Annotated in this window: 50 protein-coding genes and 1 tRNA gene (2 of these 51 running past the window's edge); 28 read left to right on the forward strand and 23 right to left on the reverse strand. The window is 55.9% G+C overall.

Annotated elements, in window-relative coordinates; translation table 11 throughout:
• A protein-coding gene (locus ACOSDR_RS09895) for a peptidase domain-containing ABC transporter (protein ID WP_420722764.1) crosses the window boundary here: on the reverse strand, nt 1–93 show its beginning. Its footprint begins 1,644 nt before the window's first position; the window shows 93 of its 1,737 coding nt (coding positions 1–93); the start codon lies at nt 91–93; its stop codon lies off the left edge, out of view.
• A gap of 85 nt (nt 94–178) precedes the next feature.
• On the reverse strand, nt 179–2,038 hold the full coding sequence (locus tag ACOSDR_RS09900; protein ID WP_420731116.1) for a TolC family protein: 1,860 nt from the start codon (nt 2,036–2,038) through the stop codon (nt 179–181).
• A gap of 365 nt (nt 2,039–2,403) precedes the next feature.
• Between ACOSDR_RS09900 and ACOSDR_RS09905 the strand changes: the two genes are divergently transcribed.
• The 4 genes from ACOSDR_RS09905 to ACOSDR_RS09920 all read left to right on the forward strand — a co-directional run bounded on the left by ACOSDR_RS09905 (nt 2,404) and on the right by ACOSDR_RS09920 (nt 6,507).
• A complete protein-coding gene (locus tag ACOSDR_RS09905) occupies nt 2,404–4,185 on the forward strand; it encodes a tetratricopeptide repeat protein (protein ID WP_420731117.1) in 1,782 nt (593 codons plus the stop codon).
• Between the two features lie 9 nt (nt 4,186–4,194).
• Entirely contained in the window at nt 4,195–5,061 is an 867-nt protein-coding gene (locus tag ACOSDR_RS09910) for a 4-(cytidine 5'-diphospho)-2-C-methyl-D-erythritol kinase (RefSeq protein ID WP_420731118.1), read from the forward strand.
• Between the two features lie 4 nt (nt 5,062–5,065).
• On the forward strand, nt 5,066–5,431 hold the full coding sequence (locus ACOSDR_RS09915; protein ID WP_420731119.1) for a (2Fe-2S) ferredoxin domain-containing protein: 366 nt from the start codon (nt 5,066–5,068) through the stop codon (nt 5,429–5,431).
• A gap of 104 nt (nt 5,432–5,535) precedes the next feature.
• On the forward strand, nt 5,536–6,507 hold the full coding sequence (locus tag ACOSDR_RS09920) for a peptidoglycan-binding protein (RefSeq protein WP_420731120.1): 972 nt from the start codon (nt 5,536–5,538) through the stop codon (nt 6,505–6,507).
• An 87-nt stretch (nt 6,508–6,594) separates the two neighbouring features.
• Here the strand turns inward: ACOSDR_RS09920 and ACOSDR_RS09925 are convergent, their stop codons facing one another.
• The gene (locus tag ACOSDR_RS09925; RefSeq protein WP_420731121.1) at nt 6,595–6,879 is read right to left on the reverse strand and encodes a coiled coil domain-containing protein; all 285 of its coding nucleotides are present in this window, start codon (nt 6,877–6,879) and stop codon (nt 6,595–6,597) included.
• Between the two features lie 584 nt (nt 6,880–7,463).
• Here ACOSDR_RS09925 and ACOSDR_RS09930 point away from each other — a divergent pair.
• Nucleotides 7,464–7,661 carry a hypothetical protein gene (locus ACOSDR_RS09930; protein WP_420722755.1) on the forward strand — a complete coding sequence of 66 codons (198 nt, stop codon included), beginning with the start codon at nt 7,464–7,466 and terminating at the stop codon, nt 7,659–7,661.
• A gap of 67 nt (nt 7,662–7,728) precedes the next feature.
• Here ACOSDR_RS09930 and ACOSDR_RS09935 read toward each other — a convergent pair whose 3' ends face one another.
• The 3 genes from ACOSDR_RS09935 to ACOSDR_RS09945 form a co-directional block, all read right to left on the reverse strand.
• Entirely contained in the window at nt 7,729–8,352 is a 624-nt protein-coding gene (locus ACOSDR_RS09935; protein WP_420731122.1) for a class I SAM-dependent methyltransferase, read from the reverse strand.
• Nucleotides 8,353–8,420: 68 nt separating this feature from the next.
• A tRNA-Gly gene (locus ACOSDR_RS09940) sits at nt 8,421–8,494 on the reverse strand.
• Nucleotides 8,495–8,576: 82 nt separating this feature from the next.
• Entirely contained in the window at nt 8,577–9,077 is a 501-nt protein-coding gene (locus ACOSDR_RS09945; RefSeq protein WP_420731123.1) for a GNAT family N-acetyltransferase, read from the reverse strand.
• A 381-nt stretch (nt 9,078–9,458) separates the two neighbouring features.
• Between ACOSDR_RS09945 and ACOSDR_RS09950 the strand changes: the two genes are divergently transcribed.
• From ACOSDR_RS09950 to folE, 6 genes are all read left to right on the forward strand, one after another.
• The gene (locus ACOSDR_RS09950) at nt 9,459–10,673 is read left to right on the forward strand and encodes an ABC transporter substrate-binding protein (RefSeq protein ID WP_420731124.1); all 1,215 of its coding nucleotides are present in this window, start codon (nt 9,459–9,461) and stop codon (nt 10,671–10,673) included.
• Nucleotides 10,663–12,399, forward strand: coding sequence for an ABC transporter permease (locus ACOSDR_RS09955; protein ID WP_420731125.1), 1,737 nt, complete (start codon nt 10,663–10,665; stop codon nt 12,397–12,399). Before ACOSDR_RS09950 ends, ACOSDR_RS09955 begins: the two co-directional genes overlap by 11 nt.
• A complete protein-coding gene (locus tag ACOSDR_RS09960; RefSeq protein WP_420722750.1) occupies nt 12,396–13,040 on the forward strand; it encodes an ATP-binding cassette domain-containing protein in 645 nt (214 codons plus the stop codon). Before ACOSDR_RS09955 ends, ACOSDR_RS09960 begins: the two co-directional genes overlap by 4 nt.
• Before the next feature lie 301 nt (nt 13,041–13,341).
• A complete protein-coding gene (locus tag ACOSDR_RS09965) occupies nt 13,342–14,208 on the forward strand; it encodes an OmpA family protein (protein ID WP_420722749.1) in 867 nt (288 codons plus the stop codon).
• 193 nt (nt 14,209–14,401) lie between these two features.
• Nucleotides 14,402–14,797, forward strand: a complete 396-nt coding sequence (gene apaG, locus ACOSDR_RS09970) for a Co2+/Mg2+ efflux protein ApaG (RefSeq protein ID WP_420722748.1) — start codon at nt 14,402–14,404, stop codon at nt 14,795–14,797.
• Nucleotides 14,798–14,908: 111 nt separating this feature from the next.
• Nucleotides 14,909–15,541 (forward strand): GTP cyclohydrolase I FolE, encoded by a 633-nt coding sequence (gene folE / locus ACOSDR_RS09975; RefSeq protein ID WP_420722746.1) that lies wholly within the window; start codon nt 14,909–14,911, stop codon nt 15,539–15,541.
• Between the two features lie 36 nt (nt 15,542–15,577).
• On the opposite strand, the gene ACOSDR_RS09980 is transcribed toward folE, so the two are convergent.
• Nucleotides 15,578–17,353, reverse strand: coding sequence for an EAL domain-containing protein (locus ACOSDR_RS09980; RefSeq protein ID WP_420722745.1), 1,776 nt, complete (start codon nt 17,351–17,353; stop codon nt 15,578–15,580).
• A 216-nt stretch (nt 17,354–17,569) separates the two neighbouring features.
• On the opposite strand from ACOSDR_RS09980, the gene ACOSDR_RS09985 reads away from it, so the two are divergent.
• The 3 genes from ACOSDR_RS09985 to ACOSDR_RS09995 all read left to right on the forward strand — a co-directional run bounded on the left by ACOSDR_RS09985 (nt 17,570) and on the right by ACOSDR_RS09995 (nt 20,986).
• Nucleotides 17,570–19,018 carry a TrkH family potassium uptake protein gene (locus ACOSDR_RS09985; protein WP_420722744.1) on the forward strand — a complete coding sequence of 483 codons (1,449 nt, stop codon included), beginning with the start codon at nt 17,570–17,572 and terminating at the stop codon, nt 19,016–19,018.
• A gap of 19 nt (nt 19,019–19,037) precedes the next feature.
• The gene (gene argE, locus ACOSDR_RS09990; protein WP_420722743.1) at nt 19,038–20,189 is read left to right on the forward strand and encodes an acetylornithine deacetylase; all 1,152 of its coding nucleotides are present in this window, start codon (nt 19,038–19,040) and stop codon (nt 20,187–20,189) included.
• 269 nt (nt 20,190–20,458) lie between these two features.
• Entirely contained in the window at nt 20,459–20,986 is a 528-nt protein-coding gene (locus ACOSDR_RS09995; RefSeq protein ID WP_420722742.1) for a peroxiredoxin, read from the forward strand.
• Nucleotides 20,987–20,995: 9 nt separating this feature from the next.
• Here the strand turns inward: ACOSDR_RS09995 and ACOSDR_RS10000 are convergent, their stop codons facing one another.
• From ACOSDR_RS10000 to ACOSDR_RS10025, 6 genes are all read right to left on the reverse strand, one after another.
• Complete coding sequence (locus tag ACOSDR_RS10000; protein ID WP_420722741.1) at nt 20,996–21,385, reverse strand: hypothetical protein; 390 nt, start codon at nt 21,383–21,385, stop codon at nt 20,996–20,998.
• Nucleotides 21,386–21,721: 336 nt separating this feature from the next.
• On the reverse strand, nt 21,722–22,693 hold the full coding sequence (locus ACOSDR_RS10005; protein WP_420731126.1) for an MBL fold metallo-hydrolase: 972 nt from the start codon (nt 22,691–22,693) through the stop codon (nt 21,722–21,724).
• A 99-nt stretch (nt 22,694–22,792) separates the two neighbouring features.
• Entirely contained in the window at nt 22,793–23,950 is a 1,158-nt protein-coding gene (locus ACOSDR_RS10010) for an alpha/beta hydrolase (RefSeq protein ID WP_420731127.1), read from the reverse strand.
• A 209-nt stretch (nt 23,951–24,159) separates the two neighbouring features.
• The gene (locus ACOSDR_RS10015; protein ID WP_420731128.1) at nt 24,160–24,723 is read right to left on the reverse strand and encodes a chloramphenicol phosphotransferase CPT family protein; all 564 of its coding nucleotides are present in this window, start codon (nt 24,721–24,723) and stop codon (nt 24,160–24,162) included.
• Nucleotides 24,724–25,431, reverse strand: coding sequence for a UTRA domain-containing protein (locus ACOSDR_RS10020; protein WP_420731129.1), 708 nt, complete (start codon nt 25,429–25,431; stop codon nt 24,724–24,726). It lies immediately after the preceding gene.
• Nucleotides 25,431–26,795: a formimidoylglutamate deiminase gene (locus tag ACOSDR_RS10025; RefSeq protein WP_420731130.1), complete on the reverse strand. Its 1,365-nt coding sequence runs from the start codon at nt 26,793–26,795 to the stop codon at nt 25,431–25,433. Before ACOSDR_RS10025 ends, ACOSDR_RS10020 begins: the two co-directional genes overlap by 1 nt.
• Before the next feature lie 102 nt (nt 26,796–26,897).
• On the opposite strand from ACOSDR_RS10025, the gene hutI reads away from it, so the two are divergent.
• The 3 genes from hutI to hutU are packed head-to-tail and all read left to right on the forward strand — an operon-like array spanning nt 26,898 to nt 31,371.
• Complete coding sequence (hutI, locus tag ACOSDR_RS10030; RefSeq protein ID WP_420731132.1) at nt 26,898–28,115, forward strand: imidazolonepropionase; 1,218 nt, start codon at nt 26,898–26,900, stop codon at nt 28,113–28,115.
• Nucleotides 28,112–29,674, forward strand: coding sequence for a histidine ammonia-lyase (gene hutH, locus ACOSDR_RS10035; RefSeq protein WP_420731133.1), 1,563 nt, complete (start codon nt 28,112–28,114; stop codon nt 29,672–29,674). Before hutI ends, hutH begins: the two co-directional genes overlap by 4 nt.
• A gap of 11 nt (nt 29,675–29,685) precedes the next feature.
• Nucleotides 29,686–31,371 (forward strand): urocanate hydratase, encoded by a 1,686-nt coding sequence (gene hutU, locus ACOSDR_RS10040; protein ID WP_420731134.1) that lies wholly within the window; start codon nt 29,686–29,688, stop codon nt 31,369–31,371.
• A 156-nt stretch (nt 31,372–31,527) separates the two neighbouring features.
• On the opposite strand, the gene ACOSDR_RS10045 is transcribed toward hutU, so the two are convergent.
• On the reverse strand, nt 31,528–31,827 hold the full coding sequence (locus ACOSDR_RS10045) for a 4a-hydroxytetrahydrobiopterin dehydratase (RefSeq protein ID WP_420731135.1): 300 nt from the start codon (nt 31,825–31,827) through the stop codon (nt 31,528–31,530).
• Nucleotides 31,828–31,872: 45 nt separating this feature from the next.
• Between ACOSDR_RS10045 and ACOSDR_RS10050 the strand changes: the two genes are divergently transcribed.
• The gene (locus tag ACOSDR_RS10050) at nt 31,873–32,268 is read left to right on the forward strand and encodes a metallopeptidase family protein (RefSeq protein ID WP_420731136.1); all 396 of its coding nucleotides are present in this window, start codon (nt 31,873–31,875) and stop codon (nt 32,266–32,268) included.
• Complete coding sequence (locus tag ACOSDR_RS10055; RefSeq protein ID WP_420731137.1) at nt 32,265–33,554, forward strand: RsmB/NOP family class I SAM-dependent RNA methyltransferase; 1,290 nt, start codon at nt 32,265–32,267, stop codon at nt 33,552–33,554. Before ACOSDR_RS10050 ends, ACOSDR_RS10055 begins: the two co-directional genes overlap by 4 nt.
• A gap of 58 nt (nt 33,555–33,612) precedes the next feature.
• On the opposite strand, the gene ACOSDR_RS10060 is transcribed toward ACOSDR_RS10055, so the two are convergent.
• Nucleotides 33,613–35,022, reverse strand: coding sequence for a sigma-54-dependent transcriptional regulator (locus tag ACOSDR_RS10060; RefSeq protein ID WP_420722729.1), 1,410 nt, complete (start codon nt 35,020–35,022; stop codon nt 33,613–33,615).
• Between the two features lie 160 nt (nt 35,023–35,182).
• On the opposite strand from ACOSDR_RS10060, the gene ACOSDR_RS10065 reads away from it, so the two are divergent.
• The gene (locus tag ACOSDR_RS10065) at nt 35,183–35,929 is read left to right on the forward strand and encodes an SDR family oxidoreductase (protein ID WP_420722728.1); all 747 of its coding nucleotides are present in this window, start codon (nt 35,183–35,185) and stop codon (nt 35,927–35,929) included.
• 58 nt (nt 35,930–35,987) lie between these two features.
• On the opposite strand, the gene gabD is transcribed toward ACOSDR_RS10065, so the two are convergent.
• Both gabD and ACOSDR_RS10075 read right to left on the reverse strand, forming a co-directional pair.
• Nucleotides 35,988–37,463 (reverse strand): NADP-dependent succinate-semialdehyde dehydrogenase, encoded by a 1,476-nt coding sequence (gene gabD, locus ACOSDR_RS10070; RefSeq protein ID WP_420731138.1) that lies wholly within the window; start codon nt 37,461–37,463, stop codon nt 35,988–35,990.
• A 195-nt stretch (nt 37,464–37,658) separates the two neighbouring features.
• Nucleotides 37,659–40,922, reverse strand: a complete 3,264-nt coding sequence (locus ACOSDR_RS10075) for a hypothetical protein (RefSeq protein WP_420731139.1) — start codon at nt 40,920–40,922, stop codon at nt 37,659–37,661.
• Nucleotides 40,923–41,126: 204 nt separating this feature from the next.
• Between ACOSDR_RS10075 and upp the strand changes: the two genes are divergently transcribed.
• From upp to ACOSDR_RS10090, 3 genes are all read left to right on the forward strand, one after another.
• The gene (upp, locus tag ACOSDR_RS10080; protein ID WP_420722725.1) at nt 41,127–41,777 is read left to right on the forward strand and encodes a uracil phosphoribosyltransferase; all 651 of its coding nucleotides are present in this window, start codon (nt 41,127–41,129) and stop codon (nt 41,775–41,777) included.
• Between the two features lie 15 nt (nt 41,778–41,792).
• Nucleotides 41,793–42,581: a dienelactone hydrolase family protein gene (locus tag ACOSDR_RS10085; RefSeq protein ID WP_420731140.1), complete on the forward strand. Its 789-nt coding sequence runs from the start codon at nt 41,793–41,795 to the stop codon at nt 42,579–42,581.
• Nucleotides 42,582–42,694: 113 nt separating this feature from the next.
• Entirely contained in the window at nt 42,695–43,186 is a 492-nt protein-coding gene (locus tag ACOSDR_RS10090; protein WP_420731141.1) for a DUF2937 family protein, read from the forward strand.
• A 23-nt stretch (nt 43,187–43,209) separates the two neighbouring features.
• On the opposite strand, the gene ACOSDR_RS10095 is transcribed toward ACOSDR_RS10090, so the two are convergent.
• Together ACOSDR_RS10095 and ACOSDR_RS10100 are read right to left on the reverse strand one after the other, a co-directional pair.
• Nucleotides 43,210–44,715, reverse strand: a complete 1,506-nt coding sequence (locus ACOSDR_RS10095; protein WP_420731142.1) for a Ppx/GppA family phosphatase — start codon at nt 44,713–44,715, stop codon at nt 43,210–43,212.
• 97 nt (nt 44,716–44,812) lie between these two features.
• Nucleotides 44,813–47,071: an RNA degradosome polyphosphate kinase gene (locus tag ACOSDR_RS10100; protein WP_420731143.1), complete on the reverse strand. Its 2,259-nt coding sequence runs from the start codon at nt 47,069–47,071 to the stop codon at nt 44,813–44,815.
• A gap of 199 nt (nt 47,072–47,270) precedes the next feature.
• On the opposite strand from ACOSDR_RS10100, the gene ACOSDR_RS10105 reads away from it, so the two are divergent.
• Nucleotides 47,271–47,795, forward strand: a complete 525-nt coding sequence (locus ACOSDR_RS10105) for a SixA phosphatase family protein (RefSeq protein WP_420722720.1) — start codon at nt 47,271–47,273, stop codon at nt 47,793–47,795.
• Nucleotides 47,796–47,805: 10 nt separating this feature from the next.
• Here the strand turns inward: ACOSDR_RS10105 and ACOSDR_RS10110 are convergent, their stop codons facing one another.
• The gene (locus ACOSDR_RS10110; RefSeq protein WP_420731144.1) at nt 47,806–48,378 is read right to left on the reverse strand and encodes a tetratricopeptide repeat protein; all 573 of its coding nucleotides are present in this window, start codon (nt 48,376–48,378) and stop codon (nt 47,806–47,808) included.
• A gap of 159 nt (nt 48,379–48,537) precedes the next feature.
• Here ACOSDR_RS10110 and ACOSDR_RS10115 point away from each other — a divergent pair, with 159 nt between their 5' ends.
• The 4 genes from ACOSDR_RS10115 to glcF all read left to right on the forward strand — a co-directional run bounded on the left by ACOSDR_RS10115 (nt 48,538) and on the right by glcF (nt 54,280).
• On the forward strand, nt 48,538–49,473 hold the full coding sequence (locus tag ACOSDR_RS10115; RefSeq protein ID WP_420731145.1) for a DUF2817 domain-containing protein: 936 nt from the start codon (nt 48,538–48,540) through the stop codon (nt 49,471–49,473).
• A 71-nt stretch (nt 49,474–49,544) separates the two neighbouring features.
• Nucleotides 49,545–51,032 (forward strand): FAD-linked oxidase C-terminal domain-containing protein, encoded by a 1,488-nt coding sequence (locus tag ACOSDR_RS10120; protein WP_420722717.1) that lies wholly within the window; start codon nt 49,545–49,547, stop codon nt 51,030–51,032.
• Nucleotides 51,033–51,736: 704 nt separating this feature from the next.
• Nucleotides 51,737–52,957, forward strand: coding sequence for an FAD-binding protein (locus ACOSDR_RS10125; RefSeq protein ID WP_420731146.1), 1,221 nt, complete (start codon nt 51,737–51,739; stop codon nt 52,955–52,957).
• 9 nt (nt 52,958–52,966) lie between these two features.
• Nucleotides 52,967–54,280: a glycolate oxidase subunit GlcF gene (glcF, locus tag ACOSDR_RS10130; RefSeq protein ID WP_420731147.1), complete on the forward strand. Its 1,314-nt coding sequence runs from the start codon at nt 52,967–52,969 to the stop codon at nt 54,278–54,280.
• 67 nt (nt 54,281–54,347) lie between these two features.
• Here the strand turns inward: glcF and ACOSDR_RS10135 are convergent, their stop codons facing one another.
• The 3 genes from ACOSDR_RS10135 to ACOSDR_RS10145 form a co-directional block, all read right to left on the reverse strand.
• Nucleotides 54,348–56,039: a M48 family metalloprotease gene (locus tag ACOSDR_RS10135; RefSeq protein ID WP_420731148.1), complete on the reverse strand. Its 1,692-nt coding sequence runs from the start codon at nt 56,037–56,039 to the stop codon at nt 54,348–54,350.
• Between the two features lie 74 nt (nt 56,040–56,113).
• Entirely contained in the window at nt 56,114–56,566 is a 453-nt protein-coding gene (locus ACOSDR_RS10140; RefSeq protein ID WP_420731149.1) for a hypothetical protein, read from the reverse strand.
• 115 nt (nt 56,567–56,681) lie between these two features.
• Nucleotides 56,682–57,671, reverse strand: the 3' portion of a protein-coding gene (locus ACOSDR_RS10145) for a CHASE2 domain-containing protein (protein ID WP_420731150.1). 837 nt of this gene lie beyond the right edge of the window; 990 of the gene's 1,827 nt are visible here — the last part of the coding sequence; its start codon lies off the right edge, out of view — the gene reads right to left on this strand; the stop codon is at nt 56,682–56,684.

Genomic DNA, 57,671 nt, shown 5'->3' on the forward strand with positions numbered 1-57,671 from the left:
GGCCAACCCCAGAACATTCGCCAACAGTGATGCGATCAGGATCAGCATTGCCTGTGTGGGTCTGCGCTGCAACCGTGCCCAAAGCTCACCCATTTTCTGCGCGCCCCATTATGCGGACCTCCCAACAGGCCGAAAACCAAAAGTCCCTTCCATCATTCATACCGTGGTCGGGTCTGGGTCATTGTGCCCAATTAAACAGCGGGTTGTCGAGTTCCCCTTTTGGTGCAGCTTCCGCGTCCGGTATGGGGTCAGAATCCGTTGCAGCCCCACCCGTCGAGGACTCGGGCGGGGATGGGTCTGTCGGCTGCGGTATCGGTTCGACTGACGCGCGCGGCGGTTCATTGGGCGGATCAGGCCGCGGCAAGGATGGCGCATTGGCAGGATCGGGAACAGGGTCGGTGTCCGTTTCGAAACTGGGAGGGGCCTCCAACATGCTGCGCAAGCCTTCCTGAGTCTGCGCTGGCGGTTCCGCTGGAACCTTTGGCGCATCGGGGGTCAGTGCAGAGGTTGGGGGTTCCGTTGGCGCGGTTAAGGATGATTGTGGGGCGGGCGGCGTAAAAACGCTGCCATCCTGGCCCGTTTCCTGACTGGAATTGATCTGGGACGGATCAAGCGGGGCCGACGGATCCAAGGTGCCCCCTTGACCGGTGGGGGACAGCAGTAAATCCATTGCCGGGTCTGGCGCCATCTGGTCAGACAAGGTCGCGATCGGCGCCAGCATTTCAGAGCGATCCGGGCGCGGCACTGTTTTGATCACATCATATTCCAGCGCGCCCGCAGCGGACAGCAATTCCACCATTGCCAATAACACCTCCGCCTCTGCAGCAACCGCATCACTTTGTGCATTGATCAGCGACGTTTCACCCGCCAGAACATCGATTAAGGATCGTTGACCCAGGCTGCGTTCCTGAATGGCGACTTCAAGGAAGGCGCGCGCAATGCCGGCCTGATCGAACAGATATCCAGACCGCAGGCGCGCCGTTTCCAATTGTTTCCAGGCATTGCGAACGCGCTCTTCAATGGTGCGTTCCAAATCCCCCATGGTCCGTGTCGCAGCCACTTCATCCGATTGCGCCGCCCGCAATGTATTGATGGAGGTGAATCCCAGATTAAAGGGGAAGCTAAGTTGCAGCTTAATCGACGATTCGTTCTTGCGCCCAATGGTGCCACCATCGTTTTTCAGCATGCTGCGCTCGCCGATCATTTCAAATGTCGGGGTGAAGTTTTCTGCTTTGGCGGCAATGCGATCCTGTTGCGCGATGGATATATCCAGACTGGTCAATCGAATTTGCGGGTTGCCGCTGAAAGCCTGCTGCAGCGCTGCATCCAGGCTTTCGGGAACAAAGCTGCGGTCGATATCAATGCCGGGCATAACGGCCAGATCACCGGGAACATCCCCGAATACGGCACGATATCGATTCAGCGCCAATTCGTAGTTACCCTCTGCATCGACACGACGGGCCTGGGCTCCTGCTAATTGCGTTTTCGCCTGCAGCAAATCAGTTGAAAGACCTGACCCCGCTTCGATGCGTGCTTCTTCCAGCCCGGTCTGTTTGCGAATGTTCTCTTCTGATCGTTGCGCAAACCCGACTATTTCAGCGCTGCGCAGAAGATTGATGTAAGCAGAAATCGCCTCTGCCGTCAGGTCCTGGCGGACTTGCACAAGTCCGATTTCGGATTGGGTGAACTCCAGCCGCGACCGCTCGATTGAGGCATTGCTGGCCCCGAAATCCCACAGCAATTGCGTGATCGTGGCTGTGAGGTCCTGGCCTGGTTCGGTCTGGGTCGCCTGACCGGTGCGTTCCAATCGATAGCGTTCAACACCCGCCGTCAGGTTCAGATTTGGATACCAGACCCCCAAAGCGACCAGAGATCGTTGCCGCGCCGATTCCACCTGGGCCCGACTGGCCTGGACCCGATCATGATTTTCAACAGTTTCAGAGATCAATTGTTCGAGGGGTTCTGCACGCGCACCTACGCTCCCGCCCAGGCAGGTTAAGATAAAAACCGCAATCCCAATGAAGCGCGCTGCCTTCATTCCCTCTATCCACGAGCAATCTTGCCCGCATTATATGGCACAGAGGGCGCTGCACCGTCAGCAAATCCGCGCCAGCCCCCCCAATGCCGATAAAGACGCAACCACCCCCTAGAGCGGATCGGTCCACATTCAATTCCTACCCAATGCGCGCAAGGCTGGTCCATTTGCCCGCTTCGTCCTTGACCCCACTGTAGGGCATACTATGCCCTTCTTACATGATTTTAAACAAATCCGAGAGAAAAGACCAAACCGTTGCACCTTATTTACGAGACATAGTGGCAAGAAACGACGAGTCTCTCTATCTTATGAGTCTAGTACTGTTGGGAATCCCTAAATTTCCCGCCTGTCGGACGAAAGAGATATTTATGACCCGCTATCAAGCACGCACTTACCCTTCCAATTCCCATACTGCGGGTTGCTCGCCGTGGAAATCCTTCCCGGCACGCGCACTGCTCAGCGGCCTGGGAATGATGATGGCCGCGACCATCACGGCCCCTGCCGCCAGGGCGGATGTTACAAATGACCCCTTACCGAAACAGATGCACAGCATCTATGGGGCCTATCTTGCCGCAGGCCAGGCGGAAACAGAGAATGATTTTTTACGCGCGGCTGATTTGTTGGACCAAATTCTTTCCAATGACCCAGATGATCCGCTGTTACAGCGCCGCGGGATGCTGGCGAACCTGCATGCCGGGCACATCGACCGAGCGATAGAATTGGCGCGCCCCCAGATTGTTGTCTATCCCAGTGAGGTTGATATCGCGGCGCTGACACTGGCGGTCGGTGCCATGATGCGCGAAGACTGGGATCGTGTGTTGAAAGTCCTGAACCCGGCGCGTCGCATCGCAATGGCACGATATTCAACCCCGATCCTGGCGGCCTGGGCGGAATTTGGAAAGGGCGATGCCGATGCCGCGATCCTGATGCTGGATGGACTGAATGAGGACCCACAGGCCAAGGCGATCCATGACCTGCACGCCAGCATGATCTTTTTAGCGGCCAATCGTCCTGCCGAGGCAGAGGCGCTGTTATCCCCAACGGCAGATAATCTGGAGGCCGCCCCGAACGCAATCATCCGTGCCCTGGCGCGGGCGAAACAAATGCAGGGAAATATCCAAGGAGCCAGCGATCTTCTGAAAGGTTATCAGGCGCTGCATCCGGATAATGATCTGGTTGCCAATGACATTGCCCAAATGGATGAGGGAAAGACGCTGTCCCCTATCATGGCAACGCCGCAACAAGGGGCGGCGGAGGCGCTGATTGACCTGTCATCCCAGATCCAGCGACAGGTGCCCCTGGTCGCTTTGCGCTATGCCCGGCTGGGCGTTTATCTGGATCCCGAGAACGAATTCGGCCGTATGGTGGTTGCCGTGTTGCTGCAAGGCCTGAAACAGGATGATGCGGCAATCAGTGTCCTGAATGAAATCCCGGAAGGCTCCCGCTACAGCTGGGATGCAAAGATGCGGATCGCCGACAGCATGATCCAGTTAAAACAGGATGATGCCGCGATCGACTGGCTGGAAAACCTGGCTAAGGCTCGGCCAGATGACCTGACTGCCCTGAACAAACTGGGCCTGATCATGCGCATTCAGGGGGAGTTTGAAGATGCCAAAGAGTATTATAAACGCGCCCTGGAGCGCGTGAAGACCGTAACCCCGGACGACTGGACCCTGTATTACTTCTTAGGCATCACCGAAGAGCGGACAGACAACTGGCCGGCCGCAGAGAAAGCCCTGAAACAGGCGCTGGAACTGTATCCGGATCATCCCGCCGTCCTGAATTATCTGGGCTATAGCTGGATTGATCAGGGGATCAATGTTGAAGAAGGCCTGGACATGATCGAACGCGCCGTAGCCCAAAGGGCCAATGATGGCAATATCGTCGACAGTCTGGGCTGGGCCTATTATCGATTGGGTGATTATGAAGAGGCCGTTATCCACTTGGAGCGGGCGGTTCAATTATTGCCTTCAGAAGCCGTGATCAACGATCATCTGGGGGATGCTTACTGGAAGGTGGGCCGATACTTCGAAGCCCGCTATCAATGGGGACATGCCTTGACCCTGGACCCGGAAGAGGACCTGCGCGCCACTGTTGAGGAAAAGTTGGAAAAGGGCCTGGATGCGGTTGATTCAGCCTCCAGCAAATAGCGCAGCCCGATGTCCACAGTCTCGCCGCCTCTCTCCGCCCTTGCGCCCGCGAAGGTGAATCTCAGCCTGCGCATCACCGGGCGCCGGGCCGATGGCTACCACCTGCTGGACAGCCTTGTCGCCTTCACGGATTTCGGGGACCGGATCGATGTTTCTGCTGCGGACCGGCTGACCCTGACCGTTCAGGGGCCTTTCGCCGATGCGGTTCCCAGGGACGAAAGCAATCTGGTGTTGAAAGCCGCACAACGCCTTGCCCAGGCGGCGGGCATAGAGGCCAGGGCGCAGATTACCTTGACCAAGACCCTGCCTGCGGCTGGTGGCATTGGTGGCGGGTCGTCCGATGCGGCAACGGCTTTACGCCTTTTGATCCAGCACTGGTCGTTGAGCCTGCCTTCGGAGGATCTGAACCGATTGGCCTTGGCGCTTGGGGCCGATGTCCCGGTCTGTCTGATCAGTAAGCCCTGTCGCATGACCGGGATTGGGGAGGATCTTTCCCCCCTGCCGCCCTTACCGCCCCTTGGCATCGTATTGATCAATCCGGGTCGCCCGTGTGAGACACCGGCTGTCTTTCGGGCAAGGTTCGGCCCGTTTTCTGAAAAAGCCCTGGCATTCAATCCGGGCAAGACCGCCCAGAGTCTGGCAGAGGCGTTGCAGCAGGAACCCAATGATCTGACCGAGGCAGCAATGCAAATCTGCCCCTCCATCCGTCAGGTTCTTGGTCATTTAGCCGGGTCACCGGGCATTCTGTTATCCCGCATGTCGGGCAGCGGGGCCACCTGTTTTGGACTGTATGACTGCCCCGACCAGGCCCGGAAGGCCGCCTCGGACCTGGCCCATCCGGGCTGGTGGATCGCGGCTGGTGGCCTGGCAGGATAAGGTCATGGCACAGCAGGACCCATCCCCGTATCGCCTGCTGGTCTGTGTTAATCCTGTTGGCAGCAACAAGCCCAGCTGTGGCGGGGATCGAGGGTCTAACGCGCTGGCCGACACATTGGAAGCGGGCATTCGGGCACGCCGCATCAATGCGCGGCTGTCCCGCATCATCTGCCTGAATCGCTGCCTGAAAGGCCCCGCCATGCGTATCGCGCCAGGCGGTGATTTCTTTCTGCAGGTCCAGCCCGATCACATTCCCACCATTCTGGACAGGCTGGAAGCATTGGCAGGGCAACTGCCAGACGGCATCGACCCGACAGACCCTGACACGGACGACCCGACCGGGTTTGGGCATTATTTTCCTGGTCAATAGTTTGTTTTTTGTTCTTATTAATATTGATATTTGAATTAATATTCATTATAAACCCCATGATTAGACGGTTTCCAGCATTATCATGACGGGTTGTTGGGGGGTATATGGGACAGATTTATGCAAGAAGGGCAGTCTCCGGCTTCATGCCGGTGCGCGGCGCGCTGGTGTTTCGCACGCAGGAAGGCCTGACACAGCAAGGATTTTCCACACGCGGCATTGATGGGATCTTCGGGCGCGGCACACAGGCGGCGCTGACCGCCTTTCAACACGACAGCGGATTGCCTAACAGTGGCGCTTTGGATGAAGACACATGGCCGGTGTTGTTTCCAACCAGCGAAAAACCCACGGATTTCGACCTTGCGCTGGCGCTGACCAGCACCTTTGAAGGGCATGGATTTCAAAAGGCTGTTGGAAATTTTGACGGGGCGGGCGTCACCTGGGGCATCATCGGATTCACTTTGGCTGGCGGGGAATTGGCAAAAGTATTAAGCGCCATCGACTCCAATACATCAGACACGCTGGACCGGGCCTTCGGGGCGATGGCATCAGAACTGCGCGATGTTCTGACGCGTCCACGGGCCGACCAGATCACCTGGGCCGACGGTATCAGCCTGGGCGCACAAAAGCTTCATTTGCGGGAAGACTGGGCCAGTGGCTTTGCCAGGCTGGGCGTGACAGAGGCTGCGCAGAATGCCCAGATCGATCGCGCCCGCACCAAATACTGGTCCATCGCCCAGCGCGACTCGGATCGCTATGACTTGACCGACCCGCAAGGTCGGGCCTTGTGTTTTGACATCGCGGTGCAGAATGGTGGCATCAATGAAGGCCCCCAGATCCAAGAGGCCCTGGCCGAAGAGATCGACCCGACGCCCCAACGCCGCCGCGAAATCATCGCTGAGCAAGTCGCCCTGGGGTCCCGAAAACTCTATCAGGAGGATGTTCGCAGCCGTAAGATGACGCTGGCCACCGGACAAGGCACCGTCCATGGCGGTCGCTTCAACACTGCGGATTGGGGAATTACAGACCTGGTCTCAGATAATGATCCGAGGAATCCCCCTACTTTAGAGGAAGCTTAGATCGCAGGTCAGACAAAATTCATTTTCTTGGAGCCGCAACGAACCTGATCAGCAGCGCTGCTGATCAGACTTGTTGTCCATGGCTCCCTAAAAGCGGGAGAGTGCTTTATTGGTTGAATCGCTGAGGTCGGTCCAAGCTTTTTCGACGCCCAATTTAATATCTTCCCAGGCACCATCCCCGGCATCGCGAAGATCATCTAGTTTATCGCGCACACTTTCCTGCTGTGCACGCAACGCCTCGATCTCTTTATAATAGGCTAACTGGGTGTCCCCTTCGGCCTGATCCGCCTTGGCTTTCAATTTATCTATGTCAGCACGCCATTCAGCCAGGCGACCCTTTATTTTTTTTTCGTATGCATCCTTAGCGCTCATTCTGATCTCCTTCGATAGTATTCGTCGATGATTGTCGATACAGACGTATTGATCATTTGCGAAATTTCAATGTTATCTTTTAATAACGCTTCATTACAAAGTGGCTTTCTTTCAGTAATTTGTGGATAAAATAACTTATTATCGAATGATAATTCCCTAATTTCAGGATAAGAGTTAAAATTTAGAATATATTAAACGCATACTACGATTCATACGATAACACTTGTTGACAGAGTTAATTTTGTTACTAAGTAATTATTAAAGTCTTTATGACAGCCCTATGAAAATTATTTTATTGGTTGTGTGAATTCTGAAAGGAGAGCCCGAAACATACTATCACCAGAAATACCATTTTTGTGAATTATAGTTATGTTTTGGTATGAAAGCGTATGCGTTTGACTGTCAGACTTTAAGGATCGCTTTCGTGCCTGGCGATATTCCAAGCGCAACTATGATCGGGGATGTCTTAACAGAGACGCACAGGAAAACCTTGTTGGGTCTGCACAGACGGAAACATGGGAAACCGCCCGCAGAGAAGTCTAACAAGGGTGATCCCGAATTCTCAGAAAGGAAATGGAAGCATTATGAGCCAACAAAATGAAAATACGACGGAACAGCCTGACCCTAAAGATAACCGCGACCAGCCAGAAAAGCTAAGCGGTGTCGATGCGCGGCAAGGAAAGATCGTGTTGAAATCAAAATGGCAGCGGGGTCTCGTCATCGGCATATTTGCTGTCGGCATAGTATTGCTGGGCATAGTAGCAGTCAGCATCGCACCGTAGGAAATTTACCACGCCTTGAATACCACTAGAAGCGACCGCAACTGCCGTGATCACAAGAGGCTGGCAGTTACTGCCAATAGACCGATGGGTCGTTCAAATTCTTCTCAACCAGCGGCGCGATGAATTGATGGGCCAGCAACAGCGGGGCCAGCGCGGCTTGCTGTCGGCTTAACATGTAGACGCCAATTGATCCCTGCAAAAAGGCGGTCTGACTGTCAGGGAAGGTCGCAACCACTTCCTCATGTGACCAGTCGTCTTTGACATGCACTTCATAGGGGTTCCCGTTGATTTCGTCCTGCGGGTAGTGAACGATTGGGATGGAAACCAGCAGATAGCGCGTATGCGTCAGGATGCGATCAACCAGCGCCTCCGCCTCCTGCTTTTCCATATGCTCCAGAATATCGCCACAGAAGACCAGATCGATGGCCCCCTTTACCTGATCCCAATCAAACAAACGTGCATCGACCTGATGCACCGTGTCATAGCGGTCTGTCAGATTGAACTCATCAATATAGGGCTGCCACACTTCAACGGCGTGCCAGTCACAATCTGGCATATGCCCGCGCAGCAATTCGCTATACGTGCCGCCCCCTGCCCCGATATCGACAACGCGCCGGATCAGTCCGGCCTGATAGAGCTTCTGAACCAGGACAGCCGTGTACAGTTTCCCAAATTGCGACGAACCGCTCATGCCTTTTCCTTTGCACCCGATAAGAGCCGCAGCATGCCATAAGCGAGGGATTTGTCGAACTAGGAAACTGGAGCGGGTGAAGGGAATCGAACCCTCGTATGCAGCTTGGGAAGCTGCCGTTCTACCATTGAACTACACCCGCATGTGGCCCTGACGCGCCGACAGATCGGGTTATAGACGCGCCAGGGTGCCACAATCAAGCAGGATGTCGTTTTATCAGTTGGTCATGTGATCGGAACCGGGGTGACCGTGCCCGATTGGCGCGACAGGCTGCCGTCTTCATATTCGATGCCCATCAGCGCCAGGGGAACGACGGGTCCGCCCATATCCAATTCCCGCACCGGTTCAACGCGAAAGCCAAACGGGGCGTAATAGCCGGGATCACCGATGATCAGGATCGCCGGCGCGCCGGACAGGCGCACCGCATCCATCCCCTTGCGCACCAGCCCGCGCCCAATGCCCAGCCCGCGCAGTTCCGGGCGCACGGCCAATGGTCCCAGCAGGGGAACGACCTGACCATCGGGCAGGCAAACCGGCCAGAACCGGATGGAGGCCACCATTTCCTTGGATTTCTTGGCGACGAAACAGAATTGCGGCATCGGCGCGCGCTGGTCACGAAACCGCACCACATTGCGGGAATGACGACCGGGCCCAAAGGCCAGGTCCATCAGGGTTTCTATATCAGCCGCATCAGCGGCGGTTTCTTTTGTCAGGGCATATCTCATTGACGCTCTCGTCCTCTAATCAACATCTTAACTCAGGGGAAATCGAGGGCGTCAGGGGTGTAAACTGGAACGTTACCAAAAGGTTGCGTTCAACCGTCCCATTCCCCGCGCACCGTCGATATCGGCACAACGCAGGCCGCTCCGGCCCAGACAAGGGGCGGGTGCGGCGCAGCTTCGTCGCGCATCAGATCGGAAAGAGGATGGTCGTTGAGACACGGTTTTCTCGTCGCTTCTTAGTATGCAAAACGACGCTATCACGGCTTTCGCCAGTGCACAATTCTGTGTTCACCCTAAATTGACCAGCCGTGTGCTGGTATCCAGGTCCCGCCTGCACTAGGCTTGTAGCAATTAGAAAAACACCAGTCCATAGGGGGGTCCAGAATGCTGTTGAGCGAAAGCGGTCTTAAGAAAATCATGCTGGCGGTCGGTTTGCTGGCCGCATTTCAGCTTATACCCCCTGCACAGGCACAGGAGTGGTCACAGATTGAACAAAAGGCGAGCGGTCAGACAGTGTATTGGAACGCCTGGGGCGGAGATGAGGCGATCAACGCCTATATCCGCTGGGTCGGGGAGCGTGTGGCGGCAGACTATGGCGTAACCGTTGAGCATGTGAAGCTGGCAGATACGGCTGACGCCGTGCGCAAAGTGGTTGCTGAGAAATCGGCCGGGCGGAATGACGGCGGGTCGGTCGACCTGATCTGGATCAATGGCGAAAATTTTAAGGCGATGAAGGATCAGGCCCTGTTGCACGGCCCGATTACCGACACATTGCCCAATTACGCCCTGATCGATACCAAGGCCAATCCCGCCGTGGAATTGGACTTCACGATCCCGACCGAGGGGCTGGAATCCCCCTGGGGTCAGGCGAAGCTGGTCTTCATATATGACAATGCGATTGTTCAGGATCCGCCCAAGACGATGATGGCATTGCAGGCCTATGCCCTGGCGCATCCCGGCCGCGTGACCTATCCGGCGCCGCCGCAATTTCTGGGCACGACATTCCTAAAGCAGGCTTTGTATGAAGTGGTCGAAACGCCCGATGCCCTGCTGCAGCCAGCGGGGGATAATTTCGAGTCTGTGACCGCGCCGCTGTGGGCCTATCTGGACAAAATTCACCCGGCCCTGTGGCGCGAGGGGCGCGACTATCCCGATGGTGACGACGCGCTGATCCGTCTGCTGGATGAAGGAGCGGTTGATTTTGCCCTGTCCTTCCATCCCGGGCGCGCATCGTCGGCCATCACGCAGGGACTTTTGCCTGATACGGCACGGACATTCGTTCTGGATGGCGGCACGATCGGCAACACGCATTATGTCGCCATCCCCTATAACGCCGCCCATAAAGAAGGGGCCATGGTATTGGCGAATTTCCTGCTGTCCCCGGAGGCCCAGGCGCATAAGCAGGATCCCGATATCTGGGGTGATATGACCGTGCTGACCATGGACAAGCTGGCCCCAGAAGGACGCGCCCTGTTTGATGCCCTGCCCCGCGGCATCGCGACACTATCTCCTGCGGAACTGGGCCCAACCCTGCCGGAGCCGCACCCCAGTTGGATGACGCGGATCGAAAACAAGTGGCTGGAGCGGTATGGCAGTTGATGTCATCCCGGCGAAAACAGAGGCCGGGTGGTGGCGAAAAGGATTGAGCATCCGCTGCGCCCCACCCCTGACCCTGTTGATATTTCTGGGGCCGGTTGCCGCCGGGTTGATTGGGACACTGCTGCCCGCCTTTGGCTATCTGCCCGCCTTGGGGGGCGACCATTTATCGTTTGACCCATGGCGCGCCCTGGCCCGCTATCCAGGCGTTGAAACGGCCGCCCTGCGCAGCCTGGTGACTGGGCTGATAGCGACCGGTCTGTCGGTAGCCTTGGTCCTGTACTTCATCGCGGCCTTTCATGGCACGACTTGGTTCCAATGGGCCAGAACCGTGCTGGCCCCGCTGCTGTCGATCCCCCATGCCGCGATGGCAATGGGGTTGGCCTTTCTGCTGGCGCCCAGCGGATGGATCGTGCGGCTGATATCCCCCTGGGCGACAGGATTTGATCGGCCCCCTGATCTGGCCCTGGCACCGGACCCCTATGGCTGGAGCCTGGTACTGGCATTGGTGATCAAAGAGGTACCTTTCCTGTTTCTAATGACCCTGGGGGCCCTGGGACAGATACCGGCGCAAAAATCCATGCAGATTGCGCAATCCCTGGGTTACGACCGTCCGACCGGATGGCTGAAAACGGTGCTGCCGCAACTCTATGGGCAAATCAGATTACCAATTTTTGCCGTATTGGCCTTTTCCGTCTCCGTGGTGGATGTGGCATTGATCCTGACGGTCACACCCTCGCCGACTTTGGGTGTTCTGATTCTGCGCTGGGCCAATGATCCAGACCTGTCGCAGAATTTTGTGGCCGCAGCGGGGGCCTGTATTCAGTGCCTGCTTGTCCTGTCCGCAATTGGCTTTTGGGTCATGGGGGAACGGATCGTGTCCTGGTTGGGCCTGGCCTGGATCCGAAAAGGCAGACGACGCGTGCCACACGGGGTTAAACAACTGACCCTGACTGGGATGAGTCTGGCAGCAGGGCTGGGAATTGCCGGGCTGATAGGGCTGGTGATCTGGTCATTCACCCAACGGTGGCGCTTTCCCGACACACTGCCCAGCACCTGGAGTCTGGACAATTGGGGACAAGGCTTCGGGCGGGTGGCGGAACCCCTGGCGACAACACTATGGGTGGGGCTGGCGGCGGCTGGCGTTGCCCTGATCCTGGTCATGCTATGCCTGGAAGCCGAACAAAGGACCGGTCGCCGCCCCACGCACAGGGCATTGTGGTTGCTGTATCTCCCCTTAATCGTGCCACAGATCGCCTTTCTATTCGGCGCTCAGATATTGATGGTGGTGGTTGGCATCGATGGCCATTGGGCCGGATTGATCTGGGCCCATCTACTGTTTGTCCTGCCTTACATCTTCCTGTCACTCTCAGAACCCTATCGCGCATTGGACCCTCGATTTTCCAGAACGGCCGCCTGTCTGGGGGCCAGTCCATGGCGTATTTTCCGACAGGTCAAAATGCCCATGCTGCTGCGCCCGATTCTGATCGCCTTTGCGGTTGGCTTCGCCGTCAGCGTTGGTGAATATCTGCCCACAATATTTGCCGGGGCCGGTCGCCTGACCACATTGACAACAGAGGCTGTCGCCCTGGCGGGTGGGGGAGACCGCCGCCTTATCGGGACGCTGGTTGTTCTGCAATCCATTCTGCCGCTGATTCTGTTCGCGATTGCGGCGGCAGCACCCTTTCTGATCCACCGGTCCGCCTTTGCAGGGAAGAAACGCTTGTGACTGTGACAGAGGGATTGACCCTGAACCATGTAAGCCTGTCTGTCGGTGGCACCAGCCTGTTTGCCCCCCTATCGCTGTATGTGCCACCCGGGCAGGTCACGACAATCATGGGGGCCAGCGGGTCCGGGAAATCAACACTACTCTCTGCAATTTGCGGCACGTTGGATCCTGCCTTTACCCTGAAGGGCACAATCGGGCTGAAGGGGCGCGATATAACAGGCCTGCCGCCTCAGACCCGCAGGGCTGGCATTCTGTTCCAGGATGATCTGCTGTTTCCGCATCTAAGCGTCGCCGACAATCTGGCCTTTGGTCTGCCGGTGGGCCTTGATCGCAGGGAACGCGGCGACCGCATTCGCGCCGCCTTGGCGGATGCAGGCCTTGAAGAATTCGGGGCACGCAACCCGTCCACATTATCCGGTGGCCAGCGCGCGCGGATCGCCTGTCTTCGCGCCCTGCTGGCCGAACCCGATGCGCTGTTGCTGGACGAGCCGTTCTCAAAACTAGACAGCCAGTTGCGGGATCGGTTCCGACAATTTGTATTCGACCATGCATCGGACCAAAACCTGCCTGTTCTGCTGGTGACCCACGACCCTGCCGATGCAACCGCTGCGCGGGGTAAAACTGTCCATTTATCGCAATAGCCTATCTCTTATCAGTCTAGACAAATAAAGCGCATCGAAATTATGGCGCTTGGTAGCAAAAATACCACATAAATGCCCATATCTAAGTCTGGATATCCATCCCCAATCACTTTATACTCCTTGACATTATGGGGTTGTCCCACCACTTGCGTGTATTATCGCTGGTGAGTCAGCGTGTCATGAATTTCGGTAAACGAAGGATCGTGATACATAAAGTTTCAAGCGTCCTGTCCTTGCAATCCACCAATGGGGTGAGAGAAAGGAAAGACGCTAGTCAGAATCCGCAAAGGGGGATTTTAAGATGTTAAAGCGTTTGATCGGCCTAATTGGTGGCGCCGCTCTTCTCGCCGGGTGCTCGGTTTATGGTAATCTGGAAGAACTTCAGAAAACCGAACCGCAAGGCACCGCCTTCACGAAGGCCTTGGCCAAAGAATACCAAGCATTCTCAGAATTCGAAATGTACGATATGCGCGATTATGTCGACGCGGATCATTTCGCACGCAAGGGCCTGCGGGCTGCTGCGGGTGAAGTGGTTCTGCCCGAAGAAATCGCAAATTGGAACGAACCTGCTGATCGCATCAAGGTTCTGGCCGCTGCACGCGAGCGTCTGATCAAAGGCCTCGACAGTGGTGGACGTGAAAATTATCCGATGGAAGCCGCAACCGCCCAGGCCAAATTTGATTGCTGGGTTGAGCAGCAAGAAGAAAACCATCAGCCCGAAGACATTGCAGAATGCATGAAGGAATTCATCGCTGCGATGGAAGTTCTGGAAACCAAAATGGCTCCTGCGCCAGCACCGGCACCTGCCCCTGCTCCGGCACCGGAACCAATGATGGAACCGGCAAACTTCATTGTCTTCTTCGGCTTTGATATGGACAATGTGAACGAAGGCGCTGCACAGGTTCTGAACCTGGTCGGATCCAAGTTCGGCGATTACAAAGATGGTCAGATCATGCTGATCGGTCACACAGATACCGCAGGGTCCGCGACGTATAACGAGGCTCTCTCGCTGCGTCGTGCGAACAATGTCCGGTTCAAACTGATCGAACTGGGTGTTCCTGCTTCTGTAATCGGCGTTGAAGCCCGTGGTGAGAGCGAGCCTCTCGAAGCCACCGGTGACGGCGTTCGCAATCCTCAGAACCGTCGTGTGGAAATCACCATCAAGTGATTGACTGACGGGCTGTAAGGGTAGCCTGGCTGCCCGAAGAGACTGTAGCGTAAAGAAAGGCCGGGAGGTATTGCCCCCCGGCCTTTTTCTTTGTCTCACGTCGAACCTGTCGGCAGGGAACTCTTTTAGGGTTTTCAGGGCGCGTCTTCCCCGGCATGGTTTGACACCACCACCTCAAAACCTTGTGAAACGAATGCATTACGAATCCATCACAGAGAACATCAAAGTGGCCGTTGAGCCCGTCTATCTGGACAATCAATCGTCGCCATCGGATAGTCACTTCGTCTGGGCCTATACCGTCCATATCGTAAATTTAAGCGCCCAGCCGGTGCGCCTGATCAATCGATACTGGCGCATCACAAATGCCAACGGCCATACAGAGGAAGTCAGCGGACCCGGCGTTGTTGGAGAACAGCCCCTGATCTCTCCCGGCGATAGTTACGAATATACCAGTGGCGCGCCGTTGAGCACGCCGTCGGGGATCATGTCCGGACATTACGAGATGCAATCGGCAAATGGTGGACTGTTTAAGATTAATATTCCGGCATTTTCACTTGATAGTCCCCATCAGGCGATCCATCTGAATTAAATGAACGTACTGATGCATGGTGCACGGGCTGATTAACAGGCCGTGAGAAGCAAGACAGTCCGGGGCAGATCCCACCAAATCGCTGGGGCAATAAAAATTAAGGATTCTCTGATGAATGCCATTCAATCGGTTGATGGGACACGCACCAGCAAGGGTGACCCCGAGTCGCGCCCGTCTCGTGAAGAGGCGGAAGCTGCGGTTCGCACCTTGCTTTTATGGGCGGGCGACGATCCGGATCGCGAAGGCCTGCTCGGCACGCCGGATCGGGTTGTCCGTTCCTACGAAGAGTTCTTTGCCGGCTATGCAGAAAACCCAACAGACATGCTGTCGCGGACGTTTGAAGAAACCGAAGGCTATGACGAAATGGTGCTGTTGCGCGATATCCCGTTTGAAAGCCATTGCGAACATCACATGGTCCCGATCATCGGAACCGCGCATGTCGCCTATTTGCCGAAACTGCGTGTCGTTGGCATTTCAAAACTAGCGCGTACCGTAGAAATCTTTGCGAAACGCTTGCAGATTCAGGAGAAAATGACGGCCCAGATCGCCGATGCGATACAGCAGGCTCTGGACCCCAGGGGCGTCGCCGTTGTTGTGAACGCCCAGCATCAATGCATGACGACGCGCGGTGTAAAAAAACCCGGTGTTGGTATGATAACCAGCCGCATGCTGGGAGCTTTTAAAGAGGATCGTTCCTTGAAGGCTGACTTTATGGCATTGATAGGGAGTGGTGCGGCCCAGTAAACCCAAATCCCACCAATCCCAGTTATTGTCATAATGTCAGATTTCGAGATCCGATATCCCAATAGAGTTGGTTTTTGCGGCGGCTTGGACAAATTGTTCAAAGGCTGGCTTCTCCAGCGGACGTGAATAATAGTATCCCTGCGCCTCTGCACAGGGCAGTGATTTTACATATTCCGCCACTTCACTGGTCTCAATTCCTTCGACGGTAACCTGCAAATTCATATCCCGCATCAAATTGATAATATTGTTTAACAACCGATTGGACTTATCGTCATAAGGAACTCCAGTCAGGAACGAACGGTCCACCTTAGCCCGCGTGGCCATGACATCCCGCAGCATCCCCAGCGAGGAATTTCCTGTGCCGAAGTCATCTATGGCGATGGATATCCCCATTTTCTGAAGCGCCGCAACGGCTGCGAAAGCGACCTTGGGATTGCGCGTCAATGTGGTCTCGGTAATCTCAAACTCCAGAGAGGATGGAGAAATATCGAATGTCTCAAGTGATCGTTTTACGAAATCAACGAAATTACCGCGTTCCAATTGCTTGGGCGAAATGTTCACCGCCAGCTTAACTTTAGACAATACGGGATCACGCTTCCATTCCTGTACCGCAGCGCAGGCTTCCAGGAATATGAATCGACCAATTCCTTCGATCAGATCCGCGCTTTCCGCAACCGGGATGAATTGTCCCGGCGGAACCATCGTCCCATCGGCCTTTCGCCACCGAATCAAACACTCCGCCGCGACACAGGTTTCATTCGGCAGACTTATTTTTGGCTGAAACACAGGATAGAATTCATGACGTTGCACCGCCTCACGAATTTGATGCACCATCGCGGACGTCTCCAGGACGCGGGAAACCACCTCTTCAGTCAACAAATAGACTTCGCCGCGATGCCAATTTTTGGCTTCATAATACGCCATATCGGCATACCGAATCGCCATGCCAGGTTCATCGGCCATTAAAGGAATTTCTAATCCCCCTGCCGTCCCACTGATCGCCACCCGCGCATTGCCAAATTCAAACGGATCCTCAAACGCGGTGGAGATAACCTTCTGCACCTCGATCACCTGAGAGGCGGCGGTTTCACGCGGGGGGATTTCAACAAGCGCAGAAAAACGATCACCACTACCGCGCCCAAAAAACTCCCATTGGCTCGTAAGTTTCGCCAATCGGTCCCCAACCAGTCGAATAATGCTGTTACCATCTTCCATCCCAAATGTGGAATTGATGGCGCGCATCTGGTCGATTCCGATTTCAATCATCAGGAATCGGCGTCCTTGATCCACATACTGGGCGTAAACGGTGTTCAGGCAGTGAACCAACGCCTCACGTTTGGGCAGACCGGTCAATTGATCATAATAAATGGAATTATCAGCCGCCAGATTAAGGTCATTTGGAAGGCTAAGGTCCCGCAAAAACAGATAATGAATCAGATACCCCTTCACCGGATGCTCGGCAACACGCAAGTAAATATTAAAATGGGTGCCATCAGCGCGGCAGGCTACAACCTGACTTAAATGAGGATATCCAGCATCCGACGCAGTGACATCACTGCTTTTGCCCCTTTCGACGCCAGAAAGCCACGCATTTTTTCCCGGAAGAATTGTTCTAACAGGCTTGTCAATCAGATCGCTTTCCAACTGGCAACCAAACATGGTGACAGCCATTTGGTTAGCAAAAACAATATGTTGTGCCTCATCAATTGCGATCACAGCGTCATGGCTTTGACTGAACAAACCACTCAGCCGCTTGATTTCATCTGCGAGCGTCGTACCACCCCCAGAAACTCGGCGATTCAAGTTTAGCATATGCCGGTTCAACTCCTCCCGACGGGTGCCCGAAAGCAAAACATCCTATAGAAGTACCGCACCAACTCTTAATTAAAGGTAAAGCATCAATAGTTTTCTGGTTCAGGGGCATTCGTCCCGATCCGCTGGTTTCTTAACGAAAAGGAAGCTATGGTCGGCGAATGTGAAGCAGACTGAGGATGCAACAATATTAACAAGCATCCGGTGGAGGGGTTGTTGCTAGATTTCCGTCCTATTTTCTTTGTGAACGGCATCTTGTTGACGACCTTGTCCGTGGCGATGGTGCTGCCTGCGGCTGTAGATATTATCGTGGACAACCCGGACTGGGAGGTATTTGCCGCAGCATCCGGTTTGACCTTTTTCGTTGGTGCGATGCTGACCCTGACCAACAGGGTCAAAACAATCGCACTTACCATCCGCCAGGCTTTCATCATGACCACCATCTCCTGGTGCTTGCTGCCGGCTTTCGCAGCGCTGCCGTTGAGCTTTTCAGATCTTAATCTGACCTATACCGATGCCTTCTTTGAAGCGATGAGCGGGATCACAACCACAGGGTCAACGGTAATCGTCGGGCTGGATTTCGCCCCGCCCGGGATACTGCTGTGGCGCTCTTTGCTTCAATGGCTGGGGGGAATTGGGTTTATTGTGATGGCGGTTTCGATTCTACCGATGCTGCAGGTCGGTGGCATGCAGTTATTCCGTATGGAATTTGCAGAGCGGGTGGAAAAGGCATTGCCGCGCGCGGCCCAGATCGGCGCATGGATCCTGATAATCTATCTGGTCCTGACTATGGTTTGCGCCGGACTGTATTGGTGGGCGGGGATGAGCGGGTTTGACGCCCTGAACCATGCGATGACCACCGTGGCGACCGGCGGATTTTCGACCTATGACAGTTCGATGGGGCTTTTCGGCAGTGCCAAGCTGGAATGGATTGCTACGGTCTTCATGATTCTCGGCTCCCTGCCGTTCCTGCTGTATCTACAGGCCATTCGGGGGGCGCCCTTGGTTCTATACCGCGACAGTCAGATTCGTTGGTTCTTTGGCTTTCTGTTAAGTGCTACGGCGATTATGATTCTGTATCTGGTGGCAGAACAGGACTGGACCCTGTCTGATGCGATACGCTTTGCCACTTTCAATGTGACATCGGTGATGACAGGGACAGGCTATGCAACCCAGGACTTTGGCAACTGGGGGGCCTTTGCACTGCCGTTGTTTTTTCTGTTGATGTTTATTGGCGGCTGCGCCGGATCGACCAGTTGCGGTATCAAGATATTCCGGTTCCAGGTCCTATACGCAACAGCGCGGGTTCAGATGAAACGCCTGCTTAGTCCTAACGGTGTTTTCATTGCCTATTATAACAAGAAGCCTATCCCAAATTCGGTTGAAGAATCTGTCATGAGCTTCTTCTTTTTGTTCATGGCAATATTTGGTCTTCTGGCTTTAAGCCTGGGATTACTGGGACTGGATTTCATCACGGCGACCAGCGGGGCTGCCACGGCGATATCCAATGTCGGACCCGGTCTAGGCGATGTGATTGGCCCGGCTGGGACCTTTGCGTCTTTACCAGATGCCGCAAAATGGTTGCTCTCTGGCGGCATGCTGTTAGGACGGTTGGAGATTTTCACCGTTCTTATTCTGCTTGCCCCCAGTTTCTGGCGTGGCTGACACCAAAGGATACCAGACTATGCCAACGCCACTTGAAATGCTTGAAACCTTGATCGGGTTCGACACGACCAGTGCAAAATCCAATCTGGATCTGATCCGTTTTGTGCAGACCTATCTCGCGGACCATGGGATTGATAGCACCCTGGTCCATAACAAGGACAAGTCCAAGGCAAACCTTTGGGCGACGGTTGGCCCTAAACAGCCGGGCGGCGTCTGCCTGTCGGGTCATACCGATGTGGTTCCCGTAGCTGGGCAACCCTGGGATACAGATCCGTTTCAAATGATAAAAAAGGGCAGCCGATATTATGGGCGCGGCACCTGTGATATGAAGGCCTTTCCGGCCACCGCATTAGCGCTACTGCCCGAAATGCTGGCCAGACCATTAGTGCGCCCGATCCATTTTGCGCTCTCTTATGACGAAGAAGTGGGCTGCCTGGGCGCCCCCGATATGATTCATGAAATTGGCAAAAGCCTGCCAAAACCATCCGTCGTGATCGTGGGGGAACCCACCGATATGAAGGTTGTGTCCGCCCACAAGGGAATGTGGTTCTTCCGCGTTGTCGTGACAGGGAAAGAGGCCCATTCAAGTCAGACCCATCGCGGCGTTTCAGCAGTCATGACCGGGGCCAGATTGATTGCAAAGCTGGATGAGATGGCAAAGGCGCTCAAAGCGGCTGCTGATCCGAATTGTAAATTTGTGCCGCCCTATACAACCATCCATGTTGGTCAGGTCCAGGGTGGCACCGCGCCCAACATCATATCCCGCCATTGTGAATTTGTATGCGATATTCGCAATCTTCCAGATGATTTCCCCGAAGATATCCAGCGGGAGTTTGAAAGCTGGATTACCGCAGAAATTTTGCCGGAAATGCAGGCTATTGATCCGAATGCTGGCGTTGCCGTCACCACAGAGAATGTCGTCGCAGGCCTGATGGAAGACCGGGACAGCGAGGCAGAACAACTGGTGCGACAAATCACCGGCGACAATGATACGACCTATGTCCCCTATGGCACAGAAGCGGGGCAATTTCAGGCCGCTGGAATGGCGGTCGTCGTTTGCGGGCCCGGATCAATTGATCAAGCGCATCAACCCAATGAGTATATTGAAGAAGCGCAAATTCATGCCTGTGAAGCGATGCTGAGAAAACTGATCACCCGCTGTCAGACATAACAGGTAACATAAATCCGGCCGCCTAGGCGGTCCCGGGCGGGCTTCCGCGATACCCCAAAAGACCCGCTGACGGCTTCACAAAAAATTCTTGTGCGACGCACCATTTTCATCTTGGAATAAGTCTAAAGAACACCTATATACGTTCTGTCTGCAAATTATTGGTGTTCTAAGGAACCGTGTAAGTCCCTTATGCACCTATATGCAAATCCGAATATCCTTGGGGTACCAATCAGGTATCTCAGACATGAAATCAAAAAAGGAGTCTCTAAATGACCCAGTTCACAAACATGAAGAATGTCGGCGACACAGTGCCCAGCGTTACCTTCCGCACCCGCGCGAACAGCGATTGGAAAGATGTCAGCACCGATGATCTTTTCGCGGGCAAGCGCGTTGTTGTATTCTCTCTGCCAGGTGCCTTCACGCCGACCTGTTCTTCAACCCACCTGCCGGGCTACATGATCAAATCCGGCGAAGTTAAAGGCTGTGGCGTTGATGACATCTACTGCCTGTCGGTCAATGACAGCTTCGTTATGAATGCCTGGGCAAAAGATCAGGGCGTTGATTCCGAACTGAAGGTTATCCCGGACGGGAATGGTGAATTCTCTGAAGGCATGGGCCTACTGGTTGGCAAGGAAGATCTTGGCTTTGGCAAGCGCTCTTGGCGTTATTCAATGGTCGTCAACGATGGCAAGATCGAAAAGATGTTCGTTGAGCCGGAAAAGCCTGGCGACCCCTTCGAAATCAGCGATGTCGACACCATGCTGGACTATCTGAAGTCCGCTAAAGTCAGCGCGTAAGGGTTTATACTAAATCGGTGCAGGACGGTTTGCCATCAGCATACCGTCCTGGACTGAAACCCGCTGGAGGAGGGCCATCGTGCCCTCCTTTAGTGTATCTTGGGCCGGTTCAAAGACCAATTGCCCTGAATACCAGTCCGCACGCACATCCCCTGTCGTATTGAACAGATCGGTGTGACGGATGCGCTTGCCGTCGCGCCATCCATGCAAATCAATCAACCACAGGGCACCCTCCCGAATTTCCCATCGACCGACATAGCCCCGAAGACAGGCGTCACTGCGTTGTTCAAACGCGATGGGTCCATTCTGGCGCAGCCATGCAGCAAGTGGGGCCGTATGCAGACGATACAGCTCATTCTCAATCCACAGCGTCTCTGGTAACTGCTCAACTGTCTCCATAGCCCCACCCAATCGATAAGAAACACCCCTGCCGAAACACATTAAAATGCCAAGGCAGGAGCAATCCTATTGGGCTAGTGTGGTGCGCGATTATTTGGAATCACCAGGATCTCTTTACCGGCCTGTCGGCTAGAAGAGAGCGTGCAGGCGATGTGGTTCATCGTCAAGCGCTCTCGACGCAGTCCGACGGGCCGGTAAAGGGACCAAAGGCGCTGTTTGCGGTGCTCCGGTTAGGAGCGTTTCGCGAAGAGATGCGGGGAATCGCAAGCGGAAGGCGACGCGGCCCGGAGCGCCGCAAACAGCGTCCTGGTCGATCCCAAATAACCGCGCACCACACTAGCAGCCTTCTGTACACATGCCGCCGCCATCAAACGCCATGGTCTTGCCACTGAGTGGCAGATGCACAGGAACGTTGACGGCCTGAGTGAAGATATCTGTTTTGGAGCCTGCAATCACATTCCCATCCTTCGTTGCCGGTTCATTGGCATGGGAGGGGATGACGGTGGCCGGTTTGATCAAATCGTTGATTACATAGGCTGCTTCAGTCGGTCCTGTCGTGAAGGTGTCGCCGATATTCATAACCACCAGCTTCGCCTTGTACTGATCCGCGACAACAGTCTTCTGTTCCGCGGTCACCCCGGTATCCCCTGAAAGATAGACCGACAGGCCGTTGCTGAAGGTCAGGACATATCCTGTCGGCGGACCGGCATAGGCTGTCAATCCAGCCTGTTCCAGCAACTCCCCCAACGCGCCATGAACAAACGCACCTGCAATACCATTGGAATGAACCGCCGGAACAGTGGTTATAGACACACCCCCCACAGTCCGCGACCCGCCAAAACGTACCAGTTGGGATTTGGATGGATCACCGCCCAGCGCTTTCAACTTGTTACCAAAGAACTTTGGCATTTCACTGCCGGTCACAATCAAGGCCCCGGTCTTCAGCGCAATATCGATTGTGTTGCTGTTGGGAACGGAGGCGACAGAAACATCGGGCTTGCCGCATTCCCCTGCATTCACGGAGGGGATATGCCGATCCCCTACATGATCGCCATGCATATGGCTGACCAGGATCACATCAATAGCCCCAAGGCGGGGATCATCCGGCCCGGCAACAGTACGACCGGCATCATACAGAATGCGCGTTCCATCCGGATCTTCAAAGATCATCGCCCGGTCAAAGACACAAAATTCCCCATCATGACTGCCCAGTGGGGTGATTTTCACAGTGCTTGCTTGAGCCGTCGCGGCACTGAGGACAAGCACGACACCGGCTAGAGCCGTGTGTTTCAAAGCACTTAACACCATTAGACCTCTCCTTGATTTCCATCGAAACATATTCCCCAGAACGGAAGTCGTTCGATTCACTCTAATGGCAAGGTCTGGCCTGAGATGTTCACGAAATGGTTAGTGAATCCCCAATTCCTCAGCAATTTTCCATGCGATCTCAGGCGCATCGATATGATCGCTGTGATCGATCTTTCTTCCGGCTAGCTCCGTTGCATTAAGCGAACAAAAACCAGGCGCCGCATTCATCGGGGCGGGGGCCTCTCCCAGGCGCTTTTCCCAATGATAGTCCGGGTTTCTCTCCAGGAACTTAAATAAGCCAAAAGTGACAGTGTTCATTGTATCGGCAACGGACAGAGCAGCCTCTCTGGGCATTTTCTCAATATTAGAAATTGATAAGGCCCCATCAAACCGCGAATAAACATTAACTTTACGGCGGACAAGATGCTGCAGCCCTGAATAAAAAGGCCCCACATAGAGCGTTTCATGATGCTGATCGGGATCCTTGCACTTCGTCACATGACGTCGTTCCACGTCAGGTGCGATCATTACAAATGTATCGACAAACCAATCCTTGCCCACAACATCTTCCACACCGCCACCAGGGGCAAGTTCTTTTCGTTCCAACAATGGGACAAGCGTTTTATCCCCGACAACATCCGGGGGAATAACGACCTTATTGATTAAATCTTTGAATGTGTGGCAGGCGACATAGTTCCCCATAGAGTGACATATGAGGTTCAGCCTTTTGCCTGTTTTTCGAATGCGAGCCAGCAATCCGCCAAAGGCCGCCGTTGATCCAATAGCTTCCTTTTGATCGGACGGATATTTAAGGGCGCTTCCATCCGAGGGCCAGGAAAATCCAATAAAAGCCGTCAAACTGCCCGCTTCGGCATCACCTAAGCAGTCCAAATCAGCTTTTGATGTTATGATTTTTTTGGATAGGCCGGGCTTGTGTTTCATTGTATCCGTTAGGATACGAAACCAGGTAAACGCCTCAAAGAGCTCGACATTGAAGCCGTGAACACAAACCACAATCGTACCAATTCTGGGATCTTCCAGGAACTTATCGAAAACAACGTGAGATGAATCCTCAATCGCTGCGCCTCTCGGCATTTCTGAAGAATCCGTCGTTCCCATGTAGAATGCCATGTAGATATCCATATCAACAAAGTAGTACCCGCCCTCAGACATTTTATGTCGTAGCGTGCGATCTCTGTTTTCAACAGCTTGGCCCAGTTTCTCCATGTGCCGATTGGTTGCAAAATATTGAATCATGACGCCCTCCCAATGCGAAATTTATTTAAGGTTTTTTATTTTTAAGAATACAACTTAGATTAAAATACCACAATTATTATGATATATGAATACGAATGTTTTCTATCAGCTAACGACGCAGGAAAGCGCGACTGATCCAAGAGGTTTTAAGCGAAAGGCGCGTTTCGAAGAGGTTGGACCGTCAGCACTGCATCGATCACAGGCATAAATCAAAGATCGAATTTCTCGCAGATAAGGCGAGCGCAGTCTTCAAGGCCAGTTTGCTCACTATCAATCATAAGATCGTATTCAATGCCCCTATGGACGATATCAACTTGCGTTCGTGCGAGGCCACTTTCTCGATCACCACGATCGCGCTCCCGTTGTTCTAGAACCTCTACCGGCGCTGTTATTCCGACTTTTAGGAAACGATAAGGGGCGAGAATCTCATTGTATTCAGAAATCTCATTGCCCAACAGAACGTCATCCACGACCAAATCATTGCCAGCGTAGGCCAGCGCGGCAACGGCCCCGCGCATTCCATGCAATGTACGGGCAACAACCGGCCCAGACGTTATCTCCGTAGCAGGGTAACCATCCTTCAATACCGATTTAAAAACCAAGCCTTCTGGATGCCCTAAATAGCGTTCCGGGATCATATCCAGAAAAGAATCCATCGCGACATGTAACATGGGACGCCGAGCGATGGCCTGAAGGGCACGCGCGATGGAACTCTTACCAACGCTCCCTGGGCCATTAAGAAGGACTATGGTTGTTTCAGCGCGGGTCATCATCTAACGGGGCGCAAACGCGCTGCGCAGGCGGTGGGTGCGGCCTGGATGGTGGAAACGGACCGTTGTGACCGGGCCCTTGGCGTTCCAGGTGCGGCGCTCGACGATCAGAACGGGTTCTCCCTCTTTAAGGCCCAGCGCCGATGCGACAGTTCCGGTTGCAAGATCGGCGGAAATCACATGTTCCGCCTCGGTCCAGGGAACGTTCCTCAACAACCACGGATTGGGCCCGATCTTATCGAAGCCTTCCTCCCGTGCCTCTGGGACGGTCTGGGGATCAATCCAGCGATCTTCCAGCTGATAGGGGTGACGATCCGCATAGTGCAGGCACAACAGATGTAAAGCCTCCTCACCCGGTGCGCGGTTCAAATGCGCTGCGACTGTCGGGGGCAAAGGAGCCAACTTCCGCTCCAACAGCTGATATTGATAGCTGGCCCCGGTCGCCTTGATCTCATCTTCGACGAGAGAAATATCCAGCGCCAGACTGCGCCCGGTCGGATAGGCGACGCGGGTCCCTGTCTTGCGTTTCCGCTCCAGCACCCCCTCTTCCGCCAGTTCCCGCAATGCACGGTGCACCGTGGAGCGGGCACAATTGAAATCCACAGCCAATTGCTGCTCCCCAGGAATTGAATCCCCAGGCTGCCAGAGGCCGGAATGGACGCGTTCCAGCAGCGTATCCTTGATCCGCTGATAGGGGGCTGGGTCTGGCATCAGCTCCCCCCTTCCATCAAATGGGCAACGGTTTGCTTAAACGCATGGGCGATTTTCGCGCGGTGAATATGCCGCCCGTCCTGCACCATCATCCGACCCGCAGACCAGACCGTCCTGACCGCACGATCACCTGCGACAAAGACATAGTGATCCAACCATTCCTGATGGCCCGGCACGAAGGGCAAAATCTCATCCGCCTCCAGCGCGGTCAGGTCCGCCCAGGCACCAGGTTCAATGCGCCCGGCCTGCCGCCCCAGCGCCTGTGCCCCACCCTGGGCGGCGGCCTGATACAGGGCTTGACCGACAGAACCGGGGTCCCGGCGCATCACGGTTCGATGGCGATCCTGGAACCGTTGGCTGTATTCCAGCACCCGCAATTCCTCCGTCAGATCAATCCGAACATTGGAGTCACTGCCAATGCCATAGCGCCCGCCTGCTTCCAGGAATCGCCACCCATCGAAGATGCCATCCCCCAGATTGCCTTCGGTGATCGGACACAGACCTGCCACCGCGCGAGTCTTGGCAAGGGCGATGGTCTCTTCCGGCTGCATATGGGTGGCATGGACCAGGCACCAACGGGGATCAACATCAGCATTGTCCAACAGCCAGGCAACCGGCCGCGCGCCATAAGCGGCCTGGACATCTGCGACTTCGGCGACTTGTTCTGCAATATGGATATGGACAGGTCCCCCGCCAAAATCCGATGCAAGGGGGGTCAGCATCGCCGGTGGCACAGCCCGCAGGCTATGGGCGGCAACACCCAGGACAGAATCCGCCGCTGAATGCTTAATGGCCCCGTGCAGCGTGGCATAACGGTCCATGTCACAGCCAAAACGCCGCTGGCGGTCATTCAAGGCGCGGCCATCCACGCCCCCCTGAGCATAAAGGACAGGCAGCAACGTCATGCCGATCCCACTGGTCTGCGCGGCGGCGATAATGCGCTGGGCCATCTCCGCCGGGTCATCATAGGAACCGCCATCAGGACGGTGATGCAAATAGTGAAACTCTCCGATTGCGGAGAATCCAGCCTCCAGCATTTCCATATAGGCGAAGGCCGCAATCGCCTCCACATCCTCAGGCGTTAACTGTCCCAGAAAGCCATACATCGCCTCCCGCCAGGTCCAGAAGGAATCCTCCCCGCTGGCTTTCTTTTCCGCATGTCCGGCCATGGCGCGTTGAAAGGCATGGGAATGCAGATTGCTGAGTGCCGGGATCAACAGCCGGTTGGCAAGGCGCGTATCACCGGTTTGCGCATGGCTGTCGGTTGAAACAGAGGCTATGCGACCGACAGCATCAATCTCAACCCGCACATTGGCGCACCACCCCTGTGGCAACAGCGCCCAATCAGCAAACAGCGCAGTCATCAAATTCTCTCCAATTATGTCTGGACAAATAGCCTTATAACCATATACATAATTTTCAGCACGCAATGCAAGTCCATACCGCCTTTTAAGGAGCCCGCGCCGATGACCCGCGACACCGCCCTAGTGCTGACCAACCTGACCCTTGCCACAATGGTCTCAGGCAATGTGTCCTATGGCTTGGTGGAGGATGGGGCCATCGTCTTGGAGGGCGGGCAGATCCTATATGCGGGACCAAAAGGCCTGCTGCCGGACGACTTTAAAGGCTGGGAGCACGAAGACTGCGGCGGTGCGGTCGCCACCCCCGCTTTGATCGATTGCCATACCCATCTGGTCTATGGTGGCAACCGGGCAAAAGAATTCGAACTGCGCCTGAATGGGGCAAGCTATGCCGAAATCGCAAAGGCGGGCGGTGGCATCCTATCCACCGTCACCGCGACCCGTGCCGCCAGCGAAGAGGCCTTATTCGAAGCCGCCCTGCCGCGTATTCATTCCTTCATTGATGAAGGTACCGGCACGATTGAGATCAAATCCGGCTATGGTTTGGACCTGGAAACCGAGTTGAAGATGCTGCGGGTTGCTCGCCGTCTGGGTCTGGAATGTGCGATTGATGTCGTGACCACCTTCCTGGCTGCCCATGCCATTCCACCGGAATACAAGGGCAATGCGGATGGCTATATCGATTGGATCTGCACCGAAATCCTGCCCGCCGCCCATGCGGAGGGGCTGGTCGATGCGGTCGATGCCTTCTGTGAGAATATCGCCTTTGATGCGGTCCAGGTCAGCCGCGTCTTCGAAACGGCGACGGCGCTGGGCATTCCGGTAAAACTACACGCCGAACAATTGTCCAATCTGGGCGGCGCTGCCCTGGCCGCCGGGTTCAAGGCCCTGTCCGCAGACCATCTGGAATATCTGGATCAGGCGGGCGTATCGGCCATGGCGGCCGCTGGCACCGCTGCGGTGATCCTGCCGGGAGCCTTCTATACCCTGCGCGAAACCAAGTTGCCGCCGCTGGATGAATTACGCGAAGCAGGGGTTCCTATAGCGATTGCAACCGACTGTAATCCTGGCTCTTCCCCTTTATTCTCCCCCCTGTTGGCGATGAACATGGCCTGCACGCTGTTCCGCATGACGCCCGAAGAAGCCCTGGTTGGCCTGACCCGCAATGGTGCCTTGGCGTTGGGCAAGCTGGAGGATCGCGGCACGCTGGAGGCTGGCAAGCGGGCGGATATCGCCCTGTGGGACGTCGAAAGCCCCGGCGAATTGGCCTACCGCCAAGGATACAATCCTTTAATCCGTCGTTTTTATGGAGCTGACGCATGACCCAATCTGCAAGCCCGCTGACCCTGATGCCCGGAAAGGTCGGGATTGGCACACTGCGTAAAATCTATCGTGACGGCATTTCGGTAGAACTCGACCCGTCCTGTCAGGCCAAAGTTCAGGCGGCGTCAGACATTGTCATGGCCGCAGCCAATGGCAAGGACCCGGTCTATGGCGTCAATACGGGCTTTGGAAAACTGGCCCAAAAGCGCATTGCACCCGCCGATACAAAGCGCCTGCAGCGCAACCTGATCCTGTCCCATGCCAGTGGCGTGGGGGAACCCCTGGCAGAGCCAATCGTGCGCCTGATCATGTCCCTGAAGCTGATCTCTCTGGGGCGCGGAGCGTCTGGCGTGCGTTGGGAAATCATCACCCTGCTGCAGGATATGCTGCGCACAGGGGTCACTCCCGTTATCCCAGGCCAAGGCTCTGTCGGGGCCAGCGGCGATCTGGCTCCTCTGGCGCATATGAGTGCCGTGATGATTGGTGAAGGCGAAGCGATCTATCAAGGGGACCGCATGCCGGGCGGGGCAGCCCTGCAAAAGGCTGGCCTGACTGCCACAGAGCTGGGACCGAAGGAAGGCTTGGCGCTGATCAACGGGACACAGGTTTCAACCGCATTGGCGCTGGCTGGTCTTTTCGACGCGCATCGCTCCTTCCGTGCAGCGCTGGCCTCTGGAGCCTTGTCCACCGATGCCGCTATGGGGTCCAGCGCGCCGTTTCATCCAGAAATTCATAGCCTGCGCGGCCATCATGGGCAGATTGATTCCGCCCATACCCTGCGACAGTTGATGGATGGCAGCGCCATCCGCGACAGCCATGTGATCGATGATGAACGGGTCCAGGATCCGTATTGCATTCGCTGCCAACCGCAAGTTATGGGCGCGTGCCTGGACTTGCTGCGGACCTGTACGCGTACATTGACGATTGAAGCCAATGCGGTGACCGACAACCCGCTGATCCTCAGCGATGGGGCGGGTATTATTTCCGGGGGGAACTTCCACGCGGAACCCGTCGCTTTTGCGGCGGATCAATTGGCCCTGGTCATTGCGGAAGTTGGCTCCATCACCGAAAGACGGATTGCCATGCTGGTTGACCCGGCCCTGAACTTTGGCCTGCCACCCTTCCTGACCCCAGACCCTGGCGTCAATTCCGGCTTTATGATTGCGGAAGTCACCGCAGCGGCACTTTATTCCGAAAACAAACAACGGGCCAACCCGACCTCCACCGATTCAACGCCGACCAGCGCCAATCAGGAAGACCATGTTTCCATGGCCTGTCATGGGGCACGCCGGTTGATCGATATGAACCGCAATCTAGAACAGATCGTTGGCATCGAATTGCTGATGGCAGCACAGGGCGTTGAGTTTCGCGCGCCTTTGACGACCAGCCCTCGCCTGACAGCCGTCATGGAGAGCATCCGCGCCGTTGTGCCGACATTGGGCGAGGACCGATACATGTCGCCAGACTTAATAAAGGCAGCCGAACTTGTGCGGTCCGGTGCGCCTGTCCGTGCCGCCGGTCGTGATATCTTTCCGCTGCTGACCGAAACGCTTTCTTAAGAGGACCGACCATGTCTGATGTGAAATCAAATCCCCGCCACAACATCCGCACCATCCGCGCCCCCCATGGATCGGAGTTATCCTGTAAGTCCTGGATGACCGAAGCCCCCTATCGCATGCTGATGAACAATCTGGACCCGGATGTTGCAGAAAACCCCAATGAATTGGTGGTCTATGGCGGCATTGGCCGGGCGGCGCGCACCTGGGCAGATTTTGATTCCATCACCGCAACCCTGAAAACATTAGGTGAAGAAGAAACCCTGCTGGTTCAGTCGGGCAAGCCGGTCGGTGTCTTCCGCACCCATAAGGATGCGCCGCGCGTGTTGATCGCCAATTCCAATCTGGTTCCCCATTGGGCCACCTGGGAGCATTTCAACAAACTCGATAAGGTCGGCCTGATGATGTACGGGCAGATGACCGCCGGGTCCTGGATTTATATCGGGACACAGGGCATTGTTCAGGGCACCTATGAAACCTTTGCAGAGGCAGGCCGTCAGCATTATGACGGCAACCTGACCGGAAAATGGGTTCTGACCGGCGGCTTGGGTGGTATGGGTGGCGCACAGCCCCTGGCCGCCGTGATGGCCGGTGCTTGCTGCCTCGCCGTAGAATGCAATCCAGACTCCATCGATTTCCGCCTGCGCACCCGCTATGTCGATGAACGCGCCGATACGATCGATGAAGCCCTGGAGATGATCGACCGCTGGACCAAGGCTGGGGAGGCAAAATCGGTTGGCCTGTTGGGCAATGCGGCTGATGTCTTCACGGAACTGGCAAACCGGGGCATCCGTCCAGACATTGTCACAGACCAGACCTCCGCCCATGATCCCATCAACGGCTATCTGCCGCAGGGCTGGACGATGGCGCAATGGAAGGAAAAGCGCGAAAGCGATCCTGCCGCCGTGGAAAAGGCCGCCCGCGCATCCATGCGCGTCCATGTCGAAGCGATGCTGAAATTCCATGCCGCTGGCGTGCCAACGTTGGATTACGGCAACAATATCCGTCAGGTCGCAAAGGATGAGGGCCTGAAGAACGCCTTCGACTTCCCGGGCTTTGTGCCTGCCTATATCCGCCCATTGTTCTGTCGCGGGGTTGGTCCCTTCCGCTGGGTCGCGCTGTCTGGCGATCCAGAAGACATTTATAAGACTGATCAGAAGGTTAAGGAACTGATCCCCGACGATGCCCATCTGCATCAATGGCTGGATATGGCGCGCGAGCGTATTTCCTTCCAGGGCCTGCCCGCCCGCATTTGCTGGGTCGGCCTGGGTCAGCGTCACCGTCTGGGTCTTGCCTTCAATGAAATGGTTGCTTCTGGCGAGTTGAAGGCACCGGTTGTGATCGGTCGCGATCATCTGGACAGTGGATCTGTCGCCAGCCCCAACCGGGAAACTGAATCCATGAAGGATGGCTCAGACGCCGTTTCCGACTGGCCCTTGCTGAATGCGCTGCTGAACTGTGCGTCCGGCGCGACCTGGGTGTCCCTACATCATGGCGGCGGTGTTGGCATGGGGTTCAGTCAGCATTCCGGCATGGTCATCTGCTGTGATGGCAGTGAAGACGCTGCCCGGCGCATTGACCGTGTCTTGTGGAACGATCCTGCGACTGGGGTTATGCGCCATGCCGATGCCGGCTATGACATCGCCATTGATTGCGCCAAAGAAAACGGCCTGCGCCTGCCTGGCATTCTGGGGAATTAGCGTAATATTGTGCCTAAAGACGATACCTCTGCGCCCACTCATCCTGAGGAGGCGCACCGCGCCGTCTCGAAGGATGCGCGGCACGTTTGGTGCTTCCAGAGGGCTCACCCTTCGAGACGCTTTGCTCCTCTGGGTGAGTGTACTTGGTGATTGCCATCACCCCATCGACGCGGCGGCCTTGTCCATGAAGCGTGCCAGCTTTGAATCGCGCTCCGACAGGCCGTCGCAGTCATGGGTGGTCAGGGTGACATCCACCCGGTTGTAGACATTGAACCATTCCGGATGGTGATCCAGCTTCTCCGCCTGCAACGCAACACGGGTCATAAAGCCAAATGCCTGATTGAAGGACCTGAATTTGAATGACCGGGTGATCGCGTCCCGATCATTCGCTAACGTCCAATCCGTCAACTCCGACAGAAGCGCTTCGCGTTCTTCAAGACTCAGTTTTTTTATCATAAATGCTCTCTCCCTCTCGCGCTATCGGTGCCGCATCCGTATATCATGACCATGACCAAACATATGATCAGCCTGGATGCAATTGAAGAGATCGCCCAACGCCATCTGAATGAGCTTCCAGAAGAATTCCGCCAATATCTGGGGGATATTGTCTTCCGGGTGCAAGATCTGCCCGATGCCGAAACCCTTGAGGCCCTAGACCTTGCCTCGCCCTATGATCTGCTGGGATTGTATCACGGGGTGGATATGGCGTCCAAATCGGTGATGGACCCTCACCCAGACATCGATATGATTTTCCTCTATCGATTGCCAATGCTGGACTTTTGCCAGAAAACAGGCGAAGACCTGAACAATCTGGTGCGCCACGTGCTGGTGCATGAGATCGGACATCATTTCGGTCTCAGCGATGACGACATGCAAGCCATAGAGGATGAAGAATGAGCGACGGCCTGCCCGCCCGCCGCGCCAGCATGGCACTGTTAGAAGCCGTGTTGGAGCGCGACCGAACCCTGGAAGAAGCCATCGCCGAATCCGTGTCCATGCGCGACCTTGAACCCCGTGATCGCGGTTTTGCCCGCCTGACCGTGCTGACCGTTCTGCGGCATCTGGGCCAGATCGATTCCCTGATTGGCGGTTACATGGAACGCCCCCCGGTGGGACGCGCGCAACGAGCGCTGAATATCCTGCGCATCGGCATCGCCCACCTGCTGTTTCTAAAGACGCCCGCCCATGCTGCGGTGGACGCTGCTGTGACCCTGGCAAAGCAGGAACGGCTGGATTCCATGGCGGGCCTGATTAATGCCGTGCTGCGCCGGGCCACCCGTGACGGGGCCGACCTGCTGGCGGTTCAGGATGCAGAACGCCTGAACACGCCAGGCTGGCTGTGGCAGGATTGGATCGCGCAATATGGTGAAGAAACCACCCGCGCGATTGCCCGTGGCCATTGGATCGAGCCCGCAACAGACCTAACCGTCAAAACCGATATAGACCATTGGGTTGATGTTCTGGGCGCGCAAAAGCTGACAGAGAGCAGCCTGCGCCTGCCGGACAGCACCGATGTCACCCAATTGCCAGGCTTTGCTGAGGGGGCCTGGTGGGTACAGGACGTCGCCGCAACCCTGCCCGCACGCCTGTTGGGCGATGTCGCTGGCCTGCATGTCCTGGACCTGTGCGCCGCCCCTGGGGGAAAGACCGCACAGTTGATTGCAGCGGGTGCCACGGTTACAGCGGTGGACAGATCCAAGCCGCGTTTGAACCGGCTGTCGGAAAACCTGACCCGATTGGGCATGACGGCAGAAATCGTGACGGCGGATGCGGTTCAATACCGCCCGCCCGAACCGGTTGCCGCAATTTTGTTGGATGCCCCCTGCAGCGCCACAGGAACCCTGCGCCGCCATCCGGAAATTGCGCAACGCAGGGGCCCCGCCGACATCGCCAAATTGGCCGCCCTGCAAAAGCGTTTGATCACAGCGGCCGCAGAGATGCTAGCCCCCGGAGGCTGCCTGGTGGTCGCGACCTGTTCGCTGCAACAGGCAGAAGGACCGGCCCTGTACCGGCACGCATTAAGCGTTCCCGGCTTGATTGCAGATCCTATTCGCCCTGAAGAAGTGCCAGAAATTCCAGAAGCCGTCACACAAGACGGCTGGATGCGCAGTCATCCCGGTCTGTGGGATGACAAAGGCGGCATGGATGGATTCTTCGCCATGCGCTTTCGCAAGCAGATGTAAAGCTCATGCGAGCGCATGATGCTTGTTTTGTCTAAGCTCATGCGAGCGCATGATGCTTTTAGGACACATCTTTCCAGGACTGAATCTTGCGATACAGCGTCGAAGGGGCGACCCCCAGCGCCACAGCGGCCTGCGGGATATTGCCATCGCACTGATCTATCGCTGCTTCAATGGCGTCTCGTTCCACCTGATACAAGGGACGAATGGTACCATCGCGACGCGCATTCGGGGCATCGTTGTCCTGAACAACGGTGGTCTTGGCAGTTTCATACGCAACGGGCATTGATTGGGCCAAACCCGTATTCAAGGCAGCTGCAATCATCGGCCCGGTGACCACATCCCCATCATTCAGAACGACCACATTACGCACGATATTCTGTAACTCTCGAACATTTCCGGGCCATTGGTAATCCTGCATCTTGCGCAAAGCCGCTGGATCAAAACATGTGAAGCGTTTCCCTTCCTCCTCGGAAAAATGATTCAGAAAACGCAGGCTTATTGGCTCAATGTCTTCAACACGATCCCGCAAAGGCGGCATGCGGATGGGGATGACATTCAATCGATAGAACAGATCCTCGCGCAAATGTCCCTGTCGAATTGCCTCCAGTGGCTCTCGATTAGTGGCACAAACAAACCGCACATTGCCTTGACGTTCTGCGCTTTCCCCGATGCGCGTATAGGTCCCGGTTTGAATGAAGCGCAGCAATTTGGTCTGCAGGTCCATATCCATCTCACCGATCTCATCCAGGAACAGGGTCCCGCCATCGGCCAGATCTGCCGCCCCGGCCCGATCCGTAATCGCCCCGGTGAACGCGCCTTTGCGATGACCGAATATCTCTGCCTCCATCAATTCGCGCGGAATGGCCCCGCAATTCAGCGGAATGAAAGGTTCTTTCCGTCTGGGGCTCTCTGCATGGATGGCATGAGCGCACAACTCTTTGCCTGTTCCGGATTCACCCGTGACAAATACACTCGCCTTTGAGGCGGCGGCGGCCACGATGGTTCGATACACCGTCTGCATCGGGCTGGAATTGCCAACAAATTCGTGAAACCCATCGGTGATTGGGCGTGTCACGGACTGCACGATCTCCGCCAGTTCATGATGCTCAATCGCATTCTTCACAGTGACCAGAAGCCGTTGGCTGTCAAAGGGCTTCACCAGGAAATCATAAGCCCCCAACCGCATTGCTTCGACGGCCCAATTTACAGATCCATGAGAAGTTATGACCACAATCGGACTTAAATTCCCGGCACGTTTCAAACGACGCAGAACCTCGAACCCATCGATATCGGGCAATTGAATATCCAGCAGGATAACAGAGGGTTGCAACTGATTGGCCAGCGCCAATCCCTTTGTTCCGTTAGACGTCCGATGAACAACGGCGCTTTCGTCCGAAAGATGCGCCTCATAAAGTTCCGCCAGTCGATCATTATCTTCAATCAGCAGAACCTGCCGTCCCGAAAGCATTGTAATCTACTCCCCACCGAACACGCATCGACACCCAAGACCCGATTCTTAGATCATTTCGTGTCCAGACATGCTTGTCGCCACTCCCATAGCTCTGCGATAGTAGACGTGGTTAGTTAGAATTGCAAAATGCAAATAATCGTCTTTAAGGGAGAAAGAAATGCGCCTGAACAACAAGGTCGCCATCGTTACCGGGGCCGCATCTGGCTTTGGGGAGGGCATCGCCCGCCGGTTTGCAGCTGAAGGGGCCAAAGTCATCGTTGCCGATATTACCGAGGATGCTGGCCGGACCATCGCGGAGGATATCGGCGATGCCGCCCATTTTTTAAGGGCCGACGTCACATCCGCTGTAGACTGGAAATCCCTGGTCGATGGCACGATCGCACAATTCGGGCGACTAGACATCGTCGTAAACAATGCGGGCTATACCCACCTGAATCAGCCGATGCTGGACGTTGACGAAGCAGAATTTGACCGCGTCTATGCGGTGAATGTGAAATCCCTGTATCTTTCCGCCCAGGCGGCGGTGCCTGTGTTTCGCAAGCAAGGGGGTGGGCAGTTTCTGAATATCGCCTCTACGGCTGGCATTCGGCCGCGCCCTGGTCTGGTCTGGTACAACAGTTCAAAATCTGCCGCCATCGGCATCACTCGTTCCATGGCAATCGAATTGGCTGCGGAACAGATCCGCGTGAACGCAATCAATCCCGTCGCCGGGGAAACCCCGCTGCTGAAACGCTTCATGGGTCAGGACACGCCAGAGAAACGCGCTGCCTTCAAGGCCAGCATTCCGATGGGCCGCCTGTCCACCGCACAGGATATCGCGGGCGCAGCGGTTTATCTGTGTTCTGATGACGCGGCCCTTGTTACCGGCGTTTGCATGGAAGTCGACGGCGGACGGTGTATCTAAAAAATACCCCCCGCTCTTGTAAGGAGAGCGGGGGGCGAATGCTCAAGCTATGGGGGGATCAGACTCCGCCCATCAGAATGTATTTGATCTCGCAGAATTCATCGAGACCGTATTTCGATCCCTCGCGCCCCAGACCGGACTGTTTCACACCACCGAACGGGGCCACTTCCGTGGACAGGATGCCGGTGTTCAGGGCGACCATGCCGTATTCCAGTGCTTCTGAAACACGCCAGACACGGCCGATATCCCGGGCATAGAAATAGGAGGCCAGGCCGAATTCCGTGTCATTGGCCATGGCGATGACTTCTGATTCTTCCTTGAACCGGAACAGCGGGGCCAACGGACCAAAGGTTTCGTCCTTGGACACCATCATGTCCTGAGTCACATCCGCAAGAACTGTCGGTTCATAGAAGGAACCACCCAGGCTGTGGCGATGACCGCCGGTCAGGATCGACGCCCCCTTACCGGTCGCATCTTTCAGGTGTTCTTCCACTTTCTCCACGGCCTTCATATCGATCAGCGGACCGATGATGACGCCATCATCGACACCATTGCCGATTTTCATTTCGGCGACCTTGGCTGCCAGTTTCTTGGAGAATTCGTCATAGACGCCATCCTGCACGTAAATCCGGTTCGCACAGACGCAAGTCTGGCCCGCATTGCGGAACTTACACACAATCGCGCCTTCAACGGCGGCATCGATATCGGCATCGTCAAACACGATGAAGGGCGCGTTGCCGCCCAATTCCATGGAGACCTTCTTGACCGTATCGGCGCAATCCTTGATCAGGACACGACCGATTTCCGTCGAGCCGGTGAAGGACAATTTGCGCACGATCGGGTTAGCGGTCATTTCCCCCCCGATCTGGCTTGCCGATCCGGTCACAACCGACAGCACGCCCTTGGGCACACCAGCGCGTTCCGCCAGAACCGCCAGTGCCAGGGCTGACAAAGGCGTTTGAGAGGCAGGCTTTGCAACCGCCGTACAGCCAGCAGCCAGCGCAGGGCCAGCCTTGCGGGTGATCATCGCAATGGGGAAGTTCCAGGGGGTGATAAAGGCGGTGACACCAATCGGCTGTTTGATGGTGACGATGCGCTTATCCGCCTGATGCTGGGGGATGACATCGCCATACATGCGTTTGGCTTCTTCGGCGAACCATTCCAGGAAGGATGCGCCATAGGCCACTTCACCTTTGGCTTCCGCCAGCGGCTTGCCCTGCTCGCTGGTCATGATCAATGCCAGGTCATCGGCATTTTCATGCATCAGCTCGTACCAGCGGCGCAGGATCGCAGCACGCTCTTTCGCCAGTTTCTCGCGCCAGGCGGGCCAGGCTTCATTGGCGGCTTCGATCGCACGACGGGTTTCCGCCGCACCCATTTTCGGCACGGTGGCAACGACTTCACCGGTCGCAGGATTGGTGACATCGATTGTCTCACCGCTGTCGGCATCCAGCCATTCGCCATTGATATAGCCTTGCTGGCGCAACAGGCTGGGATCTTTCAGGCTCAGGCCTGCGGCTTTAATCTGATTCATCGGGTCCACCCCTATCTGTGAAAAGTACAGGCCATCATTATGGCCTTATGAATTCGGTCCAATTCGTTACCCCGACATCCCGGACCTGGCAAGGCTCCCTTAAGGGATATCCGGTATTCAGGCTGCCGAAGCCGAATTGCGCTCTGCCCCTGATATGGGAAGCGAAACGCAAATTTTTAAGGTTTAGTGTGGTGCCTATTCCTCTCGCCCAGTCGCACGACACAGCAGGATGTACAGCTTGCCAACATCCGAGGTAACGAAGGTCGAGTGGATCAGGTGTTCTGGATCGGTTGCTTCAGAATCGATCAGCAATCGGTCAAACTGTTCAATGTATCGCAGCACATATTTGCGCGCATCGGGGTCATGGCGAATTTTATCCGATACGGTTTTCACGATAGAGGCCTGGCGCGTGCGCAACAGGGTTCTGGTGAAGACGGTGCGGTCGCCCTTCACATAGCGTCGCCAATCCGCCTCTGGCACTTCCCCCTGCAACACACGGGTCAGGTCGATGGAAATGGAATTCAATTCTTCGACGATATAGCGCGCGGTTTTCAGGAACAGGTCACGCCGCTGCTCATCTTCCTGCACCCGGATTTGTTCCGCCTGTTCTTCCGCCCGCTTGGACGCCTCTGTCAGGCGCTCGATCTGGCTTTGGAATTTCTCCGCCGCCCGGTTGGAGCGGACTTCGGAGGCATCGACAGATTGCATCATCTGTTCGGTGCGTTCCGACAATGTTTCGACCAAATCTTTCAACTGCCCCTTGGACGCCCCCGCCGCGCGCTCCAGCGAGGATACCTGATCGCCCAATGTGCGCCCGATCAGGGCCAGTTGCTGGTTCGCCAGATCGCCCGCGGCGGCAATATCGCCAGATTGCGTCCGCAGCATCTCAATCAGGCTGCGCACCCGTTCCGCCGTAATTTCCGTGCGTTCCTCAACCCCTTCCGCCTGCTGGGCGAAAGCGTCCGAAATCAATTGCAATGACCGAGACGCACTTTCCGCTGCCGCGCCCAGGGCTTCCGCCTGACGCTTCAACCCTTCGCGATTGTCGGAAATCTGCATGCCCGCCTGCATAGAGGCGGTGGTGACCTGTTCGGCCTGATTGTGGAAGCGACTGCCAACTTCTTCCAGCAAGGTCAGCGCCGTCTGGGTCGCCTTGCGCATTTCACCAGTCTCATTGCGGAACAACCCGCCCGCATCGCTCAGGCGGCGGGAAACCTCATCGGTAATGGCAGACATTTCCTGCACCCGGGCGCGCAGGGCTTCATCCACAGCGCCGCCTTTCTCCACCGCGTCGCGGGACGCATCAACCAGCGTCGCGGCCTGACTTTCCGCCATATTCTCCATCGCCTGATGCTGTTCGGCCAATTGCAGCGCAAGGGCGCGCAAAGCCTCAGCATCCGCCGCAAGACGTTCGCGAATGGCGATGGCATCACCGGCGGCCTTATCCGTTACACGATCCAATTCCGCCGTTTCATGCTGTAATCCGTGGCGAATTTCGCGAATCTGCCCGGTGGCCCGATCCGCCGCTTCCCGCAGGGCCGCGCTGTTCTGGGTCAGCACCTCTGCCAGGGATTGGGCATGTCCGGCAGACCAATCGGCGGCTTCCCGAAGCGCCAAGCTCTGCTTTTTCAGCATTTCCACCATGCTGCGCGTCTGCGCAATGGCAGGATCGAAGGTCTCGTCCAAATTGGTCATACCTTCCGCCATGGCTTCCTTAATCGCCAAGACACGCTGGGCCAAAAGGCTTTCAATTTCCCGTGCCTGTAGGGCGGAACTTTCCGAAGCCCCGGTCAATTCCATAGTCTGCTGACGCAAAGAGGCGCGAATGGACTCGGCGCGGCTGGCAGCCAAATCGCTGGCCTTGGCAATTTCGCTGGCCTGTTCCCGCAGCGCCTGGCCCATGGCGCGCAATTGTTCGGTTGCCTGTTCGGACGTCGCGGCCAGCCCCTTGCGCTGGCGATCCGTTTCCCCGTTCACAGCGGCGGCTTGTTGCGCCAGGCTTTCAGACAACAGACGGAATTCCTCCACCTCCCGGGCGACGGTCTGTTTCACCGCCTCAGAATGGGTGGTCAGGCCATCGGCGGATTTTGCCAGATCATCGGATTGCTGGCGCAAGGCCAGGGTGATTTCTTCTACCTGATCGCCGCTGCGGGCCAAGGCCTGGTTCAGACTTTCGCGGCTTTGGTCCAATGCAGCAGTCAGTTGCACGCCAAAGCCTGCCGCCGTGGCATCCGCCGTATCGGCAATTCCATCGACCTGATCTGTCGCACGGTTCAAGCTGTCGGTCATGCCCGCTTCCAATCGCCCCAGGGACTGGGTGACAGCTTCTTCCAACAGGGCCCCTTGCTTTGTCAGAATTTCCGCCAATCTGGAAATGCGAGACTCGCTGCGTTCCGAAAAGCCATTCATGGCCGCTGTCTGGTGGTCATAGGATTCTTTCAACCGCTGACCAACGCGATCCACTTCTTCCTTCAGATTGCGGGCGATCGCAGACGCGCTGTCGCGCGCATTATCAGATGCATCGGTTAAAGCCTGAATGCTGCCATCCAGTGTATCCCGGGCGGAGATGCTGCGCTTTTGCGCCTCAGACGCGGCATGATCCAGTTGATCGGTATAGCTTTGAAACAATCCACCTATTTCACGAATTTCCGATGCCGCCCGTTCCGATGCAGACACCGTGTCTGACGCTTGAATCTTCAAGGATGCGGTTACTGAATCGGTGGTTTCCAGCACCGTTTCTGCAGCCCGCATCAGCGCTTCAGTCTGATCGGTAACAGAGGCATCAATATCCCGGCGGTGCCGCTCCAACCGTTCCGCCACGCTTTCCAGGCGGTCCGCCTGACCCGACAGGCCCTTGCGCATATCGCCCGCGCGGTCTTCGGCGCGATGGGCTGCACTTTCCAGAACACTTGTGGTTTCCCTGAGAGAATCCGCCAGTTCCGTCAGATTTGCGACAGCAACATCCCCCGCCTGAGTCAATTGATCGGCCTGTTTGCGCAACATATCGGAAACACGGCGTACTCGGGCTTCGCTCTCTTCCGCCGGATAGGTCAACAATTCCAATTGGCGGCGCAGCGTTTCGGTGTGCAGGCGCACCTCTTCGGACCGACGGAAATACAAAGCGAAAATCCAGATCAGGATCAGCGGAAAAGCCAGGCCGGTCGCAATGGCACCCACTTCATGGGGCAATAAAACATCGATCAGGCTCAACCCGCCCAGCCCCTGTAGATATGTCCCAGCCGCCCCCATCCAGAAGGCCGTCAATAAAGCGGCGACAAGTCCAGCCCATCGCGTGCGACGGCGCGCCTGATCCGACAAACGCTGAACATCTTCAGGCACCGTCACTTCCGCACGACGATCCCCGCCCGGAAAACGGGCAACCTTTACAGAATTGGTAGCGGCATTCGCGGCGGCATTTGAGTTTGCCGTCGCTGAGCCGCGATCTTTTTCGTCACTCATGCGGGCGGTCCTTGAAAAATGCGCCCTCTATGGAGGTGCGACCTATAGAATCACTGATTCTGTAAATTCTACCAGCGTATTCCACACTATAGAGTTTATCGCATAACATCAGCGATATCGATCATTGTCTGAAATCCTCCACCCCCTTATCGTGACGCCAACGCTTTAAGTTCGACATCACGACCCCACAGGATCGCGCGCCCTATGCAAGCCCATAAAGATTTTCCCAATCTGCACATCGTCGATCATCCCCTGGTCCAGCATAAATTGACCTGGCTGCGAAAGGTGGACACCCCGACCAATCTGTTCCGTACGTTGCTGAAAGAAATATCGCTGTTAATGGGATATGAAATCACCCGCAATGTGCCCCTGACAAAGGTCGATATAAAAACACCGATGCAGGCGATGCGCGCGCCGGTCCTGGCCGGGCGGAAACCTGCCATCGTGCCGATCCTGCGGGCTGGCCTGGGAATGGCGGATGGATTGATTGAGTTGATGCCGTCGGCTCGGGTCGGTCATATCGGCCTGTTTCGCGATGAAGAGACCAAGCATCCCAAAGAATACTATGTTAACATACCAGAACCGGGTGGGCGGTTGTTCATCCTGTGTGACCCAATGCTGGCAACCGGGAATTCCGCGGTGCAGGCGGTGAAGATGCTGATTGATCGCGGCGTTGAAGAACAGAATATCCGCTTCTTAGCGCTGGTAGCTGTCCCGGAAGGCGTAAAGGTCATGCAAAAGGCCCATCCCAGTGTGGCAATTTATACAGCGGCCCTGGATGAAAAGCTAAATGATCACGCCTATATTCTCCCAGGATTAGGGGATGCAGGTGATAGAATGTTCGGGACACGATAAAGGGAGACATCAGTGATGTTGGCACGACGCGATGTGATCAAAGGTCTGGGCATGGGCCTGACCACCCTTCCGCTGGCAACCGTGCTGGCAAATCCGGCCCTGGTGCGGGCGGCGGCTGATACGGTGCAACAGGTTGAATCCACGCTGCCCAATGGCAAGAAGGTAACGGCGGCCTTGGCGATGCCCGCCACATTGCCCGCCCCGGCGGTCGTGCTGATCCACGAATGGTGGGGCCTGAATGATCAGATCAAGGCGGTTGCAGCAGATTTCGCTGCCCAGGGGTATATCGCATTGGCCATTGACCTGATGGACGGCAAGGTGGCGACCACACCAGAAGAAGCCAAAGCACAAACCGCTGCTGTTGGCGCGGACCCCCAGACAGCAATTGAAACATGCACATTATGGACCGACTGGCTGCGCGGGCATAAGGATTCAACGGGTAAGGTTGGTACCTGTGGCTGGTGCTTTGGCGGGGGCTGGTCGCTAAACACATCCCTGGCGACACCGATTGACGCCACGGTCATCTATTATGGGCGCGTCACTCAAAGTGCGGAGGAATTGGCCGCACTCAACGGACCTGTGCTGGGCCATTTTGCGACCAAGGATAACTTTATCAATGCCACGATGGTCAATGGATTCATTGAACAGATGGGCAAGGCAGGGAAAAGCCTGACGGTTTATTGGTACGAGGCCGACCATGCCTTCGCCAACCCGACCAGCAGCCGATATGATCAGGAAGATGCCGCAAGCGCCTGGGACCGCACAAAGGGCTTTCTGGCACAAAACCTGGAACTGAAGATTTAAGTTTCAAACTGAGCAGAATGAAATCCAGTCGCAGATTGCCAATGAATGGGCAAGTCGGGTTATACTGCATCACCCCGACTGATCTGTAATTCCGGGCGATTGGAGAAGACGGCATGCTGCGAAGCCTACATCTTGCCTTTGCGTTGCTTTGTGCGGCGCTTGGGTCTCAGTTACCCGCCTTTCATGATCAGTATTTACAGCGCGTTGGCGGCGCTTTGGACGAGGTCAACCAGCAGATCGAAGCAATGGATATGCGGGCCCAGGATGCCGGGTTGGGGCGATATGATTACATTCGCCGATTCTATGATAACTCAGACAGTGTCATACAGGGCGAAGGCCAGGCGATGCTGGCTACACTGGCCCGTCAGGAACGCCTGATGGAGATTGAAGCCCGCCTGCAAGACGTTTCCTGGTATATGCTGGCGGTAGAGATGGTCTTCCATCTGGAACCCGATATCGCCCTGAATACCGCAAAGAATTTCGGCCCCGCAGTCCCGCTGTCGATCAGCGGTCTGGCCCATGCCTTTTTTGGCTTTTTCTTTGGATACCTGATCCCGTCGGCCATTCGCAGCCTGTTTCCGCGTAAAGAAATCGCACGCGGTTAAAACAGGTTCAGTCCGTCCCGGACCTATGCCCCGAAGCGATCAATCACTGTATTCAGGTTCAGTGCTTTACCTAAAGTGACAAAGCGGCGCTCTACCGCCTCTCCTGCCAAAAATGCCAGATCTGCTGGCATTTGAAGCGTCAGGGTGGTCTCTGTCCGAACCATGTTGATCCGCTCCAGGACCGATGAAATCCCACCGGTCAGCGTATATGCAAGGCGAATCGACAGACCAATTGCGCGCGCATCATCGATCCGATCGGGGTTGATCAGGTGTCGAACGATTTTCATCCCATTGTGTTCGTCATCAATTTGCGCATGGCGCGATGAAACCGCCAGGGCCAGAAATACCCGCTCGTGATGATCCACGCCAACGACAGGCAATCGTTTGACCCGGATAAGGGCATGTTCAGCGCGATAATCAGGATGTTCTCGCTTGGCAATATCCGACAGGATACAGGCCGCATGACGCAAACGACGATCCGCCGGGGTCTCGTTTGGAAACAGTGGTGTCATCCACCGAAACAGGTCATCCCCCGTAACAGCGGAATTGGGAAGCTCATGATCTGCATATCGGGCACAGGACTCCAGCAGCGGATCCAGCTTGCGCTCTTCCTGACTTAAATGATCATACAGACAGCCTTCCCGCAAACCATTGGCGGAAAACACAATATCCTTGGGTGCCCCGGCCACCATCAGGCGGTGTAACAACATCGCTGCATAAGGCAGCGTATCCACGCGCCGCTTGGATACACCGGGCACGCGCTGCAACGCGCCAGGCGATTGCCGTGATACGACATCTGCCAATTCCAAGGCTTGAGCAGCGGGAATCCGATAATGATGGATGATATGGAGCGGATAATTGATATGGTCCATATGCAGCCGGGCAAGATTGCGCCAGGCCCCGCCGACCAGATAAAAGCTGCGCCCCTTGATGCGTGGCAACCAATCAATGGTGCTGAAATATCGATCCAGATCTTCCCGCGCTTTGGATGGTTTCGCCACGATCTTGGGGTCCAAACGCAAGGGTCCCAGCGGCAGGGTCGCCTGGGGTCCGGTCTGACCATCCTTCAGCTCGACCAGTTCCACGCTGCCCCCGCCCAGATCGCCCATCATGCCATCAGCGTCCGGCGTACCGGATAAAACACCAAGCCCACTCAGTCGGGCTTCTTCTTCCCCGGACAGCACGCGAATTTCCTGGCCGCTGATCTGGCTGGCGCGCCGCACAAATTCCGCGCCATTGGTGGCATCCCGCGTCGCCGCCGTGGCCAGCATATCAATCCGCTGTACCCCCATTTCCTGGGCAATGCGCATGAAACGGGGCAACGCGCCCAGCGCCTGCTCTATACCTTCCTCGCTTAACTGGCCCGTCGCATCCAATCCGCGCCCAAGGCCGCAGAGCAGTTTCTCATTAAAAATAGCGATGGGGGACCGATCAGAGGTATCATAGACCACCAAACGTGTTGAGTTCGAGCCAATATCGACCACGGCGGTCGGGGGGCTGGCAGTCGACATGGTCCGTTTTTCGGCCATGAGAATCCTTCCCAAACAAGACTTTCAATCTGTATACGCTTCACCGCTATGATCACAATGCGGTTGCGCGTGAAAATCGTGTATCGAGGCGGTCGCGTCAACCGCTCTTGCTGGATTTGGTCGCCGGAGTTTTCCGCGCCGCCTTTTTCGGACCCGAATTCTTAGCCAGTTTTGTTGAAAGTGCCATCTTTCCGGCCTTCTTGATCGCCTTACCCCGCCCGGAAAGACTGGGATTGGTCATAAAGAAAACATGGCAGTTAAAGCCTTCGCCCACCGGCTCTATGCGGTGATAACGCGCATCAGAGTCCATATGCCAGCTTTGCGCCTCGTCATTCAGATTGGCATACATAACCTGCTCCAGGATCTGACGCTTCACGGTCACATTTTCAATTGGTACCAATGATTCGACACGACGATCCAGGTTTCGCGGCATCAAATCTGCCGACGTGATATAGACCTTTGCATCCAGCGAAGGCAGACCATTTCCCGCCCCGAAACAGAAGATACGGCTGTGTTCCAGGAAACGCCCAACGATGCTCTTTACGCGGATATGTTCGCTAAGCCCCTTCACGCCGGGCCGCAGACAGCATATGCCCCGCACCACCAGATCAATTTCAACCCCAGCGCAGGACGCCTCATACAAGGTATCGATAATCTCGCCATCCACCAGATTGTTGACCTTCAACCAGATCTGGCCAGGGCGGCCGGCCTTCACATGCTCAATTTCATCCCGAATGGAGCTTAACACGCGATGGCGAAGCGTGATCGGGGCAATTGCCAGACGCTCCAGCGCCTCTGGCGTGGCATAGCCGGTCATGAAGTTAAACACCCGCGCCGCATCCCTGGCCAGCGCCGGATCACAGGTGAAATAGCTCAGATCCGTATAAATTTTTGCCGTGATCGGATGATAGTTACCGGTCCCGAAATGCACGTAAGAGCGAAGGCCACTCCCCTCACGACGGACCGCCATGGAGACTTTCGCATGGGTCTTAAGGTCTACGAAACCATAAACGACCTGCACGCCAGAGCGTTCCAGATCCCGCGCCCAACGGATATTAGCGGCCTCGTCAAAGCGGGCTTTCAATTCGACCAAGGCCGTGACGGATTTACCCGCTTCCGCAGCCTCGCTCAACGCCGCGATAATGGGGGAATCCTTCGAGGTACGATACAGGGTCTGCTTGATCGCGACCACGGCCGGATCTTGGGCCGCCTGGCGCAGGAACTGCACCACGACGTCAAAGCTCTCATAGGGGTGATGGACAATGATATCCTTGGCCCGGATAGCGGCGAAACAATCACCACCGAAATCACGGATACGTTCCGGGAAACGAATGTTGAAAGCATCAAACAACAAATCCTGGCGATCCGATACGATCATCTGACTGACATCGGGCATGCCCAGAATACCATCCAGCGGGAACACATCCTCGCTGTCTGCGCCCAGCTTGCCGACAACAAAATCGCGCAGGTCTTCTGGCATGCTGGCGTCAATTGTCAGACGGATGACACTGCCCCGACGACGGCGGCGCAGCATGCTTTCAAACGTGCGCACCAAATCTTCCGCTTCTTCATCTACTTCGACATCACTGTCGCGAATGACGCGGAACATGCCCTGACCAATGATCTTGAAGCCCGGGAAAAGGCGATCCATGTAAATCCTGAACACATCTTCCAACAGCAGGAAACGGGCCTTCTGGCCGGGCAAACGCACGAAACGATCCAGATTGCTAGGAACCGGCAACAGGCCATTCATTGTCTTATCGTCTTCCGCGCGGGTCAATTCCAGCGCCAGAACCAGCCCTTTATTGGGGATAAAGGGAAAGGGATGCGCCGGATCAACAGCCAACGGTGTCAGGGCCGGGAAAATCTGTTCCAGGAACCAGCCATCCAGCCAGCTTTTTTCCCGCGCTGTTAACTCATCCTGGGCCAAAAGCGTCACACTGACCTTGCGCAATTCGACCTGTAATTCTTCCCAGATCTTTTGCTGAAGGCGCATCAGGGATCCCGCCTCATCGGCGATCAGTCGTAATTGTTCAGCGGGCGTATTGCCTTCCTGGCTGGGGGTGCTGATCCCCGCCCCAAGCTGGCCTTTCAAGCCAGCGACACGCACCATGTAAAATTCATCCAGGTTGCTTGCCGATATCGACAGAAAGCGCAGGCGCTCCAGCAAGGGATGGTGGATATTGCTGGCTTCCTCCAGAACGCGCGTATTGAAGGCCAACCATGACAATTCCCGGTTAATGAAACGTTCTGCGCCCCACTCTTCCGGGGTTGTCGGTGTGGTCTTGGCCACGGCAACGGCGTCTTGATCCTGAGATGCGGACTCGTTCATCAGTGCGCCATCATTCTCTGTCATGCTCACCGCAACCTCCGTCTTTGGTATGGCCAGACTCTATCAAGCCCTTGTCGATACCCAATACATATGACCGTGTCACGGTGATTTTTGTTTCAAACTGGTTACAAGCCCCTGAATTCTGCGCCTTTTGCTTGAGCCTGCATGGGGAAGCGTGATAGCTCTCGCGCGGTTAGAATATGAGGGAAAGGAACCCGAAAGAATGCCGGTCCTGTATGTTTTTCGCCATGCAAAATCCAGTTGGAGCGACAGCACATTGGGTGACTTTGATCGACCGCTGGCAAATCGTGGCATAAAGGCAGCCAATAAAATGGGCGCCGTGATGCGGGATTCCGGCATATCCCCCGATTTCATCCTGTGTTCAACCAGCCGTCGCACCCGTGAGACATTGGGTCTGATCCTGCCCCACCTGAAAGGGGAATGTCGTATTCTGATGGAAGATTGCGTCTATAAAATGCAGGAAACCATAGAATTGATCGACCGCTTGCGCCGTGTGCCTGCGGGGGTAGGCCGCGTCATGGTGATCGGCCATAATCCAATTATGCAGGATATCAGTCTGTCCCTGTGTAAAACAGCCAACAATCCTGAAAATCTGGACGCCATGACCGAAAAGTTCCCAACTGCCGCCTTAGCAGTACTGGACCTGGGGGATGCGCCCTGGCCCGCCCTGTCGCCTCATTGTGCAACCTTGACCGACTTCAAAACCCCGAAAGAGACTTCGGCGTAACGAACACAGATCAAAGCTGACGCCCCTGTATCTGCTTCTTCAGTTGTTCGACGCGTTCCCGGATCTGGTCCATATGCGGATTAATCTCCAGTGCCTCATGAAAGGCCTGAAGGGCCGCCTCGGGTTCCTCCATTGCATCTAAAATCAGACCCAACCCGGATTTCGCCCCGAAATGACGCGGTTCGCGTTCCAGCGTCTCATAAATATCGGCCAGAGAATCCGAATAATTTCCCTGCATGAAATAAATTGTGGCCCGCTTGTTCCAGGCTTCTGCAAAATCTGGTTCCAGGGCGATTAAGGCAGAGAATGTCTTGATCGCCTGTTCCATATCGCCCTGGGACATCTGCTGTGTCCCCTGACGCATCAGGACACGCCCGCTGGCGGTTGGGGCCTGAATCCACAGGGCCCAGATGCCCTGTTGCGCGATATAGGCTTCCTGACTGTTCAGAGGTGCGAAGTGCAGGATATCAAACAGGGAATCCAGACGTTTGTCTTGCTGATCCGCAAGGCCGGGCATGGACAGAACAATCATCGCAAATGCAGCGACCAGCGCCATCGGGATGCGTTTAGAATATATGCCCATTGCAACTCTCCCCATAGAAATACCATCAGAAGGATAGCCCTGGTGCTTAAGTATGGGGTCAACAGCCAGTCAGGGCAACCATGCCCCCTTCTTGCGCTGACCCATCACAGCGTTCAATCTATGTCTTCCAGTGTAAATATATGTAATGCCGGTAGGCGCATGGCAGACTCTGTTTCCTGTTTCAATGACGATTTCGACCGCGCACGAGACCGGTTCCTGACCGCCTGTGATCGGATCGGGTTGCGCATCACATCCTATCCCGCCAGAGACGACCACACAGGTGCCAAGGCTTTAACGTGTGATGTAGCCCGCATGGGATCGCCTGATGCCAGCCGTGTCGCCGTCCTGTGCAGCGCTGCGGGTGGGGCGGCGGGGCTGTTGGGATGCGGGGCGATACTGGGCGTATTGACCGAAGGCGGCTTGCAAGACCTGCCCAGGGAAGTTGCCCTGGTGCTGGTCCATGCCGCCAATCCTGCTGGCCCGATCTGGCCTTATTTTGCCGAAGATGATGTGATATCGGCCAATAAACCTGCGCCTGATTGGTCCGATAGTGTCCTGGCCGCAGCCGAAGAACGCTTCGCCGCCTTTCAGGCAGAACAAGGCGTCGACTGGAACAAATTGGCCGGACAGACACTGGCATCCATGAAACCGCCCGCCTGGGATGGGTCTGTGCTACGCGCTATCGCTGCAACTCAGTTTGAAAATGCCAGACAGGTTTGTGTGATCGACCCCCGCACAGGACCGGGACTGTATGGCGCGCATGAAATCGTATCCTGCGACCCGCCGGATTCTGCCGGTCGATTCCGGGCGGAAAGCTGGTTCACCCTGAATGTCGCCCAGACCAGCGAAGCGATTGGCGCAGGCACGGCACCTTGTGGCGGGGGGCTGGGTGGCTTATTGCCCAAGGCCCAGGTCACAAATGTGGTCCTGGAAATTGGCACTTATTCACTGACACGACGGCTGGGCGGGGCAACGCGCGGGCCAAATGAACTGCCCCAATCCTATCCGTCTGATGCCATGTGGCGCGACAATGCCTGGCATGGGGTGCGCACAACCCTGCAAAATACCTATCGGGGCTTACTGCGGGACAACTGACAAGGCGCAAGAAAGGTTTACCAAATTGGTAATACCAATTATAAGAAACGCAGATTAAAGGAGACCACGCGATGAAAATGCCCGATCCGGATGCTGCTGTCATTGAGCGACGGCTGACCATTGCCGATGATCTGCGCGCCCTTGTGCCGGGTGAAGGCGTCATTGTGGATGAGGATGAACGCCGTGCCTATGAAAGCGACGGCCTGACCGCTTACCGCGCCCTGCCCCTGATTGTGGTCCTGCCACAGACCGTCGATCAGGTCGCCAATGTCCTGAAATACTGTAAAGAACACGGTGTTAAAGTCGTGCCGCGTGGGGCTGGCACCAGCCTGTCTGGTGGGGCATTGCCGCTGGAAGATGGTATCCTGCTGGGTATGGGAAAGTTCAATAAAGTGCTGGAGGTCGATTACGACAATCGCTGCGCCCGGGTTCAGCCCGGCGTCACCAATCTGGCGATCACCAAGGCGGTAGAGGAAGATGGCTTCTATTATGCCCCGGACCCGTCCAGCCAGATCGCCTGCACGATCGGCGGGAATGTCGCGGAAAATTCTGGCGGGGTGCATTCGCTGAAATATGGCCTGACCACCAACAATGTTCTGGGCGTGGAAATGGTCACCATTGACGGGGAGATTCTGCGCATTGGGGGCAAGCATCTGGATGCGGAAGGCTATGACCTGCTGGGTCTGATGATCGGGTCCGAAGGTCTGTTGGGTGTGGTCACAGAAGTCACCGTGCGCCTGTTGCCCAAGCCGGAGACCCAGCGGGCCCTGCTGATCGGCTTCCCGTCCAGCGAGGCGGGGGGTAATTGCGTCGCCCAGGTGATCGCCAGCGGCATCATTCCCGGCGGCATGGAAATGATGGATCGCCCCGCCATCACGGCGGCGGAGGATTTCATCCATGCAGGCTATCCAGCCGATTGCGAGGCGCTGCTGATCGTCGAATTAGATGGCCCGGAGGCAGAGGTCAATCACCTGATCGAGGAAGTCCGCCAGATCGCCGAAAATCTGGGGGCATCCAGCCTGCGCATTTCCCAAAGCGAGGAAGAACGCGCCATGTTCTGGGCCGGGCGCAAGGCGGCCTTCCCGGCTGTGGGGCGGCTCTCTCCCGATTATTACTGCATGGATGGCACAATCCCCCGCAACCAACTGCCCCATGTGTTGAGCGAGATGACAAAGATGTCCAAGCATTATGGCTTGGGCGTTGCCAATGTCTTCCATGCGGGCGATGGCAATCTGCACCCCCTGATCATGTATGACGCCAACAATCCCGGCGAATTGGAGAAGGCGGAGGATTTTGGCTCCGATATTCTAAAACTGTGTGTAAAGGTTGGCGGTGTCCTGACCGGCGAACACGGCGTGGGCGTTGAAAAGCGCGACCTGATGCCGACCATGTTCACCGAAGACGATTTGAAGCAACAAATGCGCGTCAAATGCGCCTTTGACCCGGACGGATTGCTGAATCCCGGCAAGGTGTTCCCGCAACTCCATCGCTGCGCGGAACTGGGCCGGATGCATATTCACAAAGGCCAATTGCCCTTCCCCGACATTCCCCGGTTCTGATCTATGGGACCGCATTTTACCAATCGCGAGTGCCGCGCCACCCCGGACTTCATGCAAGGCGCAGTGCAACCGGCAAAATCGTGCCATGCACCCCTGGATTCCCGCCTGCGCGGGAATGACGACATCTTTACAATCCAAAACACCGTCACCCCGGACTTGATCCAGGGTCCAGAGCAGCACGCTCATTCTCGACCACCCGCCCTAAAGTCACGCCTGCACGGGAATGACGACATCGATACCCCCCGATCCACCGTCACCCCGGACTTGATCCGGGGTCCAGAGCAGTACGCTCATTCTCGACCACCCGCCCTAAAGTCACGCCTGCACGGGAATGACGACATCGATACCCCCCGATCCACCGTCACCCCGGACCTGATCCGGGGTCCAGAGCAGCACGCTCATTCTCGACCACCCGCCCTAAAGTCACGCCTGCGCGGGAATGATGACATCTTTACAATCCAAAACACCGTCACCCCGGACTTGATCCGGGGTCCAGAGCAGCACGCTTATTCTCGACCACCCGCCCTAAAGTCACGCCTGCGCGGGCGTGACGACATCTTTACAATCCAAAACACCGTCACCCCGGACTTGATCCGGGGTCCAGAGCAGCACGCTCATTCTCGACCACCCGCCCTAAAGTCACGCCTGCGCGGGAATGACGAAGGACAACCGCGAATCCCCATCACAGCCTCAGGACCCCGCCCATGACCGAAACCTTCCGCCCTGAAACGGAAGCGCAGTTGATTGATGTGATCGGCTGGGCAAATTCTGAACAGCTGCCACTGGACGTCATTGGCAGTGGCACCAAACGGGGATTGGGGCGTCCGGTTCAGGCCGCCCATACGCTGGATCTTTCCGCCTTTTCTGGTGTGCATCTCTATGAGCCAGAGGAACTGGTATTAGGGGCAGGCCCCGCCACACCTTTGGCGGAGATTGAAGCCTTACTGGACGACAACAATCAGCAACTGGCCTTTGAGCCACCAGACCTTTCCGCTCTGTTAAAGGCGGGATCTTCCGGTACCATCGGGGGCGTCATTGCCTGTAATCTGGCAGGGCCGCGCCGGATCAAGGATGGCGCGGCGCGGGATCATTTTCTGGGCTTTGACGCCGTTTCCGGTCGAGGCATGGCGGTCAAATCCGGCGGACGGGTGATGAAGAATGTCACTGGCTATGACTTAAGCAAGCTACTCTGTGGCTCCTATGGCACGCTGGCGGCAATGACCCGACTGACCGTCAAGATCCTGCCGGTGGGACAGAAGGCCCGAACCATCCTGGTTCGCAATGTTGATGCGGCTCAAGGGGTGAAGGCGCTGGCGGCTGGATTGAACGGCCCCTTTGAAGGGTCCGGCGCGGCCTGGCTGCCCGCCAGCATCGCCGCACGGTCCCAGATTGACTATGTTGGGAAGGCCGGATGTGACGTCGCCGCGCTCAGGGTCGAAGGCTTCGGCCCCTCCGTCGACTATCGCTGTCAAAAGCTGCGCGCCCTATTGGCCCCGTTTGGCGAGACGGAGGAACTGCACAGCCACAATTCCAAAACCTTCTGGCGGGACGTGCGCAATGTCACCCCCTTCTGCGACGATGATCGCGTGGTCTGGAAGCTGTCCGTCGCCCCAACCGCCGCGCCCGGCATCCTGTCAGCCCTGTCCCATTTGAAAGAGGTGGAGGCCTATCTGGATGCCGCCGGGGGCTTGATCTGGCTTGCCACGCAATCCCCTAAACAGGGTGCGTATGAACCCATTCGCGACGCCATTGCTCAGGCGGGTGGCGGGCATGCCACCCTGATCCGCGGCCCCGCAGGCTTGCGCAACGCCATCCCCGTCTTCCAGCCCCAACCCGGCCCCCTTGCCGCCCTGTCCCAACGCCTGAAAGACAGCTTCGACCCCAACCGCGTCCTGAACCCCGGCCGCATGACAGAAGGGCTGTGAGATCTCACTATGCAAACAACATTCTCAATTGCTCAGCTTGAAGATCCAGACGTCGCGGCGGCGAATGATATTTTGCGGAAATGTGTGCATTGCGGGTTCTGTACGGCGACCTGTCCGACCTATGTGACGCTGGGGGACGAGTTGGACAGCCCGCGCGGGCGGATTTATCAAATCAAGGATATGTTGGAAGGGGACAAGCCTGCCTCTTCCTCTCTGGTGAAGCATATTGATCGCTGCCTGAGCTGTCTGAGTTGCATGACGACCTGCCCGTCGGGGGTGCATTACATGCATCTGGTGGATATTGCGCGGGCGAAAATCCATGAGACCTATAACCGACCGTTTCAGGATAAATGGCTTCGGCGGATATTGAGCTTCGTGCTGCCGCGCCCCCGTGTGTTTCGGCTGGCGCTTATCGGGGCCTGGCTGGGCAAGCCTCTGTTGAAAGGGCTGCCGGGTCCGATCGGCGCAATGTTCCGCATGGCACCGGCCTCTATCCCCAAACCATCGCCCTGGGATGTGCCCCAAGTGATCCCCGCAGAAGGGCCACGCAAGGGCCGCGTGGCGATGCTGACCGGCTGTGCGCAGCAGGTTTTGCAGCCCCAGATCAATGAGGCGACGATCCGCCTGCTGACCCGCCATGGCATTGAGGTTGTCGTTGCCCAAGGGGCTGGCTGTTGTGGCGCGCTGGTGCATCATATGGGCGATACCGATACCAGCCATCAACAGGCCGCCGCCAATATCAAAGCCTGGGCGCGGGAAATGGATGGCGACGGGCTGGATGCCATTGTCATCAATGCGTCGGGCTGTGGCACGACGGTGAAGGACTATGGCTTCATGTTCCGCACTGATCCAGTAATGCAGGAAGATGCGGCGCGGGTTTCCACCCTGACGAAAGACATCACGGAATATCTGACGACACTGACCCTGATGCCAACAACTCGGGATACAGATTTAACGGTCGCCTATCACTCCGCCTGTTCCATGCAGCATGGCCAAAAGATCACCGCCCTGCCCAAGGACCTGCTGACACAGGCAGGCTTCAAGGTCGTCAGCCCGGCGGAAGGGCATTTATGTTGCGGTTCTGCCGGAACCTATAACCTGCTGCAGCCGGAAATGGCCGACACGCTGAAGGCCCGCAAAGTCCGCAATATCGAAAAGACTAAGCCAGATTTGGTTGCAGCGGGTAATATCGGATGCATTCAGCAGATTGCCAGTGGCACGGATATCCCCATCACGCACACGGTTGAATTGCTGGACTGGGTGACGGGGGGCCCAATGCCGCTTGCCCTGGATGGCAAACTGCCTGCACGACAATTGCTGTAACCCGCCCTTAGACAACAATCAATCGCCTGATCGACAAAGACTGTTCCGTTTGAGCCGCGCCGCTGGGTCAGGATTGCGGAATGCCGCCTTGTTGCCAGAACCGGCACATCCGCGCGATGCGGGGATCAGATACCAGCCTGCACCCTGCCAGAAGCCCTTGTGTATCCTCCCCTTTGGCATGGGCCAGCTTTATTCGCATCGGATACAATATGTCATTATCCGACCCAAACTCTGCTTCTGCCGCAGCAAGGGTCTTGGTCGCGGCCTTATTATCCTTTGCCTGAATCTGACGGTCCATCAGCCCCTCATAAATGCGCAAGGGCGCGCCTTCCTGTTTCAAGGCATAGCGTTCGAACCCAATAATCGCCAGATCGTTCTTGCCCTGCATTTGCCGCAGCGACGAAAAGGCGATGCGACCGAAGGCATTGTTTTCCAACCAGGACGCGCCGGAGACACCGACCTTTGCCTTCGCCAGGAGAGTATCGACCGTCTCACCATCGCTCAATTCACTCAACGATCCAACGGAGCCTAAAGCATCATGAACTTCTTGTGCTGCCGCGAATGCCGTCAAAGCGGCCTGCAATTCGCGGTCGGCAACGACTTTTTTGTAATCAGGCAATGGAAATTGCTGATCCAGGCCCAGTTCCAATCGAACTTCTTCGAAGTCGTCATACTTAACGAATTCCGAATGGTCCAATAGCATGTCTTTACGCGCATCCGGGCTGGGATGGGATTCTTCCAGACTCTTCGCCAGGCTTTGCGCCATATCGCCACCGACACCTTTAAGGGCATCCATGATTCCATCCTTGCCGCCGCTGACACCCCCTTTGACCAGATCACCGGCAATGCGTTCTTTGTCCTGAGCCAGGGCCAGCACACGACTTTCAATTGTCGGCTGGTCCTTTAACTTATCCAGAAATCCACTTGCCCCGGCATACCCTTCGAATCCCGCCCGGGTGGCCAAATGAAGACCGACCATATCCGCTTCGTGTTCATCCTGACGACCCCATGAATATTCGAACAACACATCCATCGTGCGGTTAACCATCATCGGCGTCTTCAATTTGGAGGCTGCCTGAGCATCCGCACCATTATTGTTCAATACATCATCTGCAAGAAAGGCCGCTTCCAGCGCGGTACGGAAAATCCGGTTCCGCTTTTGCGTTGCCTGCCCCCGTTCATAATGCTTCAGCAGGATATGGCTGTATTCATGGGCAATTGTGAAAGCCAGGATATTCACGGCCTCCGGCGATCCATCAAAGCTTTCCACCGATATCTCGATCAGACCGTCCCGGTATACTCTGGCATCCCGCCCAGGCTTTGGAACGATCACGACTGTTGCCGGGACCGGATCAAAGGGCGAGCAGGCAACAATGCGATCCAAAATCTGATTGGCATAGTCTGTCGCCTTTTGAACCGGCCAAATCCCATATTCGGTTTCGCGAAGCTCCTGCTGACCCAGCGTAAAGTCGGACCGCAAGGAGGTTTTGGTCGCATCGCACGGGGCTGATGCATCCATCAGGGCCTCGGCATTTTCAACCTCATCCACATCAATGTCGCGTTGACGGGATTGCACCAGTACCATGGGGTGGATTTCTGGATCTGCGGTATCCCCGAACAGCCCTGCCACGCTGTCGGTAACGCCCTGCATCGCGGAAGACATCGATCCCTCGCCAGAGCCATTGGTCGTGTTACAGGCTGCCAGGAACCCTACCAGTATCGAAGAATATGCCAGTCGTTGAAAATTGTGCCGCATCATCGCCTCCCCCAAGTTTACCCCTATCAAAAATATGCCTGCTGTTCGTCATCAGACGCGCCCCCACAGCAAACTCTTCAGCAGGGTGGTTTCGCCCCAGATGTTGAGTAATTTCTTAATCCCGAAACATCCACCGCCGCGAGATCGCACACGCCACGTTCCAACACGGCATATCGGGGTTTCACATAATACAGGCTGCCGTCTTTGCCTTTGACGGGATAGAGTCCATCTTTCTGATCTTGCTCAAGAAAAGTGAACGGCAAATCAAATGTATCTTTAGAAAGCTTTTCCGATTTCGCCTCACCATCCTTCACCGCCGGAACCGTATCCCGCCTGAAATCTTTGATTGTAATGACGCTTACCTGTTCCTGGGCGAAAGCCGGGCGGGCCTGAAAGGGATGACCCTGAAACAGGATCAGGGCAGCGAACAAGGCGATCATCACCCCCCTTTGAAAACCGCCAAAAATGCGATTCGGGCCCGGCTTATCGCCTGTAATCGTGTTTTGGACTTCTACGGTATCCAGTGTCATCGTTCTGCCTCCAAACGGTGCAACCATTCGATGAATAGAGAGTAGGGTTAAGCTTTTTAAAACGCAACCGTGTTTGGGTTAAAAATACGAGAACAGATGTGCCTGGGCGATTGCACTAGAATTTCTTCATGTTGCTGGGAAAATGTTTTCTGAACAGAATCTTTAACCGGAACCAGCCATGCGCAATGTACCGGGTGCCAATCATCATGGCGACCACCACGGAAAACAAACCGCCGAAAAACCACATGACCGGTCGCGCGAGGAGGATGCTCTCGGCAAGCGGCAAAATCCCGCTTAATGCCGCCAAAGACAGGAAATCAACCGGCGCAATTTTCACGCCCCATAAAATGAATGCACTTAACACACCCATCATGGCGACGATAAAAATTGCATAATTTAGCCAGGTCCGGGTGTTTTTATGGACTTGAAGCGGTATTTCCCCTCGATCAAAGGCTTCATAGACACCGATCCGAACAGTTGCGAAAAGGGCAATGAAAAACCACAACAGCCCTTCCAGCACATGTGTCAGCACATTTCCGTGCTTGAAGTAATCGGTACCATAGGCGGACAGGTTTCTATAGGCGACGGCATGCAGTGCGACCCCCGGCAGCCTGTCATACAATGTCGTATCGACAATATCGGGATAGGCCTTGATGTAAGCGCCCAGGAAAACCACACGGCCTTCCACCATTTCAAAAACCTCACCAATCCCTCTTGAGGCAGTTGGCAGCAACCGCTCAGCACGAATTGTCGGGATTGGTCGACATTCCTGGATCGGGCTCTTTTCACCACTTTCGAACAGGGAATGATGCAGCATGCCCCCAGCGATGCTCACCGATTGGACGAGCTTCTGATAATTGATGCCCAATATTGATTTCGGTTCTGCAGCATAGGGACCGCAGTTATCCGTGCTTTGCACAAATTTTTGAAGGGGTGCATAGCCATACGGCCAGCGGATCAACATGCTTTTCTGTAAATCATCCGGGTTCAGCAAATCCTGGCGGGCAGCGGCTCTGGCGGCTTCATCGGCAAACCGGCCGCATGCTTTGGAATCAGATAAGGGCTTTCCAGGCTCAAGCATGCACAAATCCCGATAAATCTGTGA

The organism is Hwanghaeella sp. 1Z406 (genome assembly GCF_048892425.1).
Classification (GTDB): domain Bacteria; phylum Pseudomonadota; class Alphaproteobacteria; order UBA8366; family Aestuariispiraceae; genus Pacificispira.

Coding starts and splice junctions, on each gene's coding strand:
- ACOSDR_RS10010 (WP_420731127.1), bottom strand. CDS start 23,950: ATGATTCAATATTTTGCAACCAATCGGCACATGGAGAAACTGGGCCAA.
- ACOSDR_RS10055 (WP_420731137.1), top strand. CDS start 32,265: ATGAGCGACGGCCTGCCCGCCCGCCGCGCCAGCATGGCACTGTTAGAA.
- ACOSDR_RS10110 (WP_420731144.1), bottom strand. CDS start 48,378: ATGGGCATATATTCTAAACGCATCCCGATGGCGCTGGTCGCTGCATTT.
- ACOSDR_RS10090 (WP_420731141.1), top strand. CDS start 42,695: ATGCTGCGAAGCCTACATCTTGCCTTTGCGTTGCTTTGTGCGGCGCTT.
- upp (WP_420722725.1), top strand. CDS start 41,127: ATGCAAGCCCATAAAGATTTTCCCAATCTGCACATCGTCGATCATCCC.
- ACOSDR_RS10095 (WP_420731142.1), bottom strand. CDS start 44,715: ATGGCCGAAAAACGGACCATGTCGACTGCCAGCCCCCCGACCGCCGTG.
- ACOSDR_RS10025 (WP_420731130.1), bottom strand. CDS start 26,795: ATGACTGCGCTGTTTGCTGATTGGGCGCTGTTGCCACAGGGGTGGTGC.
- ACOSDR_RS10105 (WP_420722720.1), top strand. CDS start 47,271: ATGCCGGTCCTGTATGTTTTTCGCCATGCAAAATCCAGTTGGAGCGAC.
- ACOSDR_RS09965 (WP_420722749.1), top strand. CDS start 13,342: ATGTTAAAGCGTTTGATCGGCCTAATTGGTGGCGCCGCTCTTCTCGCC.
- ACOSDR_RS09920 (WP_420731120.1), top strand. CDS start 5,536: ATGGGACAGATTTATGCAAGAAGGGCAGTCTCCGGCTTCATGCCGGTG.
- ACOSDR_RS10135 (WP_420731148.1), bottom strand. CDS start 56,039: ATGATGCGGCACAATTTTCAACGACTGGCATATTCTTCGATACTGGTA.
- ACOSDR_RS09900 (WP_420731116.1), bottom strand. CDS start 2,038: ATGAAGGCAGCGCGCTTCATTGGGATTGCGGTTTTTATCTTAACCTGC.
- ACOSDR_RS10120 (WP_420722717.1), top strand. CDS start 49,545: ATGAAAATGCCCGATCCGGATGCTGCTGTCATTGAGCGACGGCTGACC.
- ACOSDR_RS10075 (WP_420731139.1), bottom strand. CDS start 40,922: ATGAGTGACGAAAAAGATCGCGGCTCAGCGACGGCAAACTCAAATGCC.
- ACOSDR_RS09995 (WP_420722742.1), top strand. CDS start 20,459: ATGACCCAGTTCACAAACATGAAGAATGTCGGCGACACAGTGCCCAGC.
- ACOSDR_RS10115 (WP_420731145.1), top strand. CDS start 48,538: ATGGCAGACTCTGTTTCCTGTTTCAATGACGATTTCGACCGCGCACGA.
- hutH (WP_420731133.1), top strand. CDS start 28,112: ATGACCCAATCTGCAAGCCCGCTGACCCTGATGCCCGGAAAGGTCGGG.
- ACOSDR_RS10015 (WP_420731128.1), bottom strand. CDS start 24,723: ATGATGACCCGCGCTGAAACAACCATAGTCCTTCTTAATGGCCCAGGG.
- ACOSDR_RS09950 (WP_420731124.1), top strand. CDS start 9,459: ATGCTGTTGAGCGAAAGCGGTCTTAAGAAAATCATGCTGGCGGTCGGT.
- ACOSDR_RS10045 (WP_420731135.1), bottom strand. CDS start 31,827: ATGATAAAAAAACTGAGTCTTGAAGAACGCGAAGCGCTTCTGTCGGAG.
- ACOSDR_RS09980 (WP_420722745.1), bottom strand. CDS start 17,353: ATGCTAAACTTGAATCGCCGAGTTTCTGGGGGTGGTACGACGCTCGCA.
- hutI (WP_420731132.1), top strand. CDS start 26,898: ATGACCCGCGACACCGCCCTAGTGCTGACCAACCTGACCCTTGCCACA.
- hutU (WP_420731134.1), top strand. CDS start 29,686: ATGTCTGATGTGAAATCAAATCCCCGCCACAACATCCGCACCATCCGC.
- ACOSDR_RS10085 (WP_420731140.1), top strand. CDS start 41,793: ATGTTGGCACGACGCGATGTGATCAAAGGTCTGGGCATGGGCCTGACC.
- argE (WP_420722743.1), top strand. CDS start 19,038: ATGCCAACGCCACTTGAAATGCTTGAAACCTTGATCGGGTTCGACACG.
- ACOSDR_RS10050 (WP_420731136.1), top strand. CDS start 31,873: ATGACCATGACCAAACATATGATCAGCCTGGATGCAATTGAAGAGATC.
- ACOSDR_RS10100 (WP_420731143.1), bottom strand. CDS start 47,071: ATGACAGAGAATGATGGCGCACTGATGAACGAGTCCGCATCTCAGGAT.
- apaG (WP_420722748.1), top strand. CDS start 14,402: ATGCATTACGAATCCATCACAGAGAACATCAAAGTGGCCGTTGAGCCC.
- ACOSDR_RS09945 (WP_420731123.1), bottom strand. CDS start 9,077: ATGAGATATGCCCTGACAAAAGAAACCGCCGCTGATGCGGCTGATATA.
- ACOSDR_RS10000 (WP_420722741.1), bottom strand. CDS start 21,385: ATGGAGACAGTTGAGCAGTTACCAGAGACGCTGTGGATTGAGAATGAG.
- ACOSDR_RS10060 (WP_420722729.1), bottom strand. CDS start 35,022: ATGCTTTCGGGACGGCAGGTTCTGCTGATTGAAGATAATGATCGACTG.
- ACOSDR_RS10140 (WP_420731149.1), bottom strand. CDS start 56,566: ATGACACTGGATACCGTAGAAGTCCAAAACACGATTACAGGCGATAAG.
- ACOSDR_RS09955 (WP_420731125.1), top strand. CDS start 10,663: ATGGCAGTTGATGTCATCCCGGCGAAAACAGAGGCCGGGTGGTGGCGA.
- ACOSDR_RS09930 (WP_420722755.1), top strand. CDS start 7,464: ATGAGCCAACAAAATGAAAATACGACGGAACAGCCTGACCCTAAAGAT.
- ACOSDR_RS10005 (WP_420731126.1), bottom strand. CDS start 22,693: ATGGTGTTAAGTGCTTTGAAACACACGGCTCTAGCCGGTGTCGTGCTT.
- ACOSDR_RS09935 (WP_420731122.1), bottom strand. CDS start 8,352: ATGAGCGGTTCGTCGCAATTTGGGAAACTGTACACGGCTGTCCTGGTT.
- ACOSDR_RS09925 (WP_420731121.1), bottom strand. CDS start 6,879: ATGAGCGCTAAGGATGCATACGAAAAAAAAATAAAGGGTCGCCTGGCT.
- ACOSDR_RS10020 (WP_420731129.1), bottom strand. CDS start 25,431: ATGCCAGACCCAGCCCCCTATCAGCGGATCAAGGATACGCTGCTGGAA.
- ACOSDR_RS09910 (WP_420731118.1), top strand. CDS start 4,195: ATGTCCACAGTCTCGCCGCCTCTCTCCGCCCTTGCGCCCGCGAAGGTG.
- ACOSDR_RS09905 (WP_420731117.1), top strand. CDS start 2,404: ATGACCCGCTATCAAGCACGCACTTACCCTTCCAATTCCCATACTGCG.
- folE (WP_420722746.1), top strand. CDS start 14,909: ATGAATGCCATTCAATCGGTTGATGGGACACGCACCAGCAAGGGTGAC.
- ACOSDR_RS09915 (WP_420731119.1), top strand. CDS start 5,066: ATGGCACAGCAGGACCCATCCCCGTATCGCCTGCTGGTCTGTGTTAAT.
- glcF (WP_420731147.1), top strand. CDS start 52,967: ATGCAAACAACATTCTCAATTGCTCAGCTTGAAGATCCAGACGTCGCG.
- ACOSDR_RS10065 (WP_420722728.1), top strand. CDS start 35,183: ATGCGCCTGAACAACAAGGTCGCCATCGTTACCGGGGCCGCATCTGGC.
- ACOSDR_RS10125 (WP_420731146.1), top strand. CDS start 51,737: ATGACCGAAACCTTCCGCCCTGAAACGGAAGCGCAGTTGATTGATGTG.
- gabD (WP_420731138.1), bottom strand. CDS start 37,463: ATGAATCAGATTAAAGCCGCAGGCCTGAGCCTGAAAGATCCCAGCCTG.